The organism is Burkholderia sp. LK4 (assembly GCF_001043615.1).
Lineage (GTDB): Bacteria > Pseudomonadota > Gammaproteobacteria > Burkholderiales > Burkholderiaceae > Burkholderia > Burkholderia cepacia.
Genome location: NZ_LDUL01000036.1, coordinates 1 through 57,355, shown reverse-complemented (window position 1 = coordinate 57,355; position 57,355 = coordinate 1). Strand labels below are relative to the sequence as shown.

Annotated in this window: 53 protein-coding genes and 1 pseudogene (1 of these 54 cut by a window edge); 28 read left to right on the top strand and 26 right to left on the bottom strand. The window is 67.1% G+C overall.

The window, feature by feature from the left end:
• Together VK92_RS19125 and VK92_RS19120 are read right to left on the bottom strand one after the other, a co-directional pair.
• Position 1 carries a 1-nt sliver of a DUF4142 domain-containing protein gene (locus VK92_RS19125; protein ID WP_048023247.1) on the bottom strand. The gene continues 572 nt to the left of window position 1, outside the view, so just 1 of its 573 coding nucleotides falls inside the window; the start codon is cut by the window's left edge — 1 of its three bases falls inside, at position 1; its stop codon lies off the left edge, out of view.
• Positions 2-314: 313 nt separating this feature from the next.
• Complete coding sequence (locus tag VK92_RS19120; protein ID WP_231600578.1) at positions 315-920, bottom strand: HAD hydrolase-like protein; 606 nt, start codon at positions 918-920, stop codon at positions 315-317.
• Positions 921-1,125: 205 nt separating this feature from the next.
• Between VK92_RS19120 and VK92_RS43015 the strand changes: the two genes are divergently transcribed.
• Positions 1,126-1,569, top strand: a complete 444-nt coding sequence (locus tag VK92_RS43015; RefSeq protein ID WP_021162985.1) for a GNAT family N-acetyltransferase — start codon at positions 1,126-1,128, stop codon at positions 1,567-1,569.
• Positions 1,570-1,626: 57 nt separating this feature from the next.
• Positions 1,627-1,845, top strand: coding sequence for a DUF1653 domain-containing protein (locus tag VK92_RS43010; RefSeq protein WP_006480837.1), 219 nt, complete (start codon positions 1,627-1,629; stop codon positions 1,843-1,845).
• A 73-nt stretch (positions 1,846-1,918) separates the two neighbouring features.
• On the opposite strand, the gene VK92_RS19105 is transcribed toward VK92_RS43010, so the two are convergent.
• Positions 1,919-3,130 (bottom strand): winged helix-turn-helix domain-containing protein, encoded by a 1,212-nt coding sequence (locus tag VK92_RS19105; protein WP_048023245.1) that lies wholly within the window; start codon positions 3,128-3,130, stop codon positions 1,919-1,921.
• A gap of 381 nt (positions 3,131-3,511) precedes the next feature.
• Positions 3,512-4,900 (bottom strand): MFS transporter, encoded by a 1,389-nt coding sequence (locus VK92_RS19100; RefSeq protein WP_048023244.1) that lies wholly within the window; start codon positions 4,898-4,900, stop codon positions 3,512-3,514.
• Positions 4,901-5,264: 364 nt separating this feature from the next.
• On the opposite strand from VK92_RS19100, the gene treA reads away from it, so the two are divergent.
• A complete protein-coding gene (treA, locus tag VK92_RS19095; RefSeq protein WP_082160851.1) occupies positions 5,265-7,040 on the top strand; it encodes an alpha,alpha-trehalase TreA in 1,776 nt (591 codons plus the stop codon).
• 76 nt (positions 7,041-7,116) lie between these two features.
• On the opposite strand, the gene VK92_RS19090 is transcribed toward treA, so the two are convergent.
• Together VK92_RS19090 and VK92_RS19085 are read right to left on the bottom strand one after the other, a co-directional pair.
• Entirely contained in the window at positions 7,117-8,604 is a 1,488-nt protein-coding gene (locus VK92_RS19090; protein ID WP_048023242.1) for a carbohydrate porin, read from the bottom strand.
• Positions 8,605-8,712: 108 nt separating this feature from the next.
• Positions 8,713-8,982 carry a hypothetical protein gene (locus VK92_RS19085; protein ID WP_027789529.1) on the bottom strand — a complete coding sequence of 90 codons (270 nt, stop codon included), beginning with the start codon at positions 8,980-8,982 and terminating at the stop codon, positions 8,713-8,715.
• 1,069 nt (positions 8,983-10,051) lie between these two features.
• Between VK92_RS19085 and VK92_RS42530 the strand changes: the two genes are divergently transcribed.
• Both VK92_RS42530 and VK92_RS19080 read left to right on the top strand, forming a co-directional pair.
• Positions 10,052-10,189 carry a hypothetical protein gene (locus VK92_RS42530; protein WP_165589126.1) on the top strand — a complete coding sequence of 46 codons (138 nt, stop codon included), beginning with the start codon at positions 10,052-10,054 and terminating at the stop codon, positions 10,187-10,189.
• Between the two features lie 116 nt (positions 10,190-10,305).
• Positions 10,306-11,952, top strand: coding sequence for an Nramp family divalent metal transporter (locus tag VK92_RS19080; protein ID WP_048023240.1), 1,647 nt, complete (start codon positions 10,306-10,308; stop codon positions 11,950-11,952).
• A gap of 127 nt (positions 11,953-12,079) precedes the next feature.
• On the opposite strand, the gene VK92_RS19075 is transcribed toward VK92_RS19080, so the two are convergent.
• Entirely contained in the window at positions 12,080-12,985 is a 906-nt protein-coding gene (locus VK92_RS19075; RefSeq protein ID WP_042977528.1) for a helix-turn-helix transcriptional regulator, read from the bottom strand.
• 283 nt (positions 12,986-13,268) lie between these two features.
• Between VK92_RS19075 and VK92_RS19070 the strand changes: the two genes are divergently transcribed.
• Complete coding sequence (locus tag VK92_RS19070; RefSeq protein ID WP_042977513.1) at positions 13,269-14,102, top strand: helix-turn-helix transcriptional regulator; 834 nt, start codon at positions 13,269-13,271, stop codon at positions 14,100-14,102.
• 275 nt (positions 14,103-14,377) lie between these two features.
• Positions 14,378-16,345 carry an asparagine synthase (glutamine-hydrolyzing) gene (gene asnB / locus VK92_RS19065; protein WP_048023239.1) on the top strand — a complete coding sequence of 656 codons (1,968 nt, stop codon included), beginning with the start codon at positions 14,378-14,380 and terminating at the stop codon, positions 16,343-16,345.
• A 19-nt stretch (positions 16,346-16,364) separates the two neighbouring features.
• On the opposite strand, the pseudogene VK92_RS40275 reads toward asnB, so the two are convergent.
• Both VK92_RS40275 and VK92_RS19055 read right to left on the bottom strand, forming a co-directional pair.
• Positions 16,365-16,556, bottom strand: a pseudogene (locus tag VK92_RS40275) (lytic transglycosylase); the annotation flags it as partial.
• Between the two features lie 507 nt (positions 16,557-17,063).
• Complete coding sequence (locus tag VK92_RS19055; RefSeq protein ID WP_021162972.1) at positions 17,064-17,462, bottom strand: winged helix-turn-helix domain-containing protein; 399 nt, start codon at positions 17,460-17,462, stop codon at positions 17,064-17,066.
• Between the two features lie 415 nt (positions 17,463-17,877).
• Here VK92_RS19055 and VK92_RS19050 point away from each other — a divergent pair, with 415 nt between their 5' ends.
• Positions 17,878-19,080, top strand: a complete 1,203-nt coding sequence (locus VK92_RS19050; protein ID WP_048023235.1) for a Fic family protein — start codon at positions 17,878-17,880, stop codon at positions 19,078-19,080.
• 124 nt (positions 19,081-19,204) lie between these two features.
• On the opposite strand, the gene VK92_RS19045 is transcribed toward VK92_RS19050, so the two are convergent.
• Positions 19,205-21,415 (bottom strand): xanthine dehydrogenase family protein molybdopterin-binding subunit, encoded by a 2,211-nt coding sequence (locus VK92_RS19045; protein WP_048023233.1) that lies wholly within the window; start codon positions 21,413-21,415, stop codon positions 19,205-19,207.
• Between the two features lie 2 nt (positions 21,416-21,417).
• The gene (locus tag VK92_RS19040) at positions 21,418-21,879 is read right to left on the bottom strand and encodes a (2Fe-2S)-binding protein (RefSeq protein ID WP_021162969.1); all 462 of its coding nucleotides are present in this window, start codon (positions 21,877-21,879) and stop codon (positions 21,418-21,420) included.
• Positions 21,880-22,060: 181 nt separating this feature from the next.
• On the opposite strand from VK92_RS19040, the gene VK92_RS19035 reads away from it, so the two are divergent.
• Entirely contained in the window at positions 22,061-22,984 is a 924-nt protein-coding gene (locus VK92_RS19035; protein ID WP_027789521.1) for an AraC family transcriptional regulator, read from the top strand.
• A 42-nt stretch (positions 22,985-23,026) separates the two neighbouring features.
• On the opposite strand, the gene VK92_RS19030 is transcribed toward VK92_RS19035, so the two are convergent.
• From VK92_RS19030 to VK92_RS19010, 5 genes are read right to left on the bottom strand one after another with little or no spacing between them, the layout of a single operon-like run.
• Entirely contained in the window at positions 23,027-25,702 is a 2,676-nt protein-coding gene (locus VK92_RS19030) for a glycosyltransferase (RefSeq protein ID WP_048023232.1), read from the bottom strand.
• Positions 25,703-25,728: 26 nt separating this feature from the next.
• Positions 25,729-27,132 carry a UDP-glucose dehydrogenase family protein gene (locus VK92_RS19025; protein ID WP_048023231.1) on the bottom strand — a complete coding sequence of 468 codons (1,404 nt, stop codon included), beginning with the start codon at positions 27,130-27,132 and terminating at the stop codon, positions 25,729-25,731.
• 35 nt (positions 27,133-27,167) lie between these two features.
• Entirely contained in the window at positions 27,168-28,157 is a 990-nt protein-coding gene (gene galE / locus VK92_RS19020; RefSeq protein ID WP_048023230.1) for a UDP-glucose 4-epimerase GalE, read from the bottom strand.
• Complete coding sequence (locus VK92_RS19015) at positions 28,154-29,161, bottom strand: UDP-glucuronic acid decarboxylase family protein (RefSeq protein WP_042977503.1); 1,008 nt, start codon at positions 29,159-29,161, stop codon at positions 28,154-28,156. Before VK92_RS19015 ends, galE begins: the two co-directional genes overlap by 4 nt.
• Entirely contained in the window at positions 29,154-29,483 is a 330-nt protein-coding gene (locus tag VK92_RS19010) for a hypothetical protein (RefSeq protein WP_048023329.1), read from the bottom strand. The genes VK92_RS19015 and VK92_RS19010 overlap by 8 nt, the downstream gene beginning before the upstream one ends.
• 271 nt (positions 29,484-29,754) lie before the next feature.
• On the opposite strand from VK92_RS19010, the gene VK92_RS41905 reads away from it, so the two are divergent.
• The 8 genes from VK92_RS41905 (at position 29,755) to VK92_RS18975 (ending at position 37,282) form a co-directional block, all read left to right on the top strand.
• Entirely contained in the window at positions 29,755-30,435 is a 681-nt protein-coding gene (locus VK92_RS41905) for a hypothetical protein (protein ID WP_131723264.1), read from the top strand.
• Between the two features lie 817 nt (positions 30,436-31,252).
• Complete coding sequence (locus VK92_RS19005) at positions 31,253-31,576, top strand: hypothetical protein (RefSeq protein WP_048023229.1); 324 nt, start codon at positions 31,253-31,255, stop codon at positions 31,574-31,576.
• A gap of 111 nt (positions 31,577-31,687) precedes the next feature.
• On the top strand, positions 31,688-32,278 hold the full coding sequence (locus VK92_RS40260) for a hypothetical protein (RefSeq protein WP_060280444.1): 591 nt from the start codon (positions 31,688-31,690) through the stop codon (positions 32,276-32,278).
• Positions 32,279-32,352: 74 nt separating this feature from the next.
• Positions 32,353-32,634 (top strand): hypothetical protein, encoded by a 282-nt coding sequence (locus VK92_RS18995; protein ID WP_011354481.1) that lies wholly within the window; start codon positions 32,353-32,355, stop codon positions 32,632-32,634.
• Between the two features lie 44 nt (positions 32,635-32,678).
• Positions 32,679-34,373, top strand: a complete 1,695-nt coding sequence (locus VK92_RS18990; RefSeq protein ID WP_048023227.1) for a chemotaxis protein CheA — start codon at positions 32,679-32,681, stop codon at positions 34,371-34,373.
• A gap of 154 nt (positions 34,374-34,527) precedes the next feature.
• Positions 34,528-35,112, top strand: a complete 585-nt coding sequence (locus VK92_RS18985) for a hypothetical protein (protein WP_021156315.1) — start codon at positions 34,528-34,530, stop codon at positions 35,110-35,112.
• A gap of 109 nt (positions 35,113-35,221) precedes the next feature.
• Positions 35,222-36,643, top strand: coding sequence for a sigma-54 dependent transcriptional regulator (locus tag VK92_RS18980; RefSeq protein WP_104767138.1), 1,422 nt, complete (start codon positions 35,222-35,224; stop codon positions 36,641-36,643).
• A 132-nt stretch (positions 36,644-36,775) separates the two neighbouring features.
• Positions 36,776-37,282 carry a hypothetical protein gene (locus VK92_RS18975; protein WP_048023225.1) on the top strand — a complete coding sequence of 169 codons (507 nt, stop codon included), beginning with the start codon at positions 36,776-36,778 and terminating at the stop codon, positions 37,280-37,282.
• Between the two features lie 25 nt (positions 37,283-37,307).
• Here the strand turns inward: VK92_RS18975 and VK92_RS18970 are convergent, their stop codons facing one another.
• Positions 37,308-37,802: a hypothetical protein gene (locus VK92_RS18970; protein ID WP_048023223.1), complete on the bottom strand. Its 495-nt coding sequence runs from the start codon at positions 37,800-37,802 to the stop codon at positions 37,308-37,310.
• Between the two features lie 397 nt (positions 37,803-38,199).
• On the opposite strand from VK92_RS18970, the gene VK92_RS18965 reads away from it, so the two are divergent.
• Entirely contained in the window at positions 38,200-38,877 is a 678-nt protein-coding gene (locus VK92_RS18965) for a response regulator transcription factor (protein WP_048023326.1), read from the top strand.
• Between the two features lie 25 nt (positions 38,878-38,902).
• Here the strand turns inward: VK92_RS18965 and VK92_RS18960 are convergent, their stop codons facing one another.
• Entirely contained in the window at positions 38,903-40,456 is a 1,554-nt protein-coding gene (locus VK92_RS18960; RefSeq protein ID WP_048023222.1) for a methyl-accepting chemotaxis protein, read from the bottom strand.
• A gap of 237 nt (positions 40,457-40,693) precedes the next feature.
• On the opposite strand from VK92_RS18960, the gene panE reads away from it, so the two are divergent.
• From panE to VK92_RS18920, 8 genes are all read left to right on the top strand, one after another.
• Positions 40,694-41,641 carry a 2-dehydropantoate 2-reductase gene (panE, locus tag VK92_RS18955; protein WP_048023220.1) on the top strand — a complete coding sequence of 316 codons (948 nt, stop codon included), beginning with the start codon at positions 40,694-40,696 and terminating at the stop codon, positions 41,639-41,641.
• Between the two features lie 231 nt (positions 41,642-41,872).
• Entirely contained in the window at positions 41,873-42,832 is a 960-nt protein-coding gene (locus tag VK92_RS18950; protein WP_048023218.1) for an AraC family transcriptional regulator, read from the top strand.
• Between the two features lie 118 nt (positions 42,833-42,950).
• Entirely contained in the window at positions 42,951-43,892 is a 942-nt protein-coding gene (locus tag VK92_RS18945) for a substrate-binding domain-containing protein (protein ID WP_048023217.1), read from the top strand.
• Positions 43,811-45,475: a sugar ABC transporter ATP-binding protein gene (locus VK92_RS18940; protein ID WP_419761811.1), complete on the top strand. Its 1,665-nt coding sequence runs from the start codon at positions 43,811-43,813 to the stop codon at positions 45,473-45,475. The genes VK92_RS18945 and VK92_RS18940 overlap by 82 nt, the downstream gene beginning before the upstream one ends.
• Positions 45,462-46,475 (top strand): ABC transporter permease, encoded by a 1,014-nt coding sequence (locus VK92_RS18935; RefSeq protein WP_048023215.1) that lies wholly within the window; start codon positions 45,462-45,464, stop codon positions 46,473-46,475. The genes VK92_RS18940 and VK92_RS18935 overlap by 14 nt, the downstream gene beginning before the upstream one ends.
• Positions 46,476-46,521: 46 nt before the next feature.
• Entirely contained in the window at positions 46,522-47,610 is a 1,089-nt protein-coding gene (locus VK92_RS18930) for an alcohol dehydrogenase catalytic domain-containing protein (protein ID WP_048023214.1), read from the top strand.
• A 29-nt stretch (positions 47,611-47,639) separates the two neighbouring features.
• Complete coding sequence (locus tag VK92_RS18925) at positions 47,640-49,187, top strand: FGGY-family carbohydrate kinase (protein WP_048023321.1); 1,548 nt, start codon at positions 47,640-47,642, stop codon at positions 49,185-49,187.
• A complete protein-coding gene (locus tag VK92_RS18920; RefSeq protein WP_048023212.1) occupies positions 49,184-49,942 on the top strand; it encodes an SDR family oxidoreductase in 759 nt (252 codons plus the stop codon). Before VK92_RS18925 ends, VK92_RS18920 begins: the two co-directional genes overlap by 4 nt.
• A gap of 78 nt (positions 49,943-50,020) precedes the next feature.
• Here the strand turns inward: VK92_RS18920 and VK92_RS42525 are convergent, their stop codons facing one another.
• From VK92_RS42525 to VK92_RS18885, 8 genes are all read right to left on the bottom strand, one after another.
• Entirely contained in the window at positions 50,021-50,161 is a 141-nt protein-coding gene (locus VK92_RS42525) for a hypothetical protein (RefSeq protein WP_021158153.1), read from the bottom strand.
• Positions 50,162-50,364: 203 nt separating this feature from the next.
• Positions 50,365-50,949, bottom strand: a complete 585-nt coding sequence (locus VK92_RS18915) for a nucleotidyltransferase family protein (protein ID WP_021158154.1) — start codon at positions 50,947-50,949, stop codon at positions 50,365-50,367.
• Between the two features lie 103 nt (positions 50,950-51,052).
• Entirely contained in the window at positions 51,053-51,733 is a 681-nt protein-coding gene (locus VK92_RS18910) for a M15 family metallopeptidase (protein ID WP_231600576.1), read from the bottom strand.
• A 155-nt stretch (positions 51,734-51,888) separates the two neighbouring features.
• Complete coding sequence (locus VK92_RS18905; protein WP_042973908.1) at positions 51,889-52,284, bottom strand: type II toxin-antitoxin system VapC family toxin; 396 nt, start codon at positions 52,282-52,284, stop codon at positions 51,889-51,891.
• Positions 52,281-52,520: a type II toxin-antitoxin system Phd/YefM family antitoxin gene (locus tag VK92_RS18900; RefSeq protein WP_011659184.1), complete on the bottom strand. Its 240-nt coding sequence runs from the start codon at positions 52,518-52,520 to the stop codon at positions 52,281-52,283. Before VK92_RS18900 ends, VK92_RS18905 begins: the two co-directional genes overlap by 4 nt.
• 88 nt (positions 52,521-52,608) lie before the next feature.
• Positions 52,609-53,292 carry a Fe2+-dependent dioxygenase gene (locus VK92_RS18895; RefSeq protein ID WP_048023209.1) on the bottom strand — a complete coding sequence of 228 codons (684 nt, stop codon included), beginning with the start codon at positions 53,290-53,292 and terminating at the stop codon, positions 52,609-52,611.
• Positions 53,289-54,056: a tetratricopeptide repeat protein gene (locus VK92_RS18890; protein WP_048023208.1), complete on the bottom strand. Its 768-nt coding sequence runs from the start codon at positions 54,054-54,056 to the stop codon at positions 53,289-53,291. Before VK92_RS18890 ends, VK92_RS18895 begins: the two co-directional genes overlap by 4 nt.
• A 3-nt stretch (positions 54,057-54,059) precedes the next feature.
• Positions 54,060-56,306, bottom strand: coding sequence for a TonB-dependent receptor (locus VK92_RS18885; RefSeq protein WP_048023206.1), 2,247 nt, complete (start codon positions 56,304-56,306; stop codon positions 54,060-54,062).
• 310 nt (positions 56,307-56,616) lie between these two features.
• Between VK92_RS18885 and VK92_RS18880 the strand changes: the two genes are divergently transcribed.
• Positions 56,617-56,856: a FitA-like ribbon-helix-helix domain-containing protein gene (locus tag VK92_RS18880; protein ID WP_021158161.1), complete on the top strand. Its 240-nt coding sequence runs from the start codon at positions 56,617-56,619 to the stop codon at positions 56,854-56,856.
• Positions 56,853-57,272, top strand: a complete 420-nt coding sequence (locus VK92_RS18875; RefSeq protein WP_021158162.1) for a type II toxin-antitoxin system VapC family toxin — start codon at positions 56,853-56,855, stop codon at positions 57,270-57,272. The genes VK92_RS18880 and VK92_RS18875 overlap by 4 nt, the downstream gene beginning before the upstream one ends.
• Positions 57,273-57,355 lie beyond the last annotated feature (83 nt).

The following is a 57,355-nucleotide window of genomic DNA, read 5'->3' as shown; positions in this document are numbered from 1 at the left end:
TGGGACCTCCTTTCAATCGGGGCTCTGGTTGAAAAACGGATCGGGTGATCCGTCGCTGTGCGAGAGACCGGGCGCGCCCGGGCCGGATTCGACCGCCGCTCTGCCGCGGCGCCGATCGAAGTGTTTCCCGGCCCGACTGATTCTAGGAGGGCGATCCGGTAGCAGGTGCTACCGCGCTGTGGTTTGTGTAACGGTTGGTAAGACGAATCGATGAGCACGCATGCCGGCAGGTATTGCGTACCTGTCGCGTGCGTGGCGGCGGCAATTTTTGCGCGCATGCGGCGTGCGGAATGCACGTGGGTGTCATCCGCCAGTCATCGACATGTTGCGGTGACGCGCGCGTCGAGCGTCGACGCTGGCCGGCATCGCGATGCGCGCGAACGTGTCACACGCGGTCGAGCAATGCGTCGAGACGCGGCAGCAACGGCGTCGCGGATTTCATCGCCCACGTACAGCACTTCGTCGTTGCGCAGGCCGGCTTCATGAACGAGTGCGCGCAGGCGACGTGCCTTGCCGAACAGCGGAATGCCGCACGCGAAATGTTCGACCCGGCTGCTGGCGTGCGGGCCGAGCCGGTCGCGCACGATCTCCTCGGTATTCGACGTGGCGATCGCGATGCGGATGCCGCGCGCGGCGAGCGCGTCGAACGTTTCGCCGACGCCGGGGAACAACGCCACTTGCGCGACGCGCGGCCGCATCAGGCGACGCATGTCGATCGTCACGCGCGGCACTTTCCACATCGGCACGTCGAGCGCGCGAATGATGTCGCGCGCCGACATCCCGCGCAGTGCCGGACGCAGCTCGGGCGTGGCGTCGCGAAAGCCGTGCATGCGCGACGCTTCCGACAGCGCCGCGAGAAAACTGTCGAGCGAATCGGCGAGCGTGCCGTCGAAGTCGAATGCGATGAGGCGGTAGGGCATGAGGCAGCGTGGCATGTTATCGGGCAGACGACATTGTCACCGAATCGCGGCCCGTCGCCCGTGCGGTCGGTTGCGCCCGCGGCGAAACGGGAGGGTCGAGCAGCGTCTTCGCGTCGTCCGGATGATCGGCACTGTACCTTGTCCCCCGCCGCGCCGCGCGGTATCGTCGACACTTCGCTTTCCACCACCCCGACCGGAGACCGACGTGCCTGCTGCCACCCCCGCCACGCTGAGATTTTCCACCGACAAGCGCGAACTCGACGTCGACGCGATCTTCGACTTCCTGCATCGCGACGCGTACTGGTCGCAGGGTATTCCACGCGACGTGGTGGAGAAGGCGATCGAGGGTTCCCTTTGTTTCGGCGCGTATATCGGCGACCGGCTCGTCGGCTTCGCGCGCCTCGTGACCGATCACGCGACGTTCGCGTACCTGTGCGACGTGTTCGTGCTGCCTGCCGAACGCGGCAACGGCTACGGCCGCGCGCTGATCGACCACGTGTTCGCGCAGGAGATGGTGCAGGGCCTGCGCCGCATCATGCTCGTGACGTCCGATGCGCACGAGCTGTACCGGCCGGTCGGCTTCGGGGCGTGCGCGAACCCCGAACGCGTGATGGAGATCCGCCGCCCGGACATCTACGCGAAACGCTGACGCGCGGCGCAGCGCATACAATACGCGCTTTCCGTTTTTGCCGAAGAGAAACCGATCATGACCGAACAGGAAGCCGAACAGCTCGCGACGCATCGCCATTACAAGGGCGGGCTGTATCGCTACATCGGCGTTGCCCGCCATTCCGAAACCGAGGAATCGGTGGTCGTGTACGAACACCTGTGGCCGCATGCGCGCGGGCTGTGGGTGCGCCCGGAAGCGATGTTCAACGGGAACCTCGAAGACGGCACGCCGCGTTTCCGCAAGCTGCGCGACTGATCATCGGCCGGTCGCGTAAGCCGGCCTTGCGGGCCGGCTGCGCGAGCCGAATGTCGAGCCGAATGCGCGGGTATCAGTCGGCGGCCAGCGCCTTCACCAGTTCCTGCGGTGCGTGCCGGGTCGTGACTTCCGGCGTGCCGTGCCACGCCGCGAGTTTCTTCACCGCCTTCGCGACATCGGCGGCGAGCCCCGTGCCGAACCGCACGCCCGGCTCGACATGCACGGCCTTCAGTTCGAACGTGCGGAGCGTGCGATGCGCCTTCGCGTCGACGCGCCCGACCAGCCGGCCGCGATGGAGCACCGGCAGGCAGAAATAGCCATAACGCCGCTTGTGCTCGGGCGTATAGCATTCGATCGTGTAGTCGAAACCGAATAGCGTCGATGCACGCCGCCGGTCCCATACGACCGGGTCGAACGGCGACAGCAGCGTCGTGACCGTCGAGCGCAGCGTGTCGGCCTCGGCGGCCGGCAGCAACGCTACGAGCGAGCGATGCACGTAGGCCGGCTCCTTCCAGTCGTCGATCGCCACCGGGATCAGGTCGCCCGCGTCGGCGAGCTGCTCGAGCTCCGCGCGGTACGAGCGGCGCGGCAGCCGATAGTAGTCGGCCACCCAGTCCGCGCGCACGACGCCGAGTGCACGGCACGTGTAGTCGAGCAGCGCGGGCAGCACGGCTTCGCGCGGCGGCAGGTCGCGCGTGTCGTCCCAGCCGGGCAGCACGCGCTCGCGCACGTCGTACACGCGCTGGAAATTGCGGCGTTCCGACACCATCAGGTCGCCCGTCGTGAACAGCACTTCCAGGTGGCGCTTCTCGGGCTTGCGATCCCACCAGCCGTTGCCCTTCACGCCATCCTCGCGGACGAAATCCGCCGACTTCACCGGGCCTTCTTCGCGAATCCGCGCGAGCAGCCGTTCGATCTCGGGACGATTCTGTTCATGCCATTCCGCCGCATATTTCCAGCCCATCCCCGACGGATCGAGCATCTTGTAGCGCATCAGGCCGAACTGCTCGGCCGGCAGGAAGCACGCTTCGTGCGACCAGTATTCGAACAGCCGCGCCTCGGCAAGATGTTCGTCGAGCCACTGCGGCGAGAAATCGCCGAGGCGGCTGAACAGCACGAGATACGGGCTGCGCGCGACGACGTGGATGGTATCGATCTGCAGCTGCGCCATCCGGCGGATCGTGTCGAGCACGTCGGCTTTGGTCGCCTTGCGGCGGGGCGGTGTCAGCAGGCCCTGCGCGGCGAGATGCAGGGCGCGGGCGGCGGCGGGCGAGAGCGTAAGCATCGGAGGGGCGGCCGGGAGTGATGGTCGGGAACCACTTTAGCGCGAAAGCGGCGCGCGCGTGCGACGTGCCGATGCAACGTGTCTGACAATGGTTGACAGATACGTTTCGCAAGTTTCCCTATAGTGCAGTTCATGGCGCGACGAAATGTGCGCGCAACGATTCCGCTTCCGACGCACATATGTCCATGGCACGCAGGAAGCGAATCCGGGATTCTCAACCCCCATCGGGAGACCCGGAGCCCTGAGCGGACATCCATGCGGCTGTGCACCGGCCCCGTGTGGATGTCCGCTGATTTTTTTGTTTTTTCCGGTTTGCTTCGCGGGCGGTTTTCCCTGCTGCCCGTTCTGCCCTGTCGCTATTCCCGCTCGTCCGACTGATTGCTACTGGCGCTTGCCGCGCGCGACTTCGTCGCCGGCGCCGGGCGGCAGCCGCCGCGTGATCGGAATCGACGCGAACGAGCACAGCCCGACCACCAGGAACGCGGGCCAGAAATCCGACCACACCATCTTCTGATGACCCTGCAGCCAGTGCGAAACGTGCAGCACGAGGCCGGCCACCGTCACGCCGAGACCGAGCGACATCTGCTGCACGACGCTGCCGAGGCTGGTCGCGCGGCCCGCGTCGCGCGGCGAGATGTCCGCATAGATCATCGAGTTCAGGCTCGTGAACTGCAGCGCGGGGAAGATGCCGCCGATGAGCACGATCAGCCAGATCGCCCAGGTCGCCATGCCGGGGTGGAACACGCCGTACGCGGCGATCGCGAGCCCCGCGAATGCCGCGTTGTAGATCAGTACCGTGCGGAAGCCGAAGCGGCGCAGCGTATGGGTGGCCGTCGAGCGGCTCATCGCGCCGCCGAACGCGGACGCGCACGTGATGAGCCCCGAATGGAACGCGCTCATGCCGAGCCCTTCCTGCAGCGCGAGCGGCAGCAGGAACGGCACCGCGCCGAGGCCGATGCGGAACAGCGACCCGCCGACGACGCTCGCGTGATACGTCGGGATCTTGAGGAAGCTGAGGTCGAGCACCGGGCGTTCCTTGCGGCGCGCGTACGGCACGTAGAGCGCGAGCAGGACGGTGCCGGTCACGCACATGGCGAGGGCGTTCGAGCGCGACGTGAGCGCACCGTCGATCAGCGTGAGGCCCATCAGCAGCAGTGCGGCGCCGCTGGCCGACAGCAGGAATCCGAACCAGTCGAGCGGGCCCGGGTCGGGCTCGTGCGTGTTCGCGATGTGCTTGCTCGCGAGGTAGATCCCGTAGATGCCGATCGGCACGTTGATGAAGAAGATCATCCGCCAGTGCAGGTAGGTCGTGATGAAGCCGCCGACGAGCGGCCCGACCGTGGGCCCGAACAGCGCGGGAATCGCGAGGTAGTTCATCGCGCGCACGAGATCCGAGCGCGGCACGGCGCGGAAAATGATGATGCGGCCGACGGGCACCATCATCGCGCCGCCGACGCCCTGGATGAAGCGTGCGAACGTGAGCACGCCGAGAGAATTGGATGCCGCGCACATCAGCGAGCCGACGACGAAGATGCCGATCGCGGTGCGGAACACGGAGCGCGCGCTGAAGCGGTCGGCCAACCAGCCGCAGATCGGAATGAACACGCCGAGCCCGACCACGTAGGCCGTGATCGCAATGTTCAACGTGACGGGGCTGTGCCCGAAGTCCCTCGCCATCGCGGGCAGGGCGGTGACGATGATGTTCGCGTCGACGCTTTCCATGAACAACGCACAGGCAACGATGAGCGGTGCTAGAAAGACGGGCGACATGGGCTGGGCGCGCGGTAAAGACGCCATTATGCCCACAATGTGACCGTTGAGTCACGTACGACAACAGATGTTCCGCATAGTGCAACAGTCGTTCTTTTCGCGGGCGGCGCGGAAAGAACGACCGCGCAAACGCCGCGCATGCATCGCGTTTGTGCACCGCACGCGTCGGGATCGCGTCCACGCGACGCAGGTCGCCTGCGCGAGCCGCGCGAATCGAAACTTGCTTGATGTGCACGTTTCGTGCGACAGTCAGGCCCACTCGCAACACAAAACGACGCGCATCGATCGAGGGCCATCGAGACGAGCGCGCGCGCGAACGAGACCTCGTGCCGACCCACTCACCATCGAAAGGAGGGGACACGTCATGACGTCACGTCGTGCCGCATCGATTGCATCCCGCGTCTCAACGCGCATCCCAACGCGCTTCTCAACCCGTTTCTCAACCCGCTTTCCGCTCCGTCGCTCACCGCCGCTCGGGCGCGCCGCGCCGCGTCTTCGCTGGGCCGCCGCACTGGCCGTCGCGTATCTCGCCGTGGCCGGCTGCGCAGCGCAGGCCGACAACGCGAACCGGGCCGCCGCGCAGGCGGTCGATCAGTCGGCGGCGCCCGCGACGGCCGCGGTTGCCGGCCCCGCGTCGGGCACGTTGCTGCCGCCGCCGAGCCAGCTCTACGGCGACCTGTTCGTCGCCGTGCAGACCGCGCAGATCTATCCCGACCAGAAGACCTTCGTCGACGCGACGCCCGACAGCGATCCCGCGATGATCGTACAGTTGTATCAGCAACAGAAATCGCAGCCGGGCTTCTCGCTGAAGGCGTTCGTCGGCCAGCATTTCACGCCGCCCCCGGAAGGCGGCGTCACGCCACCGCCGAACCAGACGCTGCGCCAGCACATCGACTGGCTGTGGCCGCAGCTCACGCGCACGAGCACGACGGTGCCGCCCTACAGTTCGCTGATTCCGCTGCCGAAGCCGTATGTCGTGCCGGGCGGCCGTTTCCGCGAAGGCTACTACTGGGATACCTATTTCACGATGCTCGGGCTGCAGGTGTCGGGCCGCGAGGATCTCGTCGACGACATGCTCGACAACTTCGCCCATCTGATCGACACGATCGGGCACATCCCGAACGGCAACCGTACGTACTATGCGAGCCGCTCGCAGCCGCCGTTCTTCGCCTATATGGTCACGCTTGCCGCACAGGCCGAAGGCGACAAGGTCTACCAGAAATATCTGCCGGAACTGCGCAAGGAGCACGCGTACTGGATGCAGGGCGAAACCACGACGCCACGCGGGCAGGCCGCGCGCAATGTGGTCGCGATGCCCGACGGCGCGGTGCTGAACCGCTACTGGGATGCGAGCGATACGCCGCGCGACGAGTCGTATCTCGAGGACGTGACGACCGCGAAGTCGGTGCCGGGGCGTCCGGCGAACGAGGTGTACCGCGACCTGCGCGCGGGTGCCGAAAGCGGCTGGGACTACAGCTCGCGCTGGTTCGGCGACGGCAAGACGCTCGCGACGATCCGCACGACGTCGATCGTGCCGGTCGACCTGAACAGCCTGATGTTCCATCTCGAGACGACGATCGTGAAGGGCTGCGCGCTCACGCGCGACGTGGCCTGCGTGACCGATTTTTCCGGGCGCGCGGCGCGGCGTGCGGCCGCGATCAACCGCTATCTGTGGAACCGTCGCGGTTACTACGGCGACTACGACTGGCAGTTGCGCAAGCCGCGCGACGCCGTGACGGCCGCCGCGCTGTATCCGTTGTTCGCGGGCGTTGCGTGGCCCGAGCGCGCGAAGGCGACCGCGCGCGAGGTGCGCAAGACGCTGCTGCAGCCGGGCGGCCTCGCGACGACCACCGAGAACACGGGGCAGCAGTGGGACGCGCCGAACGGCTGGGCGCCGTTGCAGTGGATCGCGATCGACGGGCTGCGGCGCTATGGCGAACCGGCGCTCGCGAAAGACATCGGCACGCGTTTCCTGTCCGACGTGAAGCACGTGTATGCGACCGAAGGCAAGCTCGTCGAGAAGTACGTGGTCGAAGGCGCCGGCACGGGCGGTGGAGGCGGCGGCGAATATCCGCTGCAGGACGGCTTCGGCTGGACCAACGGCGTCACGCTGAAACTGCTCGGGCTGTACGGCGAGTGACGCGCGGCACGGGCCGCGCGCTTGCACCGCGAGAGCACGCACGGGCCGTCCGGCCCGTGTCTGCATCCGGCGTGCGTCAGAACACGATCGTCGTGCGCACGCCGACCACCGTTTCGTCCCCGATGCGCGCACCGGCCGCGTTCGGGTTCGGGATGCCGCCGCCCGGACGGAAGAAGTGCTGCAGGTCGGCCTGCAACTGCCACCACGGCGTGACCTGGTACTGGTAGGTTGCCTCGACGACCGTTTCCGCGCGGCGTACCGGATAGCCGGGTGTCGTGTATGCGCCGGTGTCGCCGTCGAGGCCGCGCGCATGCGAGCCGATCTTCGTGTAGCCGACCGCGAGACCCGCGACGTCGTTGTCGCGTCCCTTGAACGGCGCCTTCAGCGTCACGCCTGCATTGGCGGCGAAATCGACGGTATTGCGATCGCCCGGCGCGCCCATCACGCGCGCGAACACGCCCACCGAGCGCGGGCTGTCCGGCGACGGCCGCCACACCATCTGGTCCGCGACCGCATAGAAACTGTAGTTGCCGCGATGCGTGGCCGGCATGCCGTTGCTCGCCGGATTCGCGAGCGACAGGCCGTCGGTGCCGTAACGCGGATCGTTCGCATGCTGCGACTGATACCAGAAGCCGAGCTTGTACGTACCCGGCAGGCCGGCCGGCTGCGGCGCCTTCGGATCGGCGGGCGGCGCGTTCAGCGCATATTGCACTTCGCCGATCACGAACGCGCCGCTGCGCAGGTTGAAGTTGGTGCCGTGCGCGTTCAGCACCTGCGCATCGCCGTCGGTGCGGCCGGCCGGGTTGCCGTCGAACACGCCGACCATCGCGGTCCACGCATCGGCGGGCTTCACGCGCAGCCGCACGCCGAGCGACGACATCGGATACGCGGGGCCGCCGGCCGGCAGATCGGCCGACGGCAGCACGGGCCAGCCGAACGTGGCGTTCATGAAGGCCGACGCGTTCTGGCTCACCATGAATTCCTGGTCGACGCTCTGCTGGCCGACCTTCACGTCGACCTTGCCGTCGAGCAGCGACTGCTGGTACCAGAGCTCCCACAGACGCGTGATCGAATTCGCCTCGATACCGGTCGCGGTCTGCAGCGTCTGCAGATAACGTTGCGTGAGGTTGGTGCCGTGAATCTGCAGCGCCGACACGTTGAACGTGCCGCCCGGCAGGCCGATCGCCTTGCCGGTGTCGACGTCGAAGCCGAATTGCGTGAGCCCCTGGTAGGCGCCGCCGCGACCCGTGCCGCCCGACGTGTTGTACAGGTACTCGCTGGTCTCCTGCAGGTTCAGCGTGATGCCGTGATCGCCGAGCACGTCGCGCAGGCCGCCCATGTTGCCGAGCAGGTTCGAGCGTTCCCAAAGGCCGACGGGAGCGGGCGCGGCAGCATCGGCGGCCTGTTGTGCGGGAGCGGCGGCGTCACTGGCGCCGGCCGCCGGTTCGGCCGCGGCCGGCGGCGACGATTGCGCGAACGCGGGCGCGGCGGCGAGCGACAGCAGCAGCGCGGCGAGCGCATTGAGGCGGAACGAGCGCGGGACGGGTTCGAGGTAGTTCTTCATGTGGGTTCCGTCGGTGGTTTGATTGGTTACGCTGAAGAAACGAAAACGTGGTGCGGCGAGCTTGACGCGGCGGTACATGGCACATGCCACCGCCGCGCGGGGCGGGGCTTACGGCAGCCAGCCGCCGATACGCCACACCTGCGCGAAGCCGAGGCGCGGCGCGGCGGAGCACAGCAGCGCGACGAGTGCGACCGCGGCCGCCATCACGGCGAACAGCAGGCAGTCGAGCGGGCGGGGCGCTGCCGGTACGTGGGCGAGCGCCGAGCTGCGCCAGTTGCCGAGTGCATGGGCGAGCGGCGAGAGGCCGGAAACGAACGAGCGGTCGCATGCGACATGCACGATGCGCTTGAGCCTGACCGCGAGCGATTGAAGAAACATGACACTGCCTCCGTCCGGTCCGGCGGAGGCCGGACGACGTGATCGAGCGCGGGCGCGTGACGCGGCCTGCGATCGGAGGGTGGAACGTAACGGAGCGTGCAACGGACGAACCGGCGATGGCCGGCCCGGAAGGAAGCGCGCTAACCCGACGAATGCGAGCTAGCGGCGTAAGACATGCGTCTGGCTGCTATCTCGCGATGGCTTGGCCGGCCTGGACCGGCGTCGAACTGCAACTAGAGCATGTGTCCACGGAGGGACTCCTGTGATGAATTGCGGCGGATTGTATTCGCGTCGTTTGCTGCAGCGCAAGTAAAAAACGCATGAAACGCGCCGTGTGTGGCGGATGCGTCGCCGTGGAGCGCGAGGGTGCGAGGCCGGCACGACGAAGCGACGGCCGGGTGCCGCGCCGTTGTTCGCACACATCGGATCGTGACCGTGACATGACGCGCTGAAAGGTTTCGGCACGTCAATTCAAGGGCAATTCTTTCAGTGCCGCGAAGACGGAAATTTATTTCGGGAAATGGGGTTCGGCGGGGTTGACTTCACTTTCGGGCGGTCCATAGAATCCGGCATCTTCACTCTTGGGGCCGCCGCCTTGGACGCCTGCAGTAGTCGATCTTCGAACGAAATTTCCGCCTGAGCGACCGACGTCCGCGCCTCATCGAAGCCGCCGTTTGTCCCCCGGGCAAACGGTGCGCGCAGCAGTATTCCGCAGCAAATTCCTACGTGCACCCTGATTCGCGCCGGTTAGCGTGATGCGTTTTCGCATGCGCTGCCCGGTTTCACCGCCGCCTGGCAGGCGGCCGCGTTCGCGCACGCCTTTCCCTGGCGCGCGAATGCCGGCCCGCACGCCTGACGGCGGTCAACCGTGTTCTCCGGAACACCGCACAGGAGCCGCCATGAACGACAGTGACAGTTGTCCCTTATGCCCGTTGCACGCACAGACCCTTTTGAACCCGGGTCGCAGGGACAATCCGGCCGACTAGCCTGACACGTCGTTCAGGCGCCGGACTGGCCCCGCGCCCACCACGCGGCCGGCACGCTTGCCGTCGCCGCACGGAGCCAGACCATGAACTTCGGCCTTCTGCTGTCGAATCTCCCGCACGTCACGGAATCGCGCAACGACTACGACGCGATGCTGATGCTCGACGCCCGTCCGCGGGTGTTCTCCCGCCTGTTGAACCGGCTGAAATCGCTGATCCGCTGAAAGACGCGCCGAGCGCGCCTCGGCATGCGCACGCGCGGCCGCCATCGGGCGGTCGCCCCGCGCGCATCCCAAGGTCGCACGCTCGCCAGATAACCATTAGCCGTACGGAACACATCATGTCCACGCCATCCAACGTTTCTCCACCGATCGCCGTCGAACGCGCCGCCGTGCTCGACGAGGCCCACCTTGGCGACATCCGCGGCGCGCTCGGTACGATCGCGCATCACGACACCGGCACGCGCGGCTCGTGGTGGGCGCGCCTGCGCACGCTGCTCGCGATCATCGGCCCGGGCCTCATCGTGATGGTCGGCGACAACGACGCCGGCGCCTTCGGCACCTACACGCAGGCCGGCCAGAACTACGGCACGACGCTGCTGTGGACGCTGCTGCTGCTCGTGCCCGTGCTGTACGTGAACCAGGAAATGGTGCTGCGCCTCGGCGCGGTGACGGGCGTCGGGCATGCACGGCTGATCTTCGAGCGCTTCGGCAAGTTCTGGGGCGCGTTCAGCGTGATCGACCTGTTCCTGCTCAATGCGCTCACCATCGTCACCGAGTTCATCGGCATCACGTTCGTGCTGGATTTCTTCGGGCTGCCGAAGGTCGCCGGCGTGTGCGTGGCCGCGGCGCTGACCATGGCCGCGGTGAGTACCGGGGATTTCAGGCGATTCGAGCGGTTCGCGATCGGGCTGTGCGTGCTGAGCCTGCTGCTCGTGCCGGTGCTCGTGTCGATCCATCCGCCCGTCGCGCAGATGACGCGCGATTTCTTCGTGCCGAACTGGCCCGCGCACGCGAAGCTGTCGGACGTGATGCTGCTCGTGATCGGCATCGTCGGCACGACCGTCGCGCCGTGGCAGCTGTTCTTCCAGCAGAGCTACGTGATCGACAAGCGCATCACGCCGCGCTTCATGAAATATGAAAAGGCCGACCTGTGGATCGGCATCGTGTTCGTGCTGATCGGTGCGGTCGCCATGATCGGTTTCAGCGCCGCGCTGTTCAACGGGCATCCGGAAGCCGGCAACTTCACCGACGCGGGCGGCATCATCGCGGGCCTCGAGAAGTATGCCGGCCGCACGAGCGCAACGCTGTTCGCGGTGGCGCTGCTCGACGCGTGCATCATCGGCGCGGCGGCCGTGTCGCTGTCGACGGCCTATGCGATCGGCGACGTGTTCAAGATCCGCCACTCGCTGCACCGCGGCGTGTCCGACGCGAAGGGTTTCTATCTCGTGTATTTCGGCATCGTCGCGGCCGCGGCCACGCTCGTGCTGATTCCGGGCAGCCCGCTCGGCCTGCTGACGGAAGCGGTGCAGACGCTCGCGGGCGTGCTGCTGCCGAGCGCGACGGTGTTCCTGCTGGTGCTGTGCAACGACCGTCAGGTGCTCGGCCCGTGGGTCAACTCGACGAAGCTCAACGTGTTCACCGGTGCGGTGATCTGGGTGCTCGTGCTGCTGTCGATCATCCTCACTGCGTCGGTGATGTATCCGGATATCAGCGGCGAAGCGATCATCGACGTGCTGGTCGGCGGCACCGTGCTCGCGATCACGGGTTATATCGCGACGGTATTGATCCGTCGCAACAAGCGCGTGATCGAACCGGCCGTCGATCGCACGTTGCGCGACACGTGGCGCATGCCGCCGCTCGATACGCTCGAGCCGCAGAACATGACGCTGGCGACGCGAATCTGGATGGCCGTGCTGCGCGGCTATCTCGTGATCGCGGTCGGTCTCGTGATCGTCAAGGTGGTGCAGATGACGCTGCTGAAGTAACGCAGGCCGTCTGCCCGGAAGCGGCGCCGGGCCCGGCACCGCGCCGCAACCCGCACATGCCGGCCTTCGTGGCCGGCATGTGCGTTTACGCGCTTGCTTGCGGCACGTCGCACGCGTTGCGCGACGGTCAGATCAATTCGAGCTTCGACGTCAGGTACGTGAGCTGGATCCGGTTCGCGACGCCGAAGCGCTTGCGCAGCTTGCGCAGGTGATAGTCGACGTTGTGCGCGCTGGTGTCGAGGCGCCGGCCGATCTCCTTGTCGGATGCGCCTTCGGCAATGCCGAGCAGCAGTTCCTGCTCGAACGGCGTGAGCCCGTTCACCGCGCGCTCGCGCGAGGTCGAGATCAACTGCGGCGACGCGAACTTGTGTACCGACAGTCCGATCGACAGCGCCTGCTCGATCGTCGCCGGCGTGATCCATTCGCGCGTGCGGCGCGGCGCGGTGAAGCTCATGAACGCATGCAGCCGCGTGCCGGGCACGGCCATCGAATACATGATGCCGCTGCACATCCCGTCGTCCTGCATCGTCTGCAGGAAGCCGTCGAGCGCGGCCGGCGACGCGCGCGGGCCGGCGTCGCGCTCGCGGTGTTCGCGGCGCAACTGCTGCAGGTCCCACACGATCGGCATGTTGCATACGCGTGCGCCGAGCGTGCGCGGATCGACGTCGTGATGTTGGTGGCGCACGTAGTCGCCGCGATAGGTGGACGGCGTGAATGCTTCGTGCAGATAGAGACTTTCTACCCGCTCGTGCGCGAATTCGAGCGCGAAGTACGCGAACGTCGAGAAGCCCGTCAGGTGCAGCAGGCTTGCGACGATCCGGCTGCGCTCGGCCGTGCTCTGCGCGTGCGCGAGCGTATCGGCCACGCCGAGTTTCGGCGCGTGCGGCTGCGTGACGTCGCCGCGTTTCACGTCGTCGCACCAGACGACCTGCACGGGGCGCTCCCGCAGCACGTCGGGGCACGCGCCCGGCCCGTGCGACGGGTGGGGAAAGGTTGAGGCGACCGCTTCTTCATGCAATGCAATGTCGGACATGTGCCATCCCTCGGAATCGACGCATAACGCCTGGCGGCGGCCGTATCGTGTATGGCCGTCGCGGCGGTGCGATCGAGCATCGGTGTGATATGCGCGGATCGTCATCCATGACGCAGCGCGGGGCATTGTACAAAAACGCTTGTGTACGCGTAATATGCCGTAATACTAATGGCGGCGGAAGATTCCTATTCGCACGCAAATAACGAAGACCAGAAAATCCATCGAGACAAGACCAGATCGTGACGGGGCGCAGGTTCATATATTGGGAAAGGGCGGGCTCCTCATGACATACGCTGACGGCGCACCACGCGTCGAGTGGTTTTCGCAGGCCGATATTGCAACGGCCGCGGCTTATTCGAATGAATATCAGGCAATCGGGCACGACGTTTTTACCGGCGCGCAAATCGAATTCGGTAAAACCGACCCGGCTTTGGCCGATTTCGCGTTATGCCATGCGCGCTTGCGGCAAATCGGTTTCAGCACGCTCGGTTACGGGGCTTTCGAAATGATCGGGCGGCGCATCCTGTGCGCGCACCTGCTTCGCGACCTCGCTCCCGCGACGTTCATGCAGCCGTTTTTCGAGGGCATGCTCTACGAGAGCGACCCGCGGTTCGCGCAGGTGCGGCAGAGCGGCTTTCCGGTTGCGTGGCAGCTCGACGAGATCGAGGCGGCCGCGCAGGGCAGCGGCGACCGCAAGATGCTGGCGCTCGCCGGCCATCTGCGTGCGCACGCGATGAACAGCGGCGTGCTGTTCGGCCTGTCGGCGCCGCGCCTCGACCTGCGTGTCGCGGTGAACGTGACGTCGGAGACGCACGGCACCGAATGGATCGACGATCGCGTGATCGGCGGTGCGCTGTCGGTCAGCCTCGCGGTGCATCGTGTCGCGCTGCCGTTCCTCGAGGCACGCATCGCGCGCATGCGCGGCTTCGCGCTCGGCGACGAGCAACTACAGGTGCTCGACCGTCTCGTGCATGGTCTGTCCGACCAGGAGATCGCGAGTGCACTGCGCACGTCGCTGCACAAGGTCGGCCACCATATCCGCTCGCTCGAAAAACTCTTCAACGTGCAGAACCGCGCGCAGCTCGCATACCTGGCGGCCCGCCGGCTACCGTCCTGACGTCGCGCGTCCGCCGCGTTCGTCCCCGTTTTTTCCGTGACCGATGAACGTCGGGCCGGCCCGCGCGTCGCCGGCCCGACGGGCCGCTGCGGCCGCGCGCGCCGACGCGCTCCGCACACGATGCTTGACAGCGTTTTTTTCGAGTGATTGGCGAGTTCACCTATGAATTATTGCTGATTTATTTCTTCGTAATATGGCCCGATCGTCACGCCGGACGGCGGGCCGCGAGGTTGCGCCGTGCGTGACGGAACTGGTCAACAGGGGCGGACAAATCAATGTGCGGAATCGACGGCTTTTTGAATAGCGTCGCCTGCGATGAGGAGACAGCGCGCGGCACACTCGCGCGCATGACGGCGAGCCTTGCGCATCGCGGGCCGGACGGGCAGGGGATCTGGGTCGACCCGGAGGCCGGCATCGCGCTCGGCCACCGGCGGCTCGCGATCGTCGACCTGTCGGTACACGGCCGACAGCCGATGGCATCCGCGTGCGGTCGCTACGTCATGGTCTTCAACGGCGAAATCTACAACCATCGCGAACTGCGCGCGGAGCTCGAGCGCGCGGGGCGCGCACCGGCGTGGCGCGGCCACTCCGACAGCGAGGTGCTGATCGCGGCGATCGTCGCGTGGGGTGTCGACGCGACGCTGCGGCGCGCGACCGGCATGTTTGCGTTCGCGCTGTGGAATCGGGCATCGCGGGTGCTGACGCTCGCGCGAGACCGGATCGGCGAAAAACCGCTCTACTACGGCCGGATCGGCGACGCGCTCGTGTTCGCGTCCGAACTGAAGGCGCTGCGCGGTTATCCGGGCTTCGACGGCGCGATCGATCGCGATGCGCTGTGCCTGTACCTGCGCCAGTCGAGCGTGCCCGCGCCGCATACGATCTATCGCGGCATCCACAAGCTGCCGCCCGGCACGTATATCCAGTTCGAGCATGCGCGCGACACGCCGCGCCTGCGTGCGTACTGGACGCTCGAACAGGTGATCGAGGACGGTCGCGCGCAGCCGTTCGAGGGCAGTGCCGACGAAGCGGTCGGCCAGCTCGACGCGGTCCTGCGCCAGGCCGTCGCGCGGCAGATGGAAGCCGACGTGCCGCTCGGCGCGTTCCTGTCCGGCGGCATCGATTCGTCGACGATCGTCGCGCTGATGCAGGCGCAATCGTCGACACCGGTCGATACGTTCACGATCGGCTTCCATGAGGCCGGCTACGACGAGGCCGGTTATGCAAAGGCCGTCGCGCGCCATCTCGGCACGCGCCATACCGAGCTCTACGTCACGGCCGACCACGCGCTCGGCGTCGTGCCGAAGCTGCCGTCGATCTACGACGAGCCGTTTTCCGATGCGTCGCAGATCCCGACCTTTCTCGTGTCGGAGCTGACGCGCCGGCACGTGAAGGTGAGCCTGTCCGGCGACGGCGGCGACGAGCTGTTCGGCGGCTATACGCGCTATTTCCTGACGCCGCGCCTGTGGCGCAAGCTGCATCGCGTGCCGGGCGCCGTGCGCGCGCGGATCGCCGCCGCGCTGCATGCGTTGCGGCCCGATCACGCGGATCAGCTTGCGGCCGTCGCGCAGGGGGCGTGGGGCGGCGTGGAGGCACGCGAATCGGCGGCGCGCATCGGCGATCGCCTGCACAAGCTCGGCCACGTGATGACCGCCGAGAGCCGCATCGGGCTGTACCGGCTGCTGATGTCGTCGGTGCATCATCCCGAGCGCCTCGCGCTGTCGGGGCAGGAGCCGGCGACGCCGCTCGACACCGTATCCGCGTGGCCCGCGCACCTGAGCTTCGCCGAGCAGGCGATGGCGATCGACACGCTCACGTACCTGCCGACCGACATCCTCGCGAAAGTCGATCGCGCGGCGATGGCGGTGAGCCTCGAAACGCGCATGCCGTTCCTCGATCATCACGTCGTCGAATTCGCGTGGCGCGTGCCGGCGCACGTGCGCTTGCCGGAAGGGCAATCGAAGGCGCTGCTGCGCCGGCTGCTCGACCGCTACGTGCCGTCCGCGCTGATCGACCGGCCGAAGCAGGGCTTCTGCGCGCCCGTCGATCACTGGCTGCGCGGCGCGCTGCGCGACTGGGCCGAGGCGCTGCTGCGGCCGTCGCGGTTGCGCGAGGAAGGCTATTTCGATGCGGACGCGGTCGAACGTCTGTGGCGGCAGCACGTGACCGGCCGGATGAACTGGCAGCACCAGCTGTGGACGGTGCTGATGTTCCAGGCGTGGCTGGAGGCGCAACGCGCCGCATGAGGCGGCGCGTTGCGCGTCGTTACTGATCGAGGCAGCGCATGCAGCGCCGCTTCGCGTCGTTCGAGTGGAGGCCGCGACACATCGTCATCACGGGCCGGGCATGGCACGAAGGCGGATCGGCGGAGGCCCCCGGCGAAGCTTGCCGGCGCACGCGATCGGGCGGCGTGGTTGCAGCGGCATCCATCCGGCGCTGGCGTGCGGGCGGCGTGTCGCGACCGGCGCTGCCGTCATCCGGATCGCCCGGCGTCATCGACGCGGCGTGAAGCGTGGTGTCGTTCGCCGCGTGCGCAACGGGCGGCGCGGTGCACACGAGTGCGACCAGCGCGGCCAACGCGCAAAGGCAGGCGACGGCGATTCGCGAATCGCGCATCTTCATGATCGTTCCGTTCGTTCCGGGCCGGCGGCGCGGAGGGCGCGCGGCTACCGGGTCGATTGTAGGGACGGCGAGGGTCGTGTGTCACGCCGGATTCCGTAGTCGCGGGCATCGGCGGGGGCACGAGCGGACGCGACGACGCGTGACGAAGCGCGGTGTCGTGCGGCCGCCGGCGCCCAAAAGCGACCGCCGCCCGGAGGCGGCGGTCGGGTCGCGACTGGCTGGCGGGCCGGGCGGCGTGCGGGCCGCGCCCGACGGGCGTGCCGCGAAGCGCTGCGGATCGGCGCAGCGCGGTGGGGGGAGCTTGGCAGGCGAGCCGCATGCATGCGGCTCGCGGGTAAATCGTCAGGCGTAGTCGGCGGCCATCACGGCTTGCGGTGTCGCGCGCAGGATCGGCGCGGCTTCGTGGCGCTCGACGTGCGTCATCGCCGCACCGAACAGCACCAGGCGATAGCCGACCGCATAGATCGGAATGATCCGCAGGTTCTTGTCGTGATCGAGTTGCAGCTTCGAGCGGATACGCGAGATATGGGTGTCGAGCGTGCGCGACGACACGCCGAGTTCACGGCCCCACACGGCTTCCTGGATTGCCTGCCGCGGCACGATCTTGTTCATGTTGTCGAGCAGGAATTCGACGACGTCGAATTCACGCGGCGTGACGTCGACGATCTTGTTGTCGATTTCGATCGTGCGGCGCACGAAGTTGATTTTTATGTTGTCGATGTACAGGTATTTGCAATCCATGGTGGCCCTCGCATGTCCATAAAGGAGTGTTTGCGGGTCCTGTGCTGCAACTTCCGGGCCAGGGAAGGGATCGTCGTGTCACGACAGGGGGCGGCACCCGAGCGGACGGCACTCTGGCCTTGAATTTAAAAGAATTTTCAAGGAGCGGCGTGCCGCGGGTAGGGAAAGGGTCAGAGCAAAGGTGAAGGATTGTTACGTAGCATCGGCGGGCGACGTTACGGGCGTTACGTCTGACGTAACGCGGGGGGAGCCGGGGGCAACATGTGCGCGATCCGGATCGGCGGCAGGGGATGGGAACACGACATCGAACCCTACATCGAACCCTACACGGTTCGATGGAAAATCAATATAAATCAGTGACATAAGTGACTATAATTGCCGACATCGAACCCTACATGAAACCCTACACGGAAGCATGACGACCGTCGCCACCTTTGAGCCTTTGTTTCCCGAAGATCGCGTACTCGATCCGCTGCTCGAGCAGGCCGCCGAACTCGTCGATTCGTCGCAGCGGTTGCTTGCCGTGCGCGGTACCCCGCTGGCGACTGCGCTCGTGCCGCAACTCCGCGCGATGAATTCGTACTACACGAACAAGATCGAAGGCCAGCACACCACGCCGGCCAAGATCGAGGCGGCGCTGCATCGGGATTATTCGACCGATATCGTCGAACGCCGGAAGCAGCTCTTCGCGGTGGCGCATATCGCGACGGAAACAGCGCTCGAGGAGGAGTGGCGAGCGCTTCCGGTCGCCGCGCTGTTTGAACCGGCGCGAATCGCGGCTATTCACGATCGCTTCTTTTCCTGCCTGCGTGACGATGAACGATTGACCGGCGACGGGGATATCGTTGTCCCGGGCGAATTTCGTCGATCGGATGTGACGGTGGGGCGTCATTTGGCGCCGGAACCCGAAATGATCGAACCGTTGCTTCAGGCCTGGGCGACTCGTTATGCCCGCATTCGCGCCAGGGAATACCAACTGATCGGCATTGCCTGTTCGCATCATCGTCTCGCGTGGGTGCACCCGTTCATGGACGGCAACGGTCGCGTCGCACGCTTGCATTCGCATCTCGGATTGCGCGCGGCCGATCTGACCCACGGTCTCTGGTCGCCGCTTCGAGGGCTGGCGCGAGAGCATGAGCAGTATTACGCCAGGCTGAGCGAAGCCGATCAGACACGGCGCAACGATCTGGACGGCCGGGGCAATCTATCCCAGGAAGGACTGGTCAGGTTTGCGCGTTTTTTTCTCGACTGCTGTCAGGACCAGGTCGGGTTTATGGTGCATATGACCCAGTTCGACGGGGTGACGGGAAGGCTGCTGGATTTGCTGAGATTTCTGGAGGCCAATCCGTGGAAGATCCGCTCGGAAAAATCCGTTATCAAAGCGGAAGCCGCGGCGCTCGCGATGGAGTTCGTCGCGCTGCGCCGAACCGTCACGCGTGCGGAATTTGCGCAGATGCTGGGTGTCAGCGACGTACTGGCGCGCAGGATCGTTCGATCGCTGCTGGATTGCGGTCTGCTGACTTCGCCTTCGCATCGCGGCGAGCTTTCGTTCGGATTGCCGCTGAGCAGCCTCCGGTTTCTGTTTCCGAGGCTTTGGCCGGAAGTCGAGCAGGAGTAAGGGGGGCGGACGGGCCGCGCGAGGTCGGGCGGCGTCGGCTCGAACAAGCACGACATTCCCGCGATGCATTGAAAACGCCGGCCGCAGGGCGTCTCCGCCCCGCGGCCGGCGTGTCGCCCCGCCGTCAAGCCTTCGCGCTATCCGCCGAATCGAACGGCAGCACGTAATGCCGCTTGCCCGTTGCCGCGAAGATCGCGTTCGCGACCGCGGGCCCGACCGGCGCGACGCCCGGCTCACCGACCCCGGTCGGCGCTTCGGCCGACGGCACGATATGCACCTCGACCTTCGGCATCTCCGCGATGCGCAGCACGTGGTAGCCGTCGAAGTTGCGCTGTTCGACCTGGCCGTCCTTCAGCGTGATCGCGCTGTGCATCACCGCGCCGAGCCCGAAGCCGATGCCGCCCTCCATCTGCGCGGCGACGATGTCGGGATTGATCGCGATCCCGCAATCGACCGCGCACACCACGCGCTCGACCTTCACCTTGCCGTCCGCATCGACCGACACTTCGGCCACCTGCGCGACATAGCTCTTGAACGCCTCGGCGACGGCGATCCCGCGCCCGCGGCCCTTCGGCAGCGGCTTGGCCGGATCCCAGCCGGCCTTCTGCGCGGCCAGGTCCAGCACCGCGCGCATGCGGGGCTCCTTCACGAGCAGGTCGCGGCGGAATGCGTACGGATCCTTGCCCGCCGTGTGCGCGGCTTCGTCGATGAACGCCTCGACGGCATACGCGGTGTGCGAGCTGCCGACCACGCGCCACCACAGCACGGGCAGGCCCACCTTGGTGGTGGTGAGTTCGACCGACACGTTCGGCACCGCGTACGGCAGGTTCGCCGCGCCCTCGACCGAGGTGGCGTCGATGCCGTTCTTGACCATGAACGCTTCGAACGGCGTGCCGGCGAGAATCGACTGCCCGACGATCCGGTGGCGCCAGCCGACCAGCTTGCCGTCCTCAGTCAGCCCCGCGTCGAGCTTGTGGAAGTACATCGGCCGGTAGAAGCCGCCCTGGATGTCGTCCTCGCGCGTCCATTGCAGCTTGACGGGCTTGCCGTCGGCGCCGAGCGCCTTCGCGATCGACACGGCCTCGACCACGTAGTCGGACCACGCGTTCGCGCGCCGGCCGAAGCTGCCGCCCGCGTACAGCGTGTGGATCTGCACCTGTTCGGGCTTCAGGCCGGCCGTCCTGGCCGCGTTGGCCTGGTCGACCGTCTGGAACTGGTCGCCGGCCCAGATTTCGCAGCTGTCCGCCGTCAGCTTGACGACCGCGTCGAGCGGCTCCATCGGCGCGTGCGCGAGATACGGGAATTCGTACGTCGCGCCGATCTTGCGCGCGGCGCCCGCGATCGCCGCATCGGCATCGCCGTCCTTGCGCGCCGACGTGCCCGGCTTGTCGGCGAGCTGCCGGTATTCGCGCATGATCTCGTCGGAGCCGCGCTTTTCGGCGTGCGCTTCGTCCCATTCGACCTTCAGCGCGTCGCGACCCTGTTTCGCGGCCCAGAAGCCGGTTCCGACGACCGCGATGCCGCCCGGCACCTGCACGACCGACACGACACCCGGCACGGCCCTGGCGGCCGTCACGTCGAACGATTTCACCGTGGCGCCGAAGCGCGGCGGGCGCTGCAGCAGCGCGACCCGCATCCCGGGGAAGGTCGTGTCGACCGTGAAATGCGCGGTGCCGTTCGATTTCGGCGACGCGTCGACGCGCGGAATCCGATGGCCGATCAGCTTGAAATCGGCCGGCTGCTTCAGCACGACCTTGTCCGGCACCGGCAGCTTCGACGCATCGGCGACGAGCGTGCCGTACGCGGCCTTCTTGCCGCTCTTCGCGTGCGTGACGACGCCGTTGGCGGTCGTCAGCTCGCCGGCCGGAACCTTCCAGCGGGCCGCCGCGGCCGACACCAGCATCGCGCGGGCCTTGCCGCCCGCTTCGCGCAGTTGCTGCCACGAGTTCGCCATCGCCGAGCTGCCGCCCGTGCCCTGCATCGTGCCGAACGCGAGGTTCGCGTAGCGTTTCGCATCGGCCGGCGCGCTTTCGACGCGCACGGTCGACCAGTCGGCATCGAGCTCCTCGGCGACGATCGTCGCGATGCCCGTATACGCACCCTGGCCCATTTCGACGTGCTTCGCGATGACCGTGACGGCGCCGTCGGGCGTGATGCGCAGGAACGCATTCGGCGCGAAGTCCGCGGCGGGCGCGGTCGCGGCCAGCGCGCGGCGGCCGAGCCCGGCCCATTCGAAGCCGATGGTCAGGCTGACGGCGGCCGCGGCACCCGCGGCCTTCAGGAACGTGCGGCGCGACGGACGCACCGACCCGGTGTTGTCGAGTTCGATCGTCATGGTCAGGCTCCCAGCGTCGCGGCCGCGTCGTGGATCGCCGCCCGGATGCGGGCGTAGGTCGCACAGCGGCACAGGTTGCCGTTCATCGCGGCGTCGATGTCCGCGTCGGTCGGCTTCGGGTTCTGTTCGAGCAGCGCGGTGGCCGACATGATCTGGCCGGACTGGCAGTAGCCGCACTGCGGCACCTGCAGCTTGACCCAGGCGGCCTGCACGGCCTGCGCGGGCTTGCTCTGCAGTCCTTCGATCGTGGTGATGTGCTTGCCCGCGATGCCGGCGAGCGGCAGCACGCACGAGCGGACGGCCTGGCCTTCGAGATGTACCGTGCACGCGCCGCACTGCGCCATGCCGCAGCCGAACTTCGTGCCGGTGAGTCCCGCGTGTTCGCGAATCGCCCAGAGGACGGGCATCGACGGATCGGCGTCGAGCGTGACGTTCTTGCCGTTCAGGACAAACGAGGTTGGCATTTTGATTGTCTCCGTGGGGAAAACCCGGCATGCGCCCGGTTAGCGGGCAGTGTGCGCGAGGCGCCGGTTTTTGCGTCTACCCAATCCTGCAAATTTATTGAACAATCCTGCAAATCCCCGGCAGGCTCCGGGCGGTTTCGCTATGCTCCCGCGACATGGGGAAATCTATCGAGGAAGTGTCATGGACATGACCGATATCGTGACGTCGCGCGAATCCGGGCGGCGCGAGCTGGCGACGCTGATCGGCCGTTTCGCGCCGGCGGACGGCTCGCATTCGACGGCCGTGCCGGGCCTGATGCTGCACCGGCATTCGCGGCCGGTCGATCTCGGCTGCGGCGTGTCGCGCGCGGCGCTCGTGATCGCCGCGCAGGGCGCGAAGCGCGTGATCGTCGCCGGCCAGGCTTACGAGTACGACACGCAGAATTGCCTGATTACATCGATCGACTTGCCGATCCTGTCGCGCGTGACGCACGCGTCGCCGGAAGCGCCTTACCTGTGCCTGTCGCTGACGCTCGATCCGCAGCGCATCGTCGAGCTCGCGGCCGAGATGCGGCTGCCCGAACCCGACGCGGGCCCCGAAGGCGAGGGGATCGCGCTCGCCGAGCTCACGCCGCCGCTGCTCGATGCCGCGCTGCGCCTGACGCGGCTGCTCGATACGCCGGCCGACATTCCGGTCGTCGCGCCGCTGATCGAAAAGGAACTGCTGTACCGGCTGATGACGAGCGGGCAGGGCACGCGGCTGCGGCACATGGCGATCGCGGGCAGCCAGACGCACCGGATCGCGCGCGCGATCGAATGGCTCCGCGATCACTTCGCGGAGCCGATGCGCGTCGAGTCGCTCGCGCAGGCGGTCAACATGAGCGTGTCGTCGCTGCACCACCATTTCAAGCACGTGACGACGCTGAGCCCGCTGCAGTACCAGAAGCAGCTGCGGCTGCACGAGGCGCGGCGGCTGTTGCTGCGGCAGGGCGGCGATGTCGGGTCGGTGGCGGCCGTCGTCGGCTACGAAAGCGCGTCGCAGTTCAGCCGCGAATACAGCCGGCTGTTCGGCGCGCCGCCGATGCGCGACGTCGTGCAGCTGCGGAAGAAGGAACTGCTCGGCTGACGGCCGGCAGCCGGCGCGCGGCCGGTTGCCGGTGACCTCATTTCATCGGGCAACCACCGTCGTCTGCAGGAACGTCGGCGCGATCCGCCAGTCCGGCACGTAATGCGCCGGCCACGCGCCCGGCGTATCGACCGCGTTGAAATACACGACCGCCTTCAGCAGCGGATAGCGCCACAGCGACCGCTGGAGTTCGTCGAGTGCCTTGCGCTTGCGCGAACCGGACCCGTCGACGCCGAGCTCCGTGATCATCACCGGCAGCCCGTAATCGGTCACCCGCTCGTATTTGGTCCGCAGGATGCTCGCGGCGGACGCATGGCCGCCGGCCGGCCAGGTCGCGCAGCGCGGACAGTCGAACACGGACAGGCCGATGGCGTCCACATAACCGCGGCCCGGAAAATAGTCGTCGAGGTTCCGGTTGCCGGCCGGCGACCACACGAAGCGGAGCTGGTCGGTCATCGTGCGGCACGTGGTCACGACGCGCCGGTACGCATCCACGTAGGCCGGCGCATCGCCGATGGCCCACGGATAGCGCCCGGTGTCGGCCTCCATCTCGTGGCCCCAGCGCACGAACACGGGGCCCTTCAACGCGGCGAGCGCCGAGCAGGTGGCCGCGATCTGCGCGTCGTAGCGCCCGTGCGCGATATCCGCGAGCAGCGCGCCCGGGCGCGTGTCGCCCGCCGCCCAGGGCTCGACGGTCAGCATCAGCGAGCGGTTCCGTGCCTGCGCATTCCGGTAGGCTGCGTCGATTTCCGCGCGGATGTCGGGCGCGTTCCACGACACGAACACATGGTCGAACGCGAGATCCCGGTTGGTCGCGAGCGTGTTGTCGGGATCGTAAGCGCCGAGTTCGGGCTGCTTCACCGGCTCGCCCGGCGCGGGCGCGACCACGGCCGGCAGGCCCGAGCGCCACATCATCGCCTGCCAGCCTTTCGGCGCGCGCAGCCCGATGCCCGCGAGCAGCATCGCGAGCGCGAACACGAACAGCGCGTTGCGCACGGGCAGGCGGCTGAAGAACATCTGCCGGAACGCCGACCATTCGAGCCCTTGCTCCCTGCCGTGATTCACCGCGACGACGGCCGCGATCACGAGATACAGGATGCTCGTCAGTGTCGAGAACAGATAGAAGCCCGCAGCATTGCGCGGGTTCTCGACCGTGACGACGGGCAGGCTGCAGAACAGCGAGATCAGCAGGTACGGCGCGACCACGCGCAGCGGCGCGTCCTGTTCGATCGTGCCGCCCTTCGGCGTGACCTTGAACGGAAATTCCTTGCCGCGCACGAAGTCGAACACCGCCGACGCGCAGCCGAGCACGACCCACGGCCAGCGCGCGAACACGAACGACAGCCCTTCCCACGACAGCAGCTTCGTATTCAGCGGGCGGCACGACTGGGTCGAACGCGTGGCCCAGGTCACGACGCACAGGAGCAGCACGGCCAGCGGCAGCGCGTAGGTGAGGTACGTGAGGTAGTCGACGTGCGCCCACACGCGGCCGGTGAGCAGCGCGACGACCGGAATCACGACGCCGCCGGCCATCGCGAGCGCGCACAGCGGGTACCACAGCTGGCAGAACAGGAACTGCGCCTTCAGCTTCAGCGGCAGCCCCGTGAAATAGTGGCGCGTGTAGCGCAGCATGATGATCATCACGCTCTTGGACCACTGGAACTCCTGCGTGGCGAGGTCGCCGAACGTGCGCGGTCCTTCGCCGTTCGCGATCGCGTTCAGCGCGTGCATGCCGCGCCAGCCCTTCGAATTGAAGATCATCGTGGTCGAGTGATCCTCGGCGAGCTCGGGCCCGAGCCCGCCGATCTCGCGCAGCGCACGGCAGCGCACCGCATAGTGCGAGCCGATGCACAGCGGCGCGAGCCCGCCCGCATAACCGGCCTGCATCGTGCCGTGCAGCGGCCCCTCGACGTTCACGCGCCCGCGTGCGCTCCAGCTCCCGGCCGCGTTGCTGTCGCAGATGCTCGGTGCCGACACGTAGCCCACTTCCGGATCGACGAACGGCCGCAGCATCTCCTCGAGATAGGTGCGGGTCGGCACGTGGTCGGCGTCGAGCTGCGACACGAAATCGTAGTTGTCGTAGCCGACCATGTCGTAGAAGTACGCGAGATTGCCTTCCTTGCATCTGGTACGGCGCGGCCAGTTCGCGCGGTGGTACGCGGCGATGCCGCGCCGCGTCGACACGAATACACCGTGCTCGCGGCACCAGTCGAGCGTCTCGGGCGACGGGTCTTCATCCGCGAGCCACGTATCGTGCGGGTAGGTCTGGTCGAGCATCGCGAGCAGCGTCGTGCGGACGATGTCGAACGGCTCCGACGGCGCCTTGGTGACGACCATCGCGACGCGCCAGTCGCGCGGCACCGGCAGCGCGGGGTTCGGCACGACCGCCGAGCGGATGATGAAGATGAAGTAGCCGGGAATGAAGGTGGTCCAGAACAGCACGAAGCAGTTGACGCCGAAGCGGAATGCGTCGACGTAGTGCTCGTCGCGCAGCCACCAGCGCCAGAAGATGCCCAGCGCGACGAACCAGCACAGCGCGAGGATGTGGAAGACGATCCTGGTCCCGCTGTCCATCAACGGGACGACGAGCGGGACGTCTGCCTGCTGCGAGGCGGTGCGAACGGCCTCGGTGTCGGTTTCGTTGGTATCGGCGGTATCGGCGGTATCGGCGGTATCCGGCACGGAGCCGCCGGCAAGCGACGCGACCAGCTTCTTCATGGTGTTCTCCCGTCAAGGTCAGATCATCAGTCTTGAAGCAGGCCGCGTTGCGGCCGGGTGTCCTCGCTGGCGTGCTGTTGTTCCGGTTCCGGGGCCGCCGGCGTGCGTTCGCCGCACGAGCGGCCCACGCGTTCGTAGCGGCGAAAGCCGCTGTCGACGGCCAGCCGTTCGCTGAACAGGTTGCGCATGTCGAGCATCACGGGATCGGCCATGTGATCCGCGAGGTCGGCGAGATCGAGTGCCTCGAACGCCTTCCATTCGGTCATCACGACGACGGCGTCCGCGCTGCGCACCGCGTCGATCGCGGAACCCTCCATGAATACCTGCGGCAGCAGCCGCGACGCTTCGTGCGGACGCGCCGGGTCGTACGCGCGGATATGCGCGCCCGCGCCGACGAGCAGCTGGATCACGTCGATGCTCGGGCTTTCGCGCACGTCGTCGGTCTGGCCTTTGAACGTGAGGCCGAGCACCGCGATGCGCTTGTCCTTGATCGAGCCGCCGCAGGCCTTCTCGATGCGGCGCAGGATCTGCTCCTTGCGCAGCGCGTTCGATTCGATCGCCGCGCTGACGATGCGCAGCGGCACCGCGTGTTCGGACGCCGTCGCCTTCAGCGCGCGCGTGTCCTTCGGAAAGCACGAGCCGCCCCAGCCGGGGCCGGCCTTCAGGAACGATGCGCCGATGCGGCGGTCGAGGCCCATCCCGTTCGCGACCAGTTCGACATCGGCGCCGACCGCTTCGCACAGGTCCGAGATCTCGTTGATGTAGCTGATCTTCACCGCGAGGAACGCATTCGCCGCGTATTTCACGAGTTCGGCCGTTTCGATCTCGGTCGCGAGCACGAGGTGGCCCGTCGCTTCGAGCGGCGCATAGATGGCCTTCATGATCTCGATCGCGCGCGGATGCTCGGCGCCGAACACGACGCGGTCCGGATGCATGAAATCGTCGATCGCCGAGCCTTCGCGCAGGAATTCCGGATTCGATGCGATCGCCGCGTCGACACCTGCCGGCGCGTGGCGTTCGACGATCTGCTTGACGACCCGGTTGGTGCCGACCGGCACCGTCGACTTCGTGACGACGACTGCGAAACCGGTCAGGTTCGACGCGATCTCGCGCGCGGCTGCCTCGACGTACTGCAGGTCTGCCTGGTCGGTGCCCGGCAGCGTCGGCGTGCCGACCGCGATGAATACCGCGTCGCGGTCGCACACGCTCGCCGCGAGGTCGCTGCTGAAGCGCAGCGTGCCGCGTTCGACGTTGCGTGCGACGAGTGCGTCGAGGCCCGGTTCGTAGATCGGCATGAGGCCTTCGTTCAGCGCGTCGATCTTGCCGCGATTGTTGTCGATGCAGACGACGTCATGCCCGAGATCCGCAAAGCACGCGCCGCTCACCAGCCCGACGTAACCGGTGCCGACGATGGCGATCCGCACATTCATGGTGATTCCCCTGGGTGGCGTTCAAGGAAACCGGCTCACTTGCCGGATTCGACTTGCAGTGCTTTCTGAAACCAGGCCGCGGCGTGTTCGACCATCGGTTCGATCGCGGTGAAACGCGGCCGCCAGCCGAGCACGAGCGCGGCTTTCGTGGCGTCGGCGTACAGCTCGGGCGGGTCGCCCGGGCGGCGCGCGGCCGTCACCGTCGGCACGCGGCGGCCCGTCACGGCTTCGACGGCGCGCAGCGCGTCGACCACCGACGTCCCTTTGCCGGTGCCGAGATTCAACGCGACGCTGTGGCCACCGCCGCACAGATAGGCGGTCGCCTGCAGGTGCGCGTCGGCGAGGTCGCTCACGTGCACGTAGTCGCGAATCGCCGATCCGTCGGGTGTCGGGTAGTCGGTGCCCATCACCTGGAACGCGTCGCCCGTGCCGAGCGCCGCGCGGATCGCGAGCGGCAGTGCGTGCGTTTCCGGTTCGTGGCATTCGCCGATCATGCCGTCAGGGTCCGCGCCTGCCGCGTTGAAGTAGCGCAGCGCGACCCACCTGATTCCGTACGCGCGCTCGAAATCGGCGGCCATCCGTTCCATCGCGTACTTGGTGAAGCCGTACGGATTGATCGGCCGCTGCGGCGTGCGTTCCGAGATCGGCAGCGCATCCGGAATGCCGTAAGTCGCGCACGACGACGACATCACGATCCGCCCGACGCCGGCCGCGCGCATCGCGCTCAGCAGCGTGCAGGTGCCCGTGACGTTGACCGTGTAATAGCGCTCGGGCGCGAGCACCGATTCGCCGACGTAGGCGAGCGCGGCGAAATGGATCACGACGTCGGGCCGATGCACGGCGAATGCCTTCGACAGCGCGTCGCGATCGAGAATGTCGGCCGCGACGAGCGGCCCCCACCGAACGGCGTCGCGATGGCCGGTCGACAGATTGTCGTAGGCGACCGGCTCGTGTCCCGCCGCCGCGAGCGCCTTGCAGGTATGGCTGCCGATATAGCCCGCTCCGCCTGTCACGAGCACCTTCATGCCGTGGCCCCGGTCATGCGCAGCACCGGCTCGAGCCACAGTTCCCGGCTGAAATAGTCGACGGTCCGGCGCAGCCCTTCGTCGAGATCGACGGCCGGCCGCCAGCCGAGCTCGGCCGCCGCGATCGAGATGTCGGGCCTGCGCTGGTGCGGGTCGTCAATCGGCAGCGGCCGGAACAGGATCTCCGATTTCGAGCCCGTCATCGCGAGCACTTTCTCCGCGAGTTCGAGCATCGTGAATTCGCCGGGGTTGCCGAGGTTGACCGGCGTGCCGATGTTGCGCTCGGCACTCATCAGGCAGAAGAAGCCGTCGACGAGATCGGTCGCGAAGCAGAACGAACGTGTCTGCATGCCGTCGCCGTAGATCTCGAGCGGCGCGCCGTTGAGCGCGCCGACGATGAAGTTCGACACGACGCGGCCGTCGCGCGGCGACATCCGCGGGCCGTAGGTGTTGAAGATGCGCGCGACGCGCACGTCGATGCCGTGCATGCGGTAGTAGTCGTAGCACAGCGCCTCGGCCGCGCGCTTGCCTTCGTCGTAGCACGCGCGCGGGCCGATCGTGTTGACGTTGCCGCGATAGGTTTCCGTCTGCGGATGCACGGCCGGGTCGCCGTAAATCTCGCTGGTCGACGCCTGGAACACGCGCGCGCCCGTCTTGCGCGCGAGCGCGAGGCAGTGGTGCATGCCGAGCACGTTCGTCATCATCGTGTGGACGGGATCGATCTGGTAGGTGGGCGGCGATGCCGCGCACGCGAGATTCCAGATCTCGTCCACCTGCAGTTGCGGCAGGCCGAGCGAGACGTCGCCCTTCACGAACTCGAAGCGGCCGGACGCCTTCAGGTCGGCGACGTTGAGCTTGCGTCCCGTCAGCAGGCTGTCGATGCACGTGACGGATGCGCCTTCCATGACCAGGCGCTCGCATACATAGCTGCCGAGAAAGCCGGCGCCGCCCGTGACGAGGACACGCTGCCCGGCGCGCGTCTCGAGCGTGACCCTGTCATTCATGGCTTTCACCTTCGTCGTTCAGCTCGGGGAACCACACGTCGATCAGTTCGACGGCGGCGCGCACGCGTTCCATCCCGCTGCACGGGTGTCGCTTCGGCAAGCGCCGGTTCGCATGTACGGAGGTTGACGAAGCGCCGCGACAGGCACTCCGGTTTCGCTGACTACCCCGTTGAAGCTTGAACGACGCAAGCGTCGATCGATCGGTGGTGATCTTCATCGCCTTTTCCCCGATACGCTGATTGACGAGCAGGCCGCCGTTCGTGATCTTGTGCCACGGCGTGCCGCTCGGTGAGAGCCGGATATCAGGCAATCGGCATGCCATGAACGATGTCGGCACGATGCGCACGGGCGCGGCGGCGAGATTGCTGCGTGATATGCGCGCTTCTGTTTCATGCGTGAATCGTGGGGCCAGAAAAGCCCGCAGGCCGATTGCCGGATCGATGCGATTCGATACGACGAAACACGCGATAAATCAGGCTTTTGCGGGATTCGCTTCGTCAAGCGGATGTTGAGCGGGAATGTTTCATCAATGAGAAATGAGCGGATAAAGGGATAAAAACGTTTCTTGAACGTGCAGCCAACCTGGAGATTGGGTGAATGAAAGGCTGGGGAATGAAAGTGAAAAAATGTTGTATGGCGTCCGGGTGAGGCCGCGTGTTTTCATTTGTTTTAATTATTACGCCGGTGCGAAAGTTTTAATTTTTACGGTTATTTCGACGTTCGAGCGGCGTGTGATCCTGTCGGTATTTTCACGAATGAATCAAATTCGTTTCGGTCATCCGGAGAAACGCGTGCCGACGTCATGCAGGAGGCTGATGTACCGGGCTCTCCGGGCATTGTGTCGGCCGAATCGATTCTCGTTTGTGATGGCACGCGAGGGGGCCATTTGCGTGTCGCCCCACGGTTCGCAAGCGGAAATGCCGGCGCCGCCGGCCTTGCGCGGCCATGTGCTTCTCAAGTTTGAAACACTCGTTCATCTGACCATCAGACGCACGGCCGCGAGCCGGATTCGTCCGTCAAATCCGGCAGTTGCGTCGTGGCGCTCGACAAGCGCCGAGGGCGTCAAACCGCCATTGCGATACATTCCTGAAACAAAAAATGTCGTTCCCGGCGATGCGGGCTGCCGTGACGGCCGCTCGCCGTGCGCAATCTCCGGTGGAATAACGTGTGGCACGCTGCTTGCGGTACTGGACGCACCGGCGGGCGGTCGACACGAAGCAACGAACAGGTGGGGCGGCCAACTCGTCAATAAGCAGTCGGGGAAACGGCGATGAAGACCATAAGCTGTAGGTTGATCGGCGCGTACTTTGCGCATCAGTGGGGTAGTCGGAAAGGCCGGGGTGACGCTCGCGACGCTGTGCCAGCATCGCGGGTTGCGTTGTCCCGGTTTCTTGCCCGCCGCGCGCTTCGCGTGATGGCGCGGTTGTCGCGCCGCACGGCAGTCGGGCGACAGCGACACTCACTTTCATTCAGTTCATCGGGATGGATCAGGCTGTTCGTGCCGGACAGCGTGATGCCGATTCGTCTTCGGCCGTGCAGGGCCGCTTCGATCGCGCCTGGCCCATGCCGGCGCCGGCCGGATTAGATCGAACGCCCGTCGGCCGGATTATCCGGAAGACCTTTCGTCGACAGCTCAGGGAGACGGCATGCCACGTGGCTGCAATGCAGGCCCGTTGTCGCCTGAATAAAAGGCGTATTTTTCAACGTCGCTGCATTTGCGGTGGTTAATGTATTCGCGAATTTTCGATTCCGGCATGGAGTGCCGCGTACCGGCACGCCGACCGGCGGGGTATCGAATATCGCAGGCCGGAAATGTGTCTGCATCTTTCCGGCTTGTCAGGCTGATTGTGTTTTTTTAATAAATCCAATGTTCATAAAAATAATAGAAAACACCTAACAAAAAAATTTGGATAACTAAAAAACACGAGACTAAGCTTCATCTGGCAAAATTCGCAAAAAACAGAAATTGAAAAGGCATCGTGATTTCTTAATTCGATAGTGATCCTTAATTTCTAGGATTGCTCAAGTCAGGAAGGTTGATGGCGTGCGATCTTCCTGACTCACTCCGTCCACGCCGTTTTGGAGTCGACCATGAAGAAGCTTCTGATTGCAGCAGCAGTTCTGGCGGTTTCGGGTGCAGCGTTCGCAGGCAGCGGCACGGTGTCGAGCAGCAGCTCGTCGAGCGGCGGTTCGACGATGGCAGGCGTTGCCGGCTTCGGCCATTTCACCGCGACCGATTCCGGCTCTGCACTCGGTGCAGCCGGCGCACTTGCAGGTGGCCCTGGCAGCGGTTCGATCTCGTACACGAACCACACGCAATCGTCGTCGGTTGGCGGTTTCGGCTTCGGCGGCGCACAAGCAGGCGGCACCAGCGGTGCGAATGCCGGCTCGATCGGCTGGACGTATCACCACTAAGCCGCGACGCGTAGCGTTCGTCATTGGCTGGCGGTACGGATGCCGGGTTCCGCTCGATGGGGGTAGACCCGGCTCCGCCACCGCCGAACTTACTCACAGCAAGGAATTGCTATGAAAGCCAAAGTCATTTTCGCGACAGCGCTCACCGTCATATCGTCGGCTGCATTGGCAGCGGGTTCCTCCACGACCAACCAGACACAGTCCGTTGCGGCGGGTGTTTCCGGTTCGGTTCTGGTCGGCTCCGGCAGCTATACCAGCAATTCGACTTCGACGGCGGGCGCGAACGCGGGCAGTACGGTGACACCCGCTGGTTCCGCCGGCACGGCGTCCGCTTTCCACAACACGACCTCGACGGCCAGCGGTTCGGGCACGAACGGGGGCGCGTTCGCGGCAGGCGGCGGTATCGGTGCCGCAGGCTCGTACGGTGGAAACAGCAAAACGAACGAGAACGCGAATGCGCTGTCGGGAGGGGTGAGTGCCACGATCGTGCTGGGCGCCAACCACTACACGGCCAGCAGCGCGAACGACCAGGGCAATGCCAACGCGGGTGCCGCTGGGCTGACCGGCAGTGCGGGGTCAGGCGCGATCGCGGGTTCGAATCACTACAACTCGTCGACCGTGTGGAGTACCGGTCCGGCCGGCTCGCCGTCCGCATCGGGCGGAAGCAACGCCAGTTCAAGTGCGACCGGAAGCAGTCATTAGTCAGGTGTGGGGGGACCAGTTTCCCAGCGACGCTGGTCTCTTTTGCCCACATTGTTGTCACGTAAGGAGTTGGCATGAAGCAGAAACTGATTGCCGCCGCTCTGATGCTCGCGTCTCTGACGGCGTATGGCGCTGACCGTATTGCCAACGACGTGCAATCGAATTTGCAGACGTCAAACAACCCTGACCAGACAACCAAACCGTCAGAACAACAAACGCTTTCTTCGGGCAGTGCCATCGGCGGACCAGACGCCCAGCAGTGGCAGGGCATGTCGGCCGGCTCGTGGTCCCAGCTGGGCAACGGCTGGAAGCAGTTCGGGGAAGCAGGCAAAGCTGAAGGGAATCAGGGGAATTAGTACGGTTGCCTGGGTGGGAGGTAAAACCTCGTCCGGAGAGTGAAATGAACAGCAACAGGATCAAGGTGGCATGCGCTGCGATGTTCGCGATGACCACGATCGGCGCCCAAGCGCAAACCGCCGATTCGACTTCGAGCGCGCAGTCGTCGACGTCGTCGACGGCAGTCAGCCAGGGCGGCGGCTCGAGCATGAACACGAACACCACGAGCTCGCGCGGCGGCAACGCCACCAGCTCCAGCGGGGTTCGCAGCAGCGGCAATTCGAGCGTGAACGTGAACGTGACGATGCCGTCCAGCACGAGCGGCGGCACGAACGTGACGCCGCAGTCGCTGCAGTCGTCCGGCGCGCCCGGCACCAACCCGTACAACACCCAGTCGTCGGAAAACGTCAACTACTCCGGCACGCAGACGATCAAGACGAACCCCGCGATCCAGGCGCCGGGCCTCACGACCACGCTGTCCGATACCTGCATGGGATCGGTGAGCGTCGGCGTGTCGTTCCCGGGGTTCGGCGCGACGGGCGGCACGACGCTGGTCGACCAGGCCTGCGTGCGGCGTCTCGATGCGCGTGAATTCCGTGCGATGGGCTTGACCGACGTGGCGCTCGCGCTGCTCTGCCAGAGCGACGCGAACCGGCGTGCGGTGGAAGCGACCGGGCATCTGTGCCCGGGCACGACGACGCCGCTCGCACGTTCGAACGTGGCGCCGAGCGTGGAAGCGACGGTCGCCGACGACGTGAAGTATCGCGATCCGATCGTGCGTGACCGCATGGGCTTGCCGCCGCTGGGCGCTGCCGCGCCGGCACCGGCGCAGGCCCGCCCGGTGGCGACGACCTCGGTGCAGGCGGCGCCCGTGTCGGTGCCGGTACCCGTGCCCGTGCCGTCGATCGCGCCGGTTGCCGCCGCGCCGGCCGTTGCCGCACCGGCTGTTGCCGCACCGGCCGTTGCTGCTGCCGCAGCCCCTGCCGTTGCCAAACCCGCCGTTGCAGCCGCGGCACCGGCCGTCGCTGCAGCGCCGGCGGTGGCTGCCGCACCCGCCGTCGCCGCCGCGCCCGCAGCCTCGGTCGTACCGGCGGCCGCGATCGCCGCCGTGCCGGCTGCCGCCGTGCTTGCCGCGCCGGCCGTTGCGGACAAGGCATCGCCGGTGCCTGCCGCGCCGGTCGCTGACACGAAGGCCGCCGAACCCGTGCAGCCCGTCGCCGACAAGGCACCGGAGCCCGCACCGGCGGTTGCCGACAAGGCACCGGAGCCCGCACCGGCGGTTGCCGACAAGGCGCCCGAACCCGCACCGGCAATTGCCGACAAGGCCCCCGAGCCTGTGCAGCCCGTCGCCGACAGGGCACCGGAGCCGATGCCGGCCGCGACCGACAACGCAGCGCAGGCCGCTGCCGCGCCGGCTGCGGATACGACGCCGGCCGCTGCCGTCGTCGCGGCGCCCGCAGCCGAGGCCGCGATGCCCGCACCGGCAGCCGATGCGAAGGCTGCCGAACCGGCGCCGGTCGCCGCGGAAGCGCCCGCACCGGAACCCGCGCAACCTGCCGCCGCCGCGGCCGCAGCGCCTGCCGACATGCCGGCAGCCGACGCGAAGGTGCCGGACCAGGCCGCCGCGCAGCCCGCCGAGATGCCGGCGTTGTCCGATCCGGCGCAAGGATTGCCGGCGGCTCCGGTCGACCAGCAGGCCGCCCCGGCCGCACCGGTCGTGCCGGCTCCGGCCGTCATCTCGACGAGCACGTCGTCGTAAGCACGCGGGTCCGGCTCCCGTGCGCCGGAATGGCGGCGCACGGGAGCCGTCCGGACCCGAGGCCCGACGGTCGTTTCCTGTTTGACGGGTGTTGATCCCATCCCCGAGGTCAACACCTCTTTTTGCCTGACGAGGATGCAAGGAGGCCTCAATCATGAGGATCTTTTTGGTCGCTCTGTTGTTGTACAGCGCACAAGCCGCAGCACAGGCGGTATTTCAGAACCCGGCGGTCTTCGTGATCCTGGGCGAGCAGACCGCGGCAAACGCCACGAGCGTCGCGCAGGCGCTGACGACGCTCGGTCGCGCCGACAACACGGCGTGCGCGCCGATGATGATGATCGGCGATCCGCAGATGATCTACATGATGCCGGAGGAGGGGCACGCACCGTCGTGGCAATCGCCGGTGTACGGCCGAGGCGCGCCGTTCGAGGCGCAGAGGGGGCCGACGCCGACCGGCAAGACGGTCGGCGCGATGCAGCATGCCGAGGACATGCAGACGCAGCCGTGGAGCGACGGCAGCGCGATCACGCAGAAGATCGCGGGCGATGCGAGCGTGACGGCGGCGGACCAGGTGAGCGGCTGGCAGCGCAACGGGCTCAACTCGATCGAGACGGCCCGTGCGACGGAAGTGACGGTGAACGGCAAGACCTACCGTGCCTATCGTGACGACCTCAACGGCTCCGCGAAGCCGGCCGTCGAGCCGCAGATCTACACGCAGCGCGTCGTTTTCTGCCGATAACGAACGTCAGTCCGAGACGGCCCGGCGCCGTGTCGCGGGACTACGGTGCCCCGCTCCACGCGATCCGGCAACGGCCGTTTCGACAACCAACCCAAGCCACGAGGCCATCGTGAACTATTGCTGCCAGATCAGGGTGTCGGGCCCGCAGGATCTCGAACGCGATGCGGGGACGGCGCCGTTCATTGCCGTCCGGCGCAACCATGTCGTGCCGTCGCGGCCGCTCGTCTACCTGTCGCAGCAGCACGACGCCGCGCTCGTCGACTGTCTCGCGTCGCGCGGCTGGGACGTGTGGCGCGCGAAAACCGTTGCGGACGCACTGAATCTCGTCAGGGCGAACCGTCTGCATGCAGGCATCGTCGATTTCGGCAGCTTCGCGTCGCCCGACGTCACGTCGTTCGAGGCGCTGCTGCGCGACCCGCGCGTCGGCTGGCTCGCGTTCGCCGACGACGAGCGGCTGCGGGATATTTCCATCGCGCGCCTGATTCGCCACTGCTGTTTCGATTACGTGCGCAACGCGACGGCATACACGACGATCGGCTATCTGGTCGGCCATGCGTACGGGATGCTGAGGCTCGCGGACGGCGGCCCGGACGCCGATGCGGCGCCCCCCGGCGGCACGATGATCGGCTCGTGCGACGCGATGCGCCGGCTGTTCGCGACGATCCGCAAGGTCGCGAATACGGAGGCGACCGTTTTCATCGCCGGTGAGTCCGGCACCGGCAAGGAGCTGACGGCGGCGGCGATTCACCAGCAGTCGTCGCGCGCCGACGCGCCGTTCGTCGCCGTGAACTGCGCGGCCATTCCGTCGACGCTGCTGCAGGCCGAACTGTTCGGCCACGAGCGCGGCGCGTTCACGGGCGCGCACCAGCGCAAGATCGGCCGTATCGAGGCCGCGCACGGCGGTACGCTGTTTCTCGATGAAATCGGCGACATGCCGTTCGAGAGCCAGGCGAGCCTGCTGCGCTTCCTGCAGGAAGGCACGATCGAGCGCCTCGGCGGGCACGCGTCGATTCCGGTGGACGTGCGGATCGTGTCGGCGACCCACGTCGATCTCGAGGCCGCGATGCAGGCGGGGCGGTTCCGTGCCGACCTGTACTACCGCCTGTGCGTGCTGCGCATCGACGAACCGCCGCTGCGCGTGCGCGGCCGCGACATCATGCTGCTCGCCGACCATGTGCTGCGGCGCTATCGCGGCGACAATGCGCAACGGATTCGCGGCTTCATGCCGAGCGCGGTCGAAGCGATCCACAACTATCCGTGGCCGGGCAACGTGCGCGAGCTGATCAACCGGATCCGGCTCGCGGTCGTGATGACGAACGGCCCGATGATCTCGGCCGCCGATCTCGAGCTGCACCAGTACACGTCGCGGCAGCCGCCGACGCTCGCCGAAACGCGCCGGCGGGCCGAGCGGCGCGCGATCGAGGAAACGCTGATGCGCCACCGCCACCAGCATGCCGACGTGGCGGCCGAGCTGGGCATCTCGCGCGCGACGCTGTACCGGCTGATGACCGCGCACGGGCTGCACGGCTGACACGCCGCGGCGCGCAGCCGCTCAAGACCGCGCGACGTCGGCCGTTAAGACATGAAACGGCCCGTCCGGACCGCCGGCGCGGCGATGCGCGCGCGGCCGGCATGCGGCGCATCACGCTTATCCGAGGTTACCGTGGCAGAGTGCAGTCACTGCGGCAGGACGTTCCTGGTCGGCGGGCGGTCGATCGACGGCCGCCGCTATTGCCGTCCGGCGTGCGCCCGCGCGCATCCGATCGTCGTCGAGGCGGAGCGGGTGCCCGACGCGAAGGTCTGGGAGTATGTGCACGACTGGCGTTACGGGCCGTGCCCGATCTGCCGTCGCGACGACCGGCCGGTCGATGTCCATGCGTCGCATCGCGTCGTGTCGCTGCTGTTCGTCACGCGCTGGGCGACACGGCACCACGTGTGCTGCCGGCGTTGCGGCCGCAGGAAGCAGGCGGTCGCGTTGCTGGCGTCGGCCGCGTTCGGCTGGTGGGGGCTGCCGTGGGGCCTCGTGCTGACGCCGATCCAGCTCGCGCGCAACGCGCTCGGGCTGGCCGCGCGCGATCCGCAGGTCGCGACGCGGCACTTCGAGCAGCTCGTGCGGCGCAAGCTGGCGGCGCGCCGGCTGCAGCGCGCGCGGCGGGGCGCCGGCGCCTGATCGCGCGGCGCGGCATGCCGCGCGATCAGGCGGCCGGCCGCTCGAAGCCCGAGGCGACCCAGCGCTCGGCACTGGCCTTGTTGAGCTTGAAACCGGCCGACACCTTGGCTTCGGCCAGCAGCTCGCCATACGGATCGAATGCCTTGAGCTGCGCGTACGGCTCGAATTCGTCCGGCACGATGTCGAGCGTCACCGACACATCCTGGCCGTCCTCGCCCTGAACCGTCACTTCCTTGTGCAGCATCGCGCGCCGCTGCTGCTTGTGGCGCATCAGCACCTCGGTCGCGGTCTTCACGAGCGTGCGGAACGCGTTCGCGTCCATCGGCTTCGGGTTCTTCTTGTCGCGGCCCATGGTCCACGGCCCGACGAGCGCGGGCTCGGACTCGCCGTCCTTGATCATTTCGACGGCCCAGCCGTCGTCGTCTTCGTTCTTGATGATGCGGGCCGTCCAGCCGTTGTCGCGCCAGAGGCCGTCTTCGTGGATGGAGGTGTCGTCGGATTGCAGGTCGGATTCGGTCATGAGGAAAGCGGGGCGGGGCCACCGGAGTACGGGCGCGGGCGCAGGGCGGTGGCGCGCGGCCGGCATCGGCGCGTCGCTCGCCGCCGGCGGCCCGGCGCGGCATGCAAAGGCGTCGATTTTACCTGCTGGCCGGCCGGATGGACCGTGTGGCCCGCCACGCCGGCCATCCGGCCGATGTTTCCAGGTGCCGGCCGCTCCGGGACGGCCGCTCGAACCGGCGCAAATTCAAACTCGTATTACGTCCCTGACGACCAATCCCGTTACCGTCCGATATCCCGTCCGCGTGCGGCTTCATAGAATCATCGTTCAGGCTAAAAATAGCCTGAACGTCCGATCAACGCCAAACCGGCCGTGCGCGTTGCGCGTCGCGCGGCCGATGAACCACCGGGAACCACGCATGAGGAAATTCAACGTTCGCATCGTCTTCGCGTACGACTGGCCGTTGACGCTGGCCGGCATCGAGCAGGTCGCAGGCAGCGCCTGCGCGATCGAGCTCGTCGCGGTGTGCCGGAATGTGGCCGAGCTGGCCGCGTCGCTCGGCGGCGTCGACTGCGATGTCGTGCTGGTCGACTATGCGATCCGCGGGGACGTGCAGATGGACGGCCTCGGGCTGCTCGACTGGCTGCGGCGCACGCGTCCGAACGTCGGGGTCGTCGTGCTGGTCGCGAACGAGAATCCGCTGATCGTCGGGTCGATCCTCGCGATCGGCGGCGTGAGCGTCGTCAGCAAGTTCGACGAGGTTGGCCATATCGTCACGGCCATTCATTCGGCCTACAGCGGCGGGCGCTACCTGTCGCCGCTCGTCAGGCGCGCGATCGAGGCGGCCGGCGAGCGCGGCGATGCGCCCGTGAAGCTGTCGGCGCGCGAGATCGAGGTCATTCGCCTGTATCTGTCGGGGGTGCCGATCAAGACGATCGCGCAGCGTCTGAGCAAGGGCAAGCAGACGGTCAGCGCGCAGAAGATCAGTGCGATGAAGAAGCTCGGCGCGAACAACGACGTCGAGCTGGTCCAGCGGGCGGCGGGGCTGGGGCTCGGCATCGGCCCCGCCGCGTCACGGCCCGGCGACGCCGCGTGAGCAAGCGTGCGCCGGGCGGCCGCCGTCAGGCCGGCAGCGCAAACCGCGTCACGGCGTCCCGCAGCGCCTCGGCCTGATCGCGCAGCGAATGCGCGGCGGCCGCCGCTTCTTCGACGAGCGCGGCGTTCTGCTGCGTGACCTGGTCCATCTCGCCCACCGCGCGATTGACCTGCTCGATCCCGGCGCTCTGTTCGCGCGACGCATGGCTGATCTCGTCGAGGATCTCGTTCACGCGCCGCACCGACTGCACGATCTCGGCCATCGTCTCGCCCGCGTGCGTGACGAGCGCCGCGCCTTGCTCGACGGTCTCGTTCGACGACACGATCAGCGACTTGATTTCCTTCGCCGCCGTCGCCGAGCGTTGCGCGAGCGAGCGCACTTCGGCCGCGACCACCGCGAAGCCGCGGCCCTGTTCGCCCGCGCGCGCGGCTTCGACGGCCGCATTCAGCGCGAGGATGTTGGTCTGGAACGCGATCCCGTCGATTACGCCGATGATGTCGCCGATCTTGTGCGAGCGGTCGGTGATCTCGTTCATCGTGCGCACGACGTCGTCAACCACCGCGCTGCCGCGCGTCGCGACCTGCGCGGCCTGGCCGGCGAGCGACGCGGCCTGGGCGGCGCTGTCCGCGTTCTGCTTCACGTTCGCGGTCATCTGGTCCATGCTCGACGCGGTCTGCACGAGCGCGGCCGCCTGTTCCTCGGTGCGCTGCGACAGATCCGTGTTGCCCGACGCGATCTCGCTTGCGCCGACGTTGATGTTCTCGGTACCCATCCGCACGCGCGACACCATGTCGATCAGCCCGCCTTGCATCGTGTGCAGCGCGTGCAGCAGGCTGCCGCGATCGTCGTGCTTCACGGCGACGTGCGCGGTCAGGTCGCCCTGCGCGATGCGCTGCGCGGCGTCGAGTGCCACTTCCAGCTCGCCGCCGAGGTTCGCGCGCACGCTTTTCAGCACCAGCACCATCACGGCGGTCGCGATCCCGCCGAGCACGGTCGTCATCGCGAGCCAGCGGCCGACGCTTTCGAGCACGGCGGTGCGCACGTCGTTCATGTACATGCCGGTCACGATGTACCAGTCCCAGGGTGCGAAGCGCTGCACGGCGCTGGTTTTCTCCTGCGGCTTGTCGGCGCCCGGCTTCGGCCACAGATACTCGACGAAGCCCTTGCCGCCTTCGAGGTTGCCGGCCTTCACGATCTCGACGAACAGGTGCTTGCCGTTCGGATCGGTGAAATTCGACACGTCCTTGCCGTTGAGGTCGGCCTTGATCGGATGCATCACGATCACGGGCTTCGAGTCGTTGACGGAGATGTAGCCGTCGGCGCCGGAACGCATCGCGGCGATCGCCTCGAGCGCCTTCTGCTTCGCGTCGGCTTCCGGCAGCGCGTTCTGCTGCGACAGCTTGTAGTAATGATCGGTCACGCTCGTGGCCTGCGCGACCAGCGACGCGAGCTGGTCGCGGCGGTCCGCGATCATCGATGCGCGCGTCTGCCAGGCCCCGAGCCCCGCGATCACGAGCAGGCCGAGCCAGAGGATGACGATCATCGAGGCGAGTTTCTGATTCAGGGAAAGGTTGCGCATGGTGTGTGGTCGGTCAGTCGTGGAAGCTCGCCGGGGCGGCGTGACGGGATAAGTATCTTGACGGCGCCCGACGTGCGTCGCCGTAGGCGGGTTATCCCTATGAGGCACCCTTGCCGATGCCTTCGACACCAGCAAGGGTATCTATGCATATGCATAACGGGCGTCGCTATACTGTCGGGGCGATTGAATACGCGCCGCGCGCGGCGCGGCGGCGAATGAAACCGAAAGGAGGTAACGATGCGGATTCTGGTGGTGGGGGCCGGCGCGGTCGGCGGATATTTCGGCGGCCGGCTGGCCGCGGCGGGGCGCGACGTGACGTTCCTGGTGCGCGACGGCCGCGCGGCCGCGCTGGCGCGCGACGGGCTGCTGATCCGCAGCCCGCGCGGCGACCTGACGCTCGCGAACGTGCAGACCGTGCGCGCGGGCGACGCGGGTGCCGGCGTCGCGCCGTTCGACCTCGTGCTGCTGAGCTGCAAGGCGTACAGCCTCGACGACGCGATTCAGTCGTTCGCGCCGTTCGTCGGCCCGCAGACGCTGATCCTGCCCATGCTCAACGGGATGCGCCATCTCGACGTGCTGCGCGAGCGGTTCGGCGCCGCGCAGGTGCTCGGCGGGCTGTGCGTGATCGCGGCGACGCTCGATCGCGAGCAGCGCGTCGTGCACCTCAACGACACGCACGGGGTCACGTTCGGCGAACTCGCGGGCGGCGAATCGCCGCGTGTGCGCGCGGTGGCCGAGGTGCTCGGCGGCGGGGGGTTCGATGCGACGCTCAGTGACGACGTGGCCGCGCGAATGTGGGAAAAATGGGTGTTCCTCGCGACGCTCGCCGCGAGCACGTCGCTGTTCCGCGCGTCGGTCGGCGACATTCTCGCCGCGCCGGACGGCCGCCGCCTGCTCGAGACGATGCTCGGCGAATGCAGTGCGATTGCCGAGCACAACGGCCACCGGCCCGATCCGGCCGCCATCGAGCGGATGCAGCGGATGGTGCTGACGCCGTCGCCGCTGACCGCGTCGATGCTGCGCGACGTCGAAAACCATGCGCGCGTCGAAGCCGATCACGTGATCGGCGACCTGCTCGCGCGCCGCGACCCGCAGGCGGCCGATGGGCTGTCGCTGCTGCGGATCGCGTACAACCACCTGAAGGCGTACGAAGCGCGTACCGCGCGCGAGCACGCGGCCGCGTAAGCGCCGGGCGGGCGGCCGCGCGGCCGTTCCGCACTGCACAAATTTGCCATCCGGCGCCATTTGCGGCCGGAATGGGCAAAAAAGTATCGAAAATCAGGCGTAAAGTTGGTGGAGCCGCGCGCTCGATCGACCTAAATTGCTTCCCATGCGACCGGTCGCGTCGCCGCGTGAAATACGCGGCGCACGCGCAAAACGAACCGGCCGGCGAGACACGGGAATGGAGACGCCCACATGATGCACCCCGATCTGGAAGTGGTCGAAGTGCGACGCGACGAGTCGTTCAAGGTCTGGTCGCACGGTTATCCGTATCGCACGATCCGCTGGCACTTCCATCCCGAATTCGAACTGCACCTGATCGTCGCGACGCGCGGCAAGTATTTCGTCGGCGACCACATCGGCTCGTTCGGCCCCGGCCATCTCGTGCTGCTCGGCCCGAACCTGCCGCACAACTGGGTCAGCGACATGGCCGAAGGCGAAACCGTCGAACGCCGCAACCTCGTGATCCAGTTCGATCCGGTATTCGTGCGCCGCTGCATGGACGCGTTTCCCGAATGCCGCGACGCGCAGGCGTTGCTCGACGATGCGCGGCGCGGGGTCGGCTTCGACGCGGCGACCAGCGCCGCGATCGCGCCGCTGTTCGACGAACTGCTGGCCGCGCGCGGCATGCGCCGCATCGCGCTGTTCATGACGATCCTCGAACGGCTGTGCGGGGCGGCCGAACGCACGCTGCTCGCGAGCCCCGCGTACGACCAGGCCGATGTCACGCCGACGCGGCTCAGCCATGCGCTGTCGTACATCGGCAAGAACCTCGCGTCCGAGCTGCGCGAATCCGATCTCGCGCAACTGACCGGGCAGAGCGTCAGCGCGTTCTCGCGCGCGTTTCATCGCCAGACGGGCATGCCGTTCGTCCAGTACGTGAATCGTCTGCGGATCGAATCCGCGTGCCAGCTGCTGCTCGCCGACGACGCGAACATCACCGATATCTGCTTCCAGGCCGGCTTCAACAACGTGTCGAACTTCAACCGCCAGTTCCGCGCGGTGAAGGGGATGGCGCCGTCCGAATTCCGCGCACTGCAGCGCCTGAACGCGCGCAGCCGTGAACTGGCGCTGCACGCGGCACCCACCGGCAATCCGCTGCCGCCGCGCGTCGTGACGCCCGGCGCGCCCGAACTCGCCCCGCAGCCCGGATGATCGCCGGGCCGCCGCCCGCCCGAGTTTTCCACGCCGTTTCACCCAGCCGATCGCGCCGCCCGCGTCGCGAGGGGCTTGCTCACCCACGAAAAAGCCTCATACAACCGGAGACACCGTCATGACGCCTGCATCGCCCGCCTCATCCCCCCGTCGCGCCGCCCGCCTGGCGGCGGTTGCCGCGCTCGCCGCCGCGGCCTGGCTGCCCGCCGCCTTGCAGGCCGCACCGCTGCGGATCGGCATGACGTTCCAGGAGCTCAACAACCCGTATTTCGTGACGATGCAGAAGGCGCTGAACGACGCGGCCGCGTCGATCGGTGCGCAGGTCGTCGTCACCGACGCGCATCACGACGTCAGCAAGCAGGTGAGCGACGTCGAGGACATGCTGCAGAAGAAGATCGACATCCTGCTCGTGAACCCGACCGATTCGACCGGCATCCAGTCGGCGATCACGCAGGCGAAGAAGGCCGGCGCGGTGGTCGTGGCCGTCGATGCGAACGCGAACGGCCCGGTCGATTCGTTCGTCGGCTCGAAGAACTACGACGCGGGCGTGATGTCGTGCGACTACCTCGCGAAAGCGATCGGCGGCAGCGGCGAGGTGGCGATCCTCGACGGCATTCCGGTCGTGCCGATTCTCGAACGCGTGCGCGGCTGCAAGGCGGGGCTCGCGAAATACCCGAACGTGAAGCTGGTCGACACGCAGAACGGCAAGCAGGAGCGCGCGACCGCGCTGTCGGTGACCGAGAACCTGATCTCCGCGCACCCGAAGCTGAAGGGCGTCTTCAGCGTGAACGACGGCGGCGCGATGGGCGCGCTCGCCGCGATCGAGAGCTCGGGCAAGGACATCAAGCTGACGAGCGTCGACGGCGCGCCCGAGGCGATCGCCGCGATCCAGAAGCCGAATTCGAAGTTCATCGAGACGACCGCGCAGTTCCCGGCCGACCAGGTGCGTATCGCGCTCGGCATCGCGATTGCGCGCAAGTGGGGCGCGACGGTGCCGAAGGCGATCCCGGTCGACGTGAAGGTGGTCGACCGCGGCAACGCGAAGGGCTTCAGCTGGTGAACGACGTGCAATGCGACCCGAAGGGCGGCGGCACGGCCGGCGCCCTTCGTACGGAGAAACCGATGGACACGATACTCCGGCTCAGCGACATCGCGAAAAGCTTTCCGGGCGTGAAGGCGCTGTCCGGCATTCATCTCGAGATCGCGCGCGGCGAGATCCATGCGCTGCTCGGCGAGAACGGCGCGGGCAAGTCGACGTTGATGAAGATCCTGTGCGGCATTCATCGGCCGGATACCGGCACGATCGAGATCGACGGCGCGCTGCGTCGTTTCGCGGACTATCGCGACGCGGTCGCGGCGGGTGTCGGCATCGTGTTCCAGGAATTCAGCCTGATCCCGCATCTCGATGCCGTCGACAACCTGTTCCTCGGCCGCGAGCTGCGCAACCGCTGGGGCGCACGCGACCGCAAGCGGATGCGTCGCGCGGCGGCCGGCATCTTCGCGCGGCTCGGCGTCGCGATCGATCTCGATGCGCCGATCCGTGCGCTGTCGGTCGCGCAGCAGCAGTTCGTCGAGATCGGCAAGGCGCTGTCGCTCGACGCGCGCATCCTGATCCTCGACGAACCGACCGCCACGCTTACGCCGGCCGAGGCCGGGCACCTGTTCGCGATCATGCGCGAGCTGAAGCGGCAGGGCGTCGCGATGATCTTCATCTCGCATCATCTCGAGGAAATCTTCGCGGTGTGCGACCGCATCACGGTGCTGCGCGACGGCCAGTACGTTGCGACGACCGACGTCGCGCGCACCGACGTCGAGCAGCTGGTGCGGATGATGGTCGGGCGGCGGATCGAGAGCAGTTTTCCGCCGAAGCCGGCGCGCGCGGCGGATGCGCCGCGGGTACTGGAGGTCGATGCGCTGCAGATCGAGCGCGACGGCCCCGTGAACCGTTTCGCGCTGCATGCGGGCGAGATTCTCGGCTTCGCCGGGCTGGTCGGCTCGGGCCGCACCGAAACCGCGCTCGCGGTGATCGGCGCGACGCGTGCGCATCGCAAGGACGTGCGCGTGCGCGGCACGGCGGCGACGCTCGCCGATCCGGCCGACGCGTTGCGCGCGGGCATCGGCATCCTGCCGGAAAGCCGCAAGACGGAAGGGCTCGTCACGTCGTTCTCGATTCGCGACAACATCTCGCTGAACAACCTCGGCAAGTACCGGGCGATGCGCTGGCTGATCGACCGCCGCGGCGAGGCGCGCGCGACGCACGACGTGATGCGGCGCGTCGGCGTGAAGGCGCCGTCGATCCATACCGAGGTCGCGACGCTGTCGGGCGGCAACCAGCAGAAGGTCGTGATCGCGCGCTGGCTCAACCATCACACGTCGGTGCTGATCTTCGACGAGCCGACGCGCGGCATCGACGTCGGCGCGAAAGCCGAAATCTACGGGCTGATGCGCGAACTCACCGCGCGCGGCTACGCCATCATCATGATCTCGTCCGAGCTGCCGGAGATCGTCGGCATGTGCGATCGCGTCGCCGTGTTCCGGCAGGGGCGCATCGAGGCGACGCTCGAAGGCGACGAGATCGATCCCGACACGGTCATGACCTATGCCACAGCCGGCACGCGAGGAGCGACCCATGAACCTGCCTGATTCTTCTTCCCCGTCTTCCCCGACCCTCGCGGCTGCCGCCGGAAACGGCGACGCACCGCCGCCGCGCGCGATGTGGGCGCAGTTGCGACGCTCGACGCTGTTCTATCCGCTCGTCGGCCTGATCGTCGTGTGCATCGCGATGATGATCGCGAGCCCGAGCTTCCTGTCCGCCGCGAACCTGGAGAACGTGCTGCGCCAGGTGTCGATCAACGCGATCATCGCGGTGGGCATGACCTGCGTGATCCTGACCGGCGGGATCGACCTGTCGGTCGGCTCGGTGATGGCGCTGTCGGGCACGCTCGCGGCCGGGCTGATGGTGGCCGGCGTGAACGCGGTGGCCGCGCTCGCGATCGGCATCGCGGTCGGCCTCGGGTTCGGCTTCCTGAACGGCCTGTTCGTCGCGTTCGCGGGGATGCCGCCGATCATCGTCACGCTCGCGACGATGGGCATCGCGCGCGGCCTGGCACTGATCTACACGGGCGGCTATCCGATCGACGGTCTGCCCGACTGGGTCGCGTTCTTCGGCAGCGGCAAGGTGTTCGGCATCCAGGCGCCGGTACTGATCATGCTGGTGGCCTATGCAATCGCGTGGCTGCTGCTCGACCGGATGCCGTTCGGCCGCTACGTGTATGCGATCGGCGGCAACGAGCAGGCGACGCGGCTCACCGGCGTGCGCGTGGCGCGCGTGAAGCTGATCGTCTACACGCTCGCCGGGCTCACGTCGGCGCTCGCCGCAATCGTGCTGACGGGCCGGCTGATGAGCGGGCAGCCGAACGCGGGCGTGGGCTTCGAGCTCGACGCGATCGCGGCCGTCGTGATGGGCGGCACGTCGATCTCGGGCGGGCGCGGCGCGATCCTCGGCACGCTGGTCGGTGCGCTGCTGCTCGGCGTGCTCAACAACGGGCTGAACATGATCGGCGTGAACCCGTATGTGCAGAACGTGATCAAGGGCGGAATCATCCTGCTCGCGATCTACATCAGCCGCGAACGGTCGCGGTAACGTGCGATCGATCAGATATCCGAATCATCAACGAAAGAGACAACTCATGACGACACCCGAAGCCCAGCCGCGGATGACCGCGGTCGTCTGCCACGGCCCCGAGGACTACCGCGTCGAACAGGTCGCGAAGCCGCGCCCCGGCACGAACGAACTCGTGATCCGCATCGCCGCGTGCGGGATTTGCGCGAGCGACTGCAAGTGCTATACGGGCGCGAAGATGTTCTGGGGCGGCCCGAGCCCGTGGGTGAAGGCGCCCGTGATTCCCGGCCATGAATTTTTCGGCCATGTCGAAGCGCTCGGCGACGGCGCGGCCGAGCATTTCGGCGTGGCGTTGGGCGACCGCGTGATCGCCGAGCAGATCGTGCCGTGCGGCAAGTGCCGTTATTGCCGGTCGGGCCAGTACTGGATGTGCGAAGTGCACAACATCTTCGGCTTCCAGCGCGAGGTGGCCGACGGCGGGATGGCCGAATACATGCGCATTCCGCCCACCGCGATCGTCCACAGGATCCCGCTCGGCGTGTCGCTCGAAGACGCCGCGATCATCGAGCCGCTGTCGTGCGCGATCCATACGGTGAACCGCGGCGACCTGCAGCTCGACGATGTGGTCGTGATCGCCGGAGCGGGCCCGCTCGGGCTGATGATGACGCAGGTCGCGCACCTGAAGACGCCGAAGAAACTCGTCGTGATCGACCTGATCGACGAGCGGCTCGAACTCGCGCGCGAGTACGGCGCCGACGTGACGATCAACCCGGCGCGCGACGATGCGCGCGAGATCGTCCGGTCGCTCACCGACGGCTACGGCTGCGACGTCTACATCGAGACGACCGGCGCGCCGGTCGGCGTGAGCCAGGGGCTCGACCTGATCCGCAAGCTCGGCCGCTTCGTCGAATTCAGCGTGTTCGGCGAGGATGCGACCGTCGACTGGTCGATCATCGGCGACCGCAAGGAGCTCGACGTGCGCGGCGCGCACCTGGGGCCATACTGCTACCCGGTCGCGATCGACCTGCTCGCACGCGGGCTCGTCACGTCGAAAGGCATCGTCACGCACGATTTCGCGCTCGAGGAGTGGGACGACGCGATCCGCGTCGCGAAATCGCCCGAATCGATCAAGGTGCTGCTGAAGCCGGCCCGCTGACGGCCGGCGTGCGCCTCACCGGAGACATCATGGAATACGTCATAGGCGTGGACATCGGCACGCAGAGCACCAAGGCGCTGCTCGTCGACCGGCACGGCACGATCGTCGCGCGGCGCTCGGCCGGCTACCAGCCCGATACGCCGCGCCCGCTGTGGGCCGAGCAATGGCCGCAGGTGTGGTTCGACGCCGTGCTCGAATGCATCGCCGGCTGCGTGAGCGATGCGCGCGCGCAGGGTGTGCCGGCCGACGCGATCCGCGCGGTGTGCGTGGGCAGCCTGTACGGCGGCTCGGGCGTTCCGGTCGACAGCGACATGCGGCCGGTCCATCCGTGCCTGATCTGGATGGACCGGCGTGCGACCGCGGAAGTCGACTGGATCAATGCGAACGTGAACGTCGAGCGGCTGCGCGCGATCACGGGCAACGGCGTCGACAGCTATTACGGCTTCACGAAGATGCTGTGGCTGCGCGACCAGCGGCCGGACGTGTGGGCGAACGTGCGCTACTTCCTGCCGCCGAACGCCTACGTGATCTACCTGCTGACCGGCGAGGTCGCGGTCGATCACAGCTCGGCCGGCAATATCGGCGGCGTGTACGACGTCGCGCGCCGCGAATGGTCCGACGATGCGCTCGACATGCTCGGCATCCCGGCGACGATGATGCCCGAGCGGCTCGTCGAATCGACGGACGTCGTCGGCGGCCTGCTGTCGCAATGGACGGAGCCGCTCGGGCTGCCGGCCGGCACGCCCGTCGTCGCGGGCGGCGTCGATGCGGCCGTCGCGACCTTCGCGGCCGGCGCGACGCGCGCGGGGCAGCATGTCGCGATGATCGGCACCAGCATGTGCTGGGGTTACGTGAGCCGGCACGTCGATGCGCGGCACGGGCTCGTCAGCATGCCGCACGTGTTCGACGGGCAGCGCGACCTGTACGTGTTCGGCGGCGCGATCACGGCAGGCGCGTCGGTCGCGTGGTTTCGCGACCAGTTCTGTCACGCGGAGATCGATGCGGCACGCCTGCTGCCGCACGGCGATCCGCACGTGTTGCTCGAGGAGGCGGCCGAAAGCGTGCCGCCGGGCGCCGATGGCGTGCTGTTCCTGCCGTACCTGATGGGCGAGCGCAGCCCGGTGTGGGACGCGAAGGCGAGCGGCGCATTCGTCGGGCTGAGTCTCGCGCACACGCGCGCGCACCTGTATCGCGCGGTGCTCGAAGGCGTCGCGTTCGCGTTGCGGCACAACATCGAGGCCGGCCGACGCGGCGCGGCCGCTCTCGACGACCGGCTGATCGTCGTGGGCGGGGCCGCGCATTCGGCGCTGTGGATGCAGATCATCGCGGACGTGACGGGCTTCCCGGTGTGGACGATCGAGCAGGACGTCGAAGCCGCGATGGGGGCGGCCCTGCTCGCGGGAGTCGGGGTGGGGCTCGTGTCGCACGAGGGTGCGCAAGGCGGATGGGTCACGCTCGTCGAGCGCGCGCGGCCCGATGCCGGACGCGCGGCAGCCTATACGGCGCGCTTTGCGCTCTATACGGCGCTGTATCCGGCGCTCGCACCGATCATGCACGGGTTGCACACGCCATCATGAAAAGTCGATTCGATTTCGGCGGTTCGCGGGTGCTCGTCACGGGTGCGTCGAGCGGGATCGGGCGCGCGTGCGCGGTCGCGCTGGCGCGGGCGGGCGCGCGGGTCGTCGCGGCGGGGCGCGACATGGCCGCGCTCGACGCGCTGGCCGGCGAGGCTGCGTGCGAGACGTTGCGCGTCGATGTCGGTGGCGACGAACACGCGATCGACGCGGCGCTCGCCGCGCACGACGCGTTCGACGGCCTCGTGAATTGCGCGGGGATCGCGTCGCTCGAATCGGCGCTCGACGTGAGCGCCGCGCATTTCGATCGCGTGATGGCGGTCAACGCGCGCGGCGCGGCGCTCGTCGCACGGGCCGTCGCGCGGAAGATGATCGCGCGCGACGGACGTGGCGCAGCGCAGGCGCGGGGCAGCATCGTCAACGTATCGAGCCAGGCCGCGCTCGTCGGCCTGCCCGCGCATCTGGGCTATTGCGCGTCGAAGGCGGCGATGGACGCGATCACGCGCGTGCTGTGCATCGAACTCGGGCCGCACGGTATTCGTGTGAACAGTGTGAACCCGACGGTCACCCTCACGCCGATGGCGCAGTTCGCGTGGAGCGATCCGGAAAAGCGTGCGCCGATGCTGGCCGCGATCCCGCTCGGGCGATTCGCGGAGCCGGACGAGGTCGTCGAGCCGATCCTGTTCCTGCTGAGCGATGCGGCATCGATGGTCAGCGGCGTATCGCTGCCGATCGACGGCGGGTATACCGCGCGTTAGGCAGCGTCATGCGCGGGCGCCGCATGACCGGAACCCGTGGCGAATGCGCGGCGAATGCGCGGCGCGGCCGCCCGGCGGCTAGACCGGATCCTTGCTCGGTGGCCCGTCCGGTTGCTGCGGGTTGTCGTGATGGCCGGGCGGCGACGACAGCGGGTCGTCCTCCGGGTCGCGGTTCGGGTCGGCCGGTGGCTCGGGCGTCGGGGTCGTGTGATCGGTCATGGAGAACTCGCGCAGTGCGTGACGGCGGTGGCGCGGCGGGGGCGCCTCGTCTCCGTTATAGGCAATCGGGCGTGCATTTGCAGCGGGATTGTCGCGGTGGGGCGCCTGCCGTCGGGGCAATCCGCGCGGGCGTGGTTTTCGTGCCGACGCCTGCTGCGCAGGAGCGGGCCATGCGCCGCTCCGCGTGCGGGGCGGGATCGGCGTCAGCGCAAATCCGCGGGCGTATCGACGTCGCGCACGATGCCCGGATCGTCGACGTCGAGCAGCCTGACCGGTGCACTGGCGAACAGCGCGCGGGCGCCGGTGTCGCCGTCGAGGGCGGCGAGCGCATCGAAGTGGTGCGCGGCGAACCCGACCGGATGGCCGCGCGCGCCGCGATGTGCGGGTGCGACGATCGACGCGTCGTCGGCGTCGAGTGCGCGTGTGACGCTTTCGTAGGTGGACGCCGCGATCCACGGCATGTCGCCGAGCGCGACGAGCCAGCCGTTCGCGTCGGGTGTCGCGCGCACGCCGGCCGCGAGGCTCGCGCCCATGCCGCGCACCGCGTCGGGCGCGTAGACGACATGGCAGCCGGCTTCGTTCAGCAGCATCGCGAGTTTTTCGGCACCGGGACGCACGACGGCGATCACGTCGGCCGTGGCCGCCGCGAGACGGCGGGCGGCCGCGACCGCAACCGGCGTGCCGTCGGGAAGCAGCGCGAGCAGCTTGCTGTGCAGGCCGCTCGGGTCGAAGCGTTGACCGAGGCCGCCGGCGAGGAGGACGCCGGTGGCGAGTGACGCATAGGACATCGGCGCGGGGGAGAGTGATGCAGGTGCTGCGATTGTGCGGGAGCGGGCAGGGATCGACAAGTGAGGATGTTACCGGGGCGGGTTCGTTTCGTCGGAAAGAACGTCAGCGCGCGGCTTCGTCGAGCATGCTTTCCTCGACGGGACCGTAAATTGCGTGCGACTGGTTGTGCATGACGGCCCAATAGCGGTCGCCGAATGACCAATGCCACCATTCCGACGGGTAATTGGTGAAGCCGGCGCCCGTCAGCGCGGCGATCAGCACCTGGCGGTGGCGGGCGGCAGCCTGGCTGATGAACGGGTTGTGCGTATAACACGCGCCGGACGATTCCTGGTCGGTTGCGTCGAGCACGCAGCCCATGTCGAGCTCGACGCCGTCCGTCGAGATCAGTGTCAGGTCGACGGCCGCGCCCGTCGGATGGGCGGCGACTTCCGACGGCGCGACGTAGTGGCTCGTCAGCGCGACCAATGTGTCCTCGTCCGGCAGCGGGTTCAGCGTCCGGCGCAGGTGCGCGAGATGCCGGGTGAAGTAGTGGCGTTGCAGCGCCAGCGGACGATAGCCTTCCTTGACGTACAGGCGCAGGCCGTCGGGCAGCGCATGCGCGGCGGCGATCAGCCGTTGCGCCACACCGTGACGCACTTTCAGGAAATGCCGGCTCGAGTGTGCGGCGTCGTCGCGGCCGGGATCGACGGCGATGCGGTCATGAAAACCGGCGAGATCGACAAACCCTTCGTGCGACTCCAGCAGGGCGATCGAGCGGACAACCGGATCGGAGAGCGATATCACGATAGCGGACGAAATGGCGCAATGACGCGATGACGGTTACGGGCCATGAGCCGGCGCCGAGGCTGGCCGGCCGAGGTCGTTTTGTCAGACGATTCGCCAATATGCCGGAGTCCGGCAAAGGATGCGCGGCGGTTCGGCCCGCGGGCAGGCGACGCTCACCAGAGCGTCTTGACGTGCGCGTAAGCGCGGATTTTTTCGTCGCGCGTGACGAGCGGCACGCCGAGCCGTCGAGCGGTCGCAACGATCATGCGATCGGCCGGATCCTTGTGGAACGTGCCGGGGAGGTTGGTGGATTTCGCGGCGATGTCGGCGTCGACGGGCACGAAGCGCATCCCGTCGATCTGCGCGACGGTGGCGAGCCATGCTTCGACCTCCATCGTCAGTGCGAGGCGGTCGTTGCGCACCAGCATCGCAATCTCCCACGCGGAGATCGCGGACGCGGCGAGCGCGCCTTCGCTCCGGGCGCGATCGATCGCGCTTCTCGCCTTCCTGCTGAGCGACGGGTCGCCCGCCACCCACCATACCAATGCATGTGTATCCAGCACGATCACCGCGACGCCTCCCAATCATCTTCCGCAATCGGATCGAGAGGATTGTCATAGCGCATGACCGAACCGCGCAATATGTCCAACGGCTGAGCTTCGCGTGCGTGATACGGCCGGATCTCGAGCGTCGGCTTGCCGTGATCGGTGACGATCAGGCTTTCGCCCGACGCCTCGACGAGCCGGAAGTATTCGAGTGCGCGAGCCTTGAATTCGGATTTCGATACGGGAGCGTGCGGCATCATGATATGAGCATGGTCATTTGACGATGGTCATTTTAGTCATGGAGTCCGACGCAGCGCAAGCGCCGGGGGGCAGCGTTACCCGTTCGCGTTACGCATCCGCCCACTTCCTCAACAGATTGTGATAAATCCCGGTCAGGGAAATGACCATCGGGTCCTTCGCGCCTTTTTCGGCGGACAGCGCCTGAATCTGCGTATCGAGCTGGAACAGCAGCGTGCGGTCGCCGTCGTCGCGCACCATGCTCTGGATCCAGAAGAACGACGCGACGCGCTCGCCGCGCGTGACGGGCGTCACCTGATGCAGGCTCGACGCCGGATACAGCACGAGATCGCCTGCCGGCAGCTTCGCGCGATGGGTGCCGTACGTATCCTCGACACACAGCTCGCCGCCGTCGTACGCATCGGGTTCCTCGAGAAACAGCGTCGCCGACAGGTCGCTGCGCACGCGGAAATCCGTGCCGCGCAGCAGCCGGATCGCGTTGTCGACGTGCGTGCCGAACGTCTCGCCGCCTTCGTAGCGATTGAACAGCGGCGGAAACACCTTGAGCGGCAGCGCCGCCGAAAAGAACAGCGGGTGGCGCGCGAGCGCGTCCTGGATCGCGTCGCCCACCGCGCGCGCGGCAGGCGAGCCTTCCGGCAATTGGCGGTTGCGTTTCGCGAGCGCCGACTGCGTGCCGGACGTCGCGTTACCGTCGACCCATTCGGCCGCATCGAGGTGGTCGCGGCATTGCGCGACCTGCGCCTTGGTCAACACGCCGGGGATATGAAGCATCATGTTGCGGATTCCATAACGTGCGGCTGCGGCTGGGGTTGCGACTGCAGCGCCGCCGCGCGAAACGCGTCGATCGGCGACGACGCGAGATACGCGCGCATCTTCGCGACGAACGCGGGGGTAGCGGTGGCCGGCACGCGCGCGAGCCAGCCGAGCGCCTCGTCGATGCGTCCGCGCTCGGCAAGCAGCCGCGCATGGTTGAACTGGCCGCGGAAGTCGCCGGCGAGGGCGGCGCGGCGATAGTGGTCGAACGCGGCGTCGGGGTCGGCCGGTACGACCCAGCCGTCCTCGTAGAAACCGCCGATCAGGTTGATCGATTTCGCATGGCCGAGCGCGGCCGCGCGGCGGAACCAGTCGAGCGCGTCGGCGCGGTTCTCGTCGACGCCGTTGCCGAGCGCGAGCGTCGTCGCGTAGTTGTACATGCCCCAGTCGAGCCCCGCATGAGCGGCGAGCCGGTACCAGTACACGGCGACCGGCGCGCACGCGGCCGTGCCCCAGCCGAACTCGTAGCAGCGGCCGAGCATGTTCATCGCCATCGCGTGGCCGGCCCGCGCCGCGTGCCGGAACCAGTTGAACGCGGCCGCCGGGTCGCGCGCGACGCCATGCCCGTCGAGCAGGTACTGCCCGTAGACAGCCTGCGCATCGACGATGCCGTTGTCGGCCGCCGCCGCGACCCACGCGGCGGCGCGCTCGGGCGGCCCGGCCAGGATGTCGGCGAACTCGCGCGGCGACACCGACGCGAGCGCCTTCAGCGATACAGCCTCCATCGATCAGTAGCGCGCGTTCAGCGTGACGAACGCCGAGCGGCCCGGAGCGATCGACGCGTAGTGCGCCGGGTACGCCTGGTCGAAGTAGGTGCGGTTGAACAGGTTGTTCACGTTCAGTTGCAGGTCGAGCTTCTTGTTGATCCGGTACTGCGCCATCGCGTCGAAGCGCCAGTACGACGGCACTGCTCGCAGGTTCGCGGGATCGCCGAACACTTCCGACATGTAGAACGCGCCGCCGCCGACCGTGAACTTCGGCGTCACGTCGTAGTTCGACCACATCGTGAGGCTGTGCTTCGGCGTGTTCGGGAAGCGGTTGCCGTCGTTCGCCGCGTCCTTGCCGTTGTCGCGCAGCGCGCTCTTCATGTACGTGTAGCCGCCGAACACCTGCCACTGCTTCGTGATCTGCCCTGCGACGCCGAGTTCGAGACCCTGCACACGCTTGTTGCCGACCATCGCGTACTGGTTGTTCGGCAGCGTCACGCGCGCGTTGGTCGTATCGATCTGGAACAGCGCGGCGGTGAGTGACAGCTTGTCGTTCAGCACGTTCCACTTGGTGCCGAGCTCGATGCTGCGGTTCTTCTCGGGCGCCATCTGATCGGCGTTCGGGCCGACGCCGCCGCGGCCCGGCGTGAGCGACTGCGTCTCGCTGCCTTCGCCGAGCAGCATGCCGGCCGGCGTCGACGACGTCGCATACGACGCGTAGATGCTGCCGTTCTGCGCGGGCTTGAACACGAGGCCGGCCTGCCAGTTCACGAGCGTGTCGTCGCGCGTATAGGTTTTACCGCCGTTGGCCTTGGTGTCGGTGAAGCGGGTCGAGTAGTCGTCGACGCGCACGCCGGCGTTGACCTGCCAGCGCGGCGTGATCTCGATCGTGTCGAAGCCGTAGATCGACTTCGTCGTGGTGCGTGCATGCGCGTAGTCGTTGTTGCGCGTGATCGAACCGGCCCACGGGTCGTTCGGGTTCGGCGACCACAGGCTCGTGCAGTTGTAGCCCGATGCGGCGCCGATGCCTTTCTGGCAGATCGTGCCCTTGTCGGTGGCGACCGTGTACGAATCGCGCTTGCCCCATTCGCGGGACAGCTCGATGCCGGTCGTGAAGCTGTGCTTGAACGGGCCCGTGCGGAATTCGCCGAACAGCTCGGTCAGGTTCGCGAGGCTGTTGATCGAGCTGTCGCGGTTGTTGTTGCGGCGCCAGACCTTGCCGTTCACCACGTTGCCCTGGCTGTCGTCCGGCTGCGTCCAGATGTAGTCCTGCGTCGATTCCGTATAGCGCGTGGTGTTGCGCACCGTGAGGTTCGGCGTGATGTCGTGCTCGATCTTGAGCGTGCTGATGTCCGACGTGGTCTTGCGGAAGTCGCGGTCGATCAGGCCGTAGAAGTTGTGACGATCGACGGGCGCCGGATAGATCGTGCCGACGTTCGCGGGCTTGTTCGACGTCGTGTAGAAGTACGGGATGCCGCCATCGGGCATGTCGTCCGTCTGCAGGTGGTAGTAGCTCGCGGTCACGCGCGTCGGCGTGCCGAGGCCGAACGCGATCGACGGCGCGACGCCCCAGCGCTCGTTGTTGACGGCGTCGCGGCCGGCGACGTCGTTGTTGTGGCTCATCAGGTTCAGGCGGAATGCGGCGTGATCGGCGAATTGCCAGTTGCCGTCGGCGGTGAAACGCCGATAGCGGTCGGTGCCGAGGCCCGCGCTCGCGGCGGCCGTCGTGCCGAGGTGCGGGGCCTTCGTGATCAGGTTGATGCTGCCGCCCGCGCCGCCGCGGCCGCCGTACGCGCCATCGGAACCCTTGGTGATCTCGACGCGCTCGGTGTTGAAGATCTCGCGGGTGGTGGCGCCCGTGTCGCGCATGCCGTCGACGAACATGCTGCCCTGCGTGTCGTAGCCGCGGATGAACGGACGGTCGCCGAGCGGGTTGCCGCCTTCGCCGGCGCCGAACGTGATGCCGGGCACGGTGCGCAGCGCTTCGGTCAGCGTCGCCGCGCCGCTGCTCTGGATCAGTTCCTGCGGGATCACGGTGACGGATTTCGGCGTGTCGACGAGCGGCGCGGTGAATTTCGCGGAAGCGGAGAAGTCGGCCTTGTAGCTGTGCTCGGTCTTGCCCTGGATCTCGATCGGCGCGAGGTGGCCTTCGGTGCCGGCCGGGGCGGGTGGCGGCGTACCGTCCGCCGCGAATGCCGGGCCGGCGGCGAGCACGCTGCACAAGGTGGTGAATTTACCGAGCTTCAGCTCGTCGGGACGTGACTTCATGGTGCGCTTCGACCTCGCGGTGTGGCCCCGGGGCGGTGCGCTGCGGAAATGTGCACGCCGTCGGGAATTATTACGATTTGTTTTCAGGCGGCATTCTATGTAATTTCAACGTGAATGAGAAGCGTTCTTGTTATCGTTTGTTGAGGAATTGTTGACGAATGTGACGGCGTCGTTGCGCAGGGAAGATTGGCCGAATGGCCAGATAGAAAGGGCTTGTCGGGCCGGTTAGAGTCGCAGTGTCGCGATTCACTTGGTATGACAGCAAAATGCTAATATGACTGCATTGAAAGCAATCTTGATGAGGCGCACCATGCCGGTGATCACCGTCCGAAATCTGTCCGATGAAGTGCATCGAGCACTTCGCATTCGCGCGGCCCAACATGGGCGCAGCACCGAAGCCGAGGTGCGCGACATTCTCGAACAGGCCGTTCTTCCGGGCGGGCGGCTCAAGCTGGGAACGATGCTGGCGGCAATCGGGCAGGAGGCCGGCGGATTCGATTTCGACGCCCAGCGCGACAAGACGCCTGCCGATCCGATGAGCTTCGAATGATCCTTGTTGATACGAATGTCATTTCCGAACCGCTACGACGCGAGCCGAACGCGGCCGTGATCGAGTGGCTCGATGCCCAGAATGTCGAAACCTTGTTTCTGGCTGCGATCAGTCTCGCGGAAATACGATTGGGCGTGGCTGTATTGCCGGAAGGACGCCGGCGAGAGTGGCTGCATCAGAGCATCGAGCAGCGCGTGCTGCCATTGTTTCGCGGACGAATCCTGCCATTCGACGATGCTGCGAGCAAAGCGTATGCGAGCCTTCGCGCACGCGCTCGTGCCGCAGGTGTCGCAATTGCACCATCCGATGGTTTTATCGCCGGCACGGCCGAAGCGAACGGCCTGATCGTCGCCACGCGCGATGTCACGCCGTTCGAGGCAATGGGAATTCGCGTAATCGACCCGTGGGCGCGCTAACGAGCCCACGGCTGCCGGCCCCGCAGGCTGCCCCGCAATTGAAAAACGCGCCGTGCGATTGAACTGCACCCCAAAAGTTGGAT

Bases quoted from the DNA above. Each gene is read 5' to 3' on its own strand.
- VK92_RS19120 (WP_231600578.1), bottom strand. From the start codon at position 920: ATGCCCTACCGCCTCATCGCATTCGACTTCGACGGCACGCTCGCCGAT.
- VK92_RS43010 (WP_006480837.1), top strand. From the start codon at position 1,627: ATGACCGAACAGGAAGCCGAACAGCTCGCGACGCATCGCCATTACAAG.
- VK92_RS19105 (WP_048023245.1), bottom strand. From the start codon at position 3,130: ATGCTTACGCTCTCGCCCGCCGCCGCCCGCGCCCTGCATCTCGCCGCG.
- VK92_RS19100 (WP_048023244.1), bottom strand. From the start codon at position 4,900: ATGTCGCCCGTCTTTCTAGCACCGCTCATCGTTGCCTGTGCGTTGTTC.
- treA (WP_082160851.1), top strand. From the start codon at position 5,265: ATGACGTCACGTCGTGCCGCATCGATTGCATCCCGCGTCTCAACGCGC.
- VK92_RS19090 (WP_048023242.1), bottom strand. From the start codon at position 8,604: ATGAAGAACTACCTCGAACCCGTCCCGCGCTCGTTCCGCCTCAATGCG.
- VK92_RS19085 (WP_027789529.1), bottom strand. From the start codon at position 8,982: ATGTTTCTTCAATCGCTCGCGGTCAGGCTCAAGCGCATCGTGCATGTC.
- VK92_RS42530 (WP_165589126.1), top strand. From the start codon at position 10,052: ATGAACTTCGGCCTTCTGCTGTCGAATCTCCCGCACGTCACGGAATCG.
- VK92_RS19080 (WP_048023240.1), top strand. From the start codon at position 10,306: ATGTCCACGCCATCCAACGTTTCTCCACCGATCGCCGTCGAACGCGCC.
- VK92_RS19075 (WP_042977528.1), bottom strand. From the start codon at position 12,985: ATGTCCGACATTGCATTGCATGAAGAAGCGGTCGCCTCAACCTTTCCC.
- VK92_RS19070 (WP_042977513.1), top strand. From the start codon at position 13,269: ATGACATACGCTGACGGCGCACCACGCGTCGAGTGGTTTTCGCAGGCC.
- asnB (WP_048023239.1), top strand. From the start codon at position 14,378: ATGTGCGGAATCGACGGCTTTTTGAATAGCGTCGCCTGCGATGAGGAG.
- VK92_RS19055 (WP_021162972.1), bottom strand. From the start codon at position 17,462: ATGGATTGCAAATACCTGTACATCGACAACATAAAAATCAACTTCGTG.
- VK92_RS19050 (WP_048023235.1), top strand. From the start codon at position 17,878: ATGACGACCGTCGCCACCTTTGAGCCTTTGTTTCCCGAAGATCGCGTA.
- VK92_RS19045 (WP_048023233.1), bottom strand. From the start codon at position 21,415: ATGACGATCGAACTCGACAACACCGGGTCGGTGCGTCCGTCGCGCCGC.
- VK92_RS19040 (WP_021162969.1), bottom strand. From the start codon at position 21,879: ATGCCAACCTCGTTTGTCCTGAACGGCAAGAACGTCACGCTCGACGCC.
- VK92_RS19035 (WP_027789521.1), top strand. From the start codon at position 22,061: ATGGACATGACCGATATCGTGACGTCGCGCGAATCCGGGCGGCGCGAG.
- VK92_RS19030 (WP_048023232.1), bottom strand. From the start codon at position 25,702: ATGAAGAAGCTGGTCGCGTCGCTTGCCGGCGGCTCCGTGCCGGATACC.
- VK92_RS19025 (WP_048023231.1), bottom strand. From the start codon at position 27,132: ATGAATGTGCGGATCGCCATCGTCGGCACCGGTTACGTCGGGCTGGTG.
- galE (WP_048023230.1), bottom strand. From the start codon at position 28,157: ATGAAGGTGCTCGTGACAGGCGGAGCGGGCTATATCGGCAGCCATACC.
- VK92_RS19015 (WP_042977503.1), bottom strand. From the start codon at position 29,161: ATGAATGACAGGGTCACGCTCGAGACGCGCGCCGGGCAGCGTGTCCTC.
- VK92_RS19010 (WP_048023329.1), bottom strand. From the start codon at position 29,483: ATGGCATGCCGATTGCCTGATATCCGGCTCTCACCGAGCGGCACGCCG.
- VK92_RS19005 (WP_048023229.1), top strand. From the start codon at position 31,253: ATGAAGAAGCTTCTGATTGCAGCAGCAGTTCTGGCGGTTTCGGGTGCA.
- VK92_RS40260 (WP_060280444.1), top strand. From the start codon at position 31,688: ATGAAAGCCAAAGTCATTTTCGCGACAGCGCTCACCGTCATATCGTCG.
- VK92_RS18995 (WP_011354481.1), top strand. From the start codon at position 32,353: ATGAAGCAGAAACTGATTGCCGCCGCTCTGATGCTCGCGTCTCTGACG.
- VK92_RS18990 (WP_048023227.1), top strand. From the start codon at position 32,679: ATGAACAGCAACAGGATCAAGGTGGCATGCGCTGCGATGTTCGCGATG.
- VK92_RS18985 (WP_021156315.1), top strand. From the start codon at position 34,528: ATGAGGATCTTTTTGGTCGCTCTGTTGTTGTACAGCGCACAAGCCGCA.
- VK92_RS18970 (WP_048023223.1), bottom strand. From the start codon at position 37,802: ATGACCGAATCCGACCTGCAATCCGACGACACCTCCATCCACGAAGAC.
- VK92_RS18965 (WP_048023326.1), top strand. From the start codon at position 38,200: ATGAGGAAATTCAACGTTCGCATCGTCTTCGCGTACGACTGGCCGTTG.
- VK92_RS18960 (WP_048023222.1), bottom strand. From the start codon at position 40,456: ATGCGCAACCTTTCCCTGAATCAGAAACTCGCCTCGATGATCGTCATC.
- panE (WP_048023220.1), top strand. From the start codon at position 40,694: ATGCGGATTCTGGTGGTGGGGGCCGGCGCGGTCGGCGGATATTTCGGC.
- VK92_RS18950 (WP_048023218.1), top strand. From the start codon at position 41,873: ATGATGCACCCCGATCTGGAAGTGGTCGAAGTGCGACGCGACGAGTCG.
- VK92_RS18945 (WP_048023217.1), top strand. From the start codon at position 42,951: ATGACGCCTGCATCGCCCGCCTCATCCCCCCGTCGCGCCGCCCGCCTG.
- VK92_RS18935 (WP_048023215.1), top strand. From the start codon at position 45,462: ATGAACCTGCCTGATTCTTCTTCCCCGTCTTCCCCGACCCTCGCGGCT.
- VK92_RS18930 (WP_048023214.1), top strand. From the start codon at position 46,522: ATGACGACACCCGAAGCCCAGCCGCGGATGACCGCGGTCGTCTGCCAC.
- VK92_RS18925 (WP_048023321.1), top strand. From the start codon at position 47,640: ATGGAATACGTCATAGGCGTGGACATCGGCACGCAGAGCACCAAGGCG.
- VK92_RS18920 (WP_048023212.1), top strand. From the start codon at position 49,184: ATGAAAAGTCGATTCGATTTCGGCGGTTCGCGGGTGCTCGTCACGGGT.
- VK92_RS42525 (WP_021158153.1), bottom strand. From the start codon at position 50,161: ATGACCGATCACACGACCCCGACGCCCGAGCCACCGGCCGACCCGAAC.
- VK92_RS18915 (WP_021158154.1), bottom strand. From the start codon at position 50,949: ATGTCCTATGCGTCACTCGCCACCGGCGTCCTCCTCGCCGGCGGCCTC.
- VK92_RS18900 (WP_011659184.1), bottom strand. From the start codon at position 52,520: ATGATGCCGCACGCTCCCGTATCGAAATCCGAATTCAAGGCTCGCGCA.
- VK92_RS18895 (WP_048023209.1), bottom strand. From the start codon at position 53,292: ATGATGCTTCATATCCCCGGCGTGTTGACCAAGGCGCAGGTCGCGCAA.
- VK92_RS18890 (WP_048023208.1), bottom strand. From the start codon at position 54,056: ATGGAGGCTGTATCGCTGAAGGCGCTCGCGTCGGTGTCGCCGCGCGAG.
- VK92_RS18885 (WP_048023206.1), bottom strand. From the start codon at position 56,306: ATGAAGTCACGTCCCGACGAGCTGAAGCTCGGTAAATTCACCACCTTG.
- VK92_RS18880 (WP_021158161.1), top strand. From the start codon at position 56,617: ATGCCGGTGATCACCGTCCGAAATCTGTCCGATGAAGTGCATCGAGCA.
- VK92_RS18875 (WP_021158162.1), top strand. From the start codon at position 56,853: ATGATCCTTGTTGATACGAATGTCATTTCCGAACCGCTACGACGCGAG.